This window comes from Chloracidobacterium sp. (assembly GCA_015075585.1).
Classification (GTDB): domain Bacteria; phylum Acidobacteriota; class Blastocatellia; order Pyrinomonadales; family Pyrinomonadaceae; genus OLB17.
Genome location: JABTUB010000001.1, coordinates 1,736,885 through 1,794,555, shown reverse-complemented (window position 1 = coordinate 1,794,555; position 57,671 = coordinate 1,736,885). Strand labels below are relative to the sequence as shown.

Here is a 57,671-nt window from a genome sequence, read left to right as displayed (position 1 = left end):
CTGAATCGGAAGTTCCGGCAGCGATGACGCGTGAGGCTCAGATAGAGCAGTTTGACGATACTGTTTCGCGTCAGCCGAAGAGTATGCAAAATTCAATAGCATCCTTCGGCCTCGGCGGAGCCGCTCCGCCAAAGATCGAAGCGAGCAAGACAGGCAAGTATGTCGGCATCGGGATCTCGTTATTCCTTATCGTATTTCTGGGGTCGATCGTTATCGGGCTTATGTTCCTCAGTGTAGGCCCTGTGGCAGCAGTGATCGCTGCCGTTATCGCGTTCTTGCCGGCAATGGTCTATATTTTGCCGATAATATGGCTTGATCGTTACGATCCCGAGCCGGTTTGGCTGCTTGGCATGGCATTCCTATGGGGTGCGCTGGTCGCGGTTGTGGTCTCGTTCATTATAAATACGTTGGTCGGTGCGGTGGTATCGATGGCGGCCGGGCCTGAACTAGGCGAGATCGCGGGAGCCGTCTTTAGCGCCCCGATCGTCGAAGAGGGGTCAAAGGGGATCGGTGTCGTCCTGCTGCTTATCTTCTTCAGGCGATATTTTGACGACATCCTTGACGGAATTGTGTTTGCCGGCGTTATCGCGCTTGGTTTTGCAACTGTCGAGAATGTGCTGTATTACGGCCGGGCGGTCGGTGCCGGCGATGCCGGCAGCGTAGCGGTTCTGGTCTTCCTTCGCGGTGTGCTGTCACCGTTCGCTCATGTTACTTTTACCTCGATGACAGGCATCGGTTGCGGTATTTCTAGGGAATCGCATAACAAGATAGTCAAGATTCTCATGCCCATATTGGGTTACTTCGGAGCGGTCTCTCTTCATGCCCTTTGGAATGGAATGGCGTCCGTCGGAGGCGGCGGTGCGTTCCTTATTGGTTATATTGTTGCTGAAGTGCCGTTTTTCTTCATATTCGTTTGCTTTGCACTTTATATAATGTGGAGGCAGCATAAGATCGTGAAGGAAATGCTTGCTATTGACATCGCACGCGGCCTGATCTCGCCGGAACTGGCAGAGAAAGCGACATCGGCGTTCCGCAGTACCGGCTGGATCCTCAGCGGAATATTCACCGGCAAAGCGTTGGCCCGCTCACGATACGTCAGGGCCGTCGGAAAGCTGGGCCTGAGTTATTGGCACATTCAAAGGGCGACGCGTGCTCACGGCGAGACAGGGAGCTTTCAACAGAATCCGATCCTTCGAGAAGAGGTACTCCTTTGGCGGGATAAGGTTTGACCCAATGAAAAAGGCAAAAGGATGACCTTCCTCTTGCCTTTTTTATCTGGTAGGCCGTGCAGGGATCGAACCTGCGACCCACGGATTAAGAGTCCGTTGCTCTACCAACTGAGCTAACGACCCAGAAACAAAATCGGATTATAGCAAACGAGAAAAGAAACGCAAAACTAAGCATCGTGTTATCCTTGCGGCTCAAAATATTGAGGCCTCAAACGTGTTGCGATACAGCATACACTTGGATTTTTCGCTATTTGGCTTCAAAATCTAATTGACGATGAGGGAATGTCCGCAATGTGAGAAATGTTTGAGCGACGATGTACTTTTGTGTCCGTCCGATCAAACGGCGACAAAAGCAACGCTCCCCGGCGACCAGATGCTGGCAGGCAGATATCTGCTTGAAACAAGGCTCGGCCGCGGCGCGATGGGTCAGGTCTATCTCGCCAAAGATACAAAATTCGATAAACGAATGGTTGCTGTAAAGACCGTTCGGCCCGACCTGCTCAACAGCGAGGATCTGCAGGAAGGCGAAGCGATCGTGCGGTTCGAGCGCGAAGCACAGGCGGCGGCATCGATACAGCATCCGAACACCGTAAGCGTTACAGATTTTGGCGAAAGTGCGGACGGCATCTTTTATCTGGTGATGGAGTATGTCGAAGGCGAGACGCTTCACAAACTGCTTCGGCGTGAAGGTACGCTGCCCGTCAAGCGTGCCGTGCATCTCCTGCGGCAGATCTCTGACGGCGTCGAAGCCGCTCACGATCTGAACATACTGCATCGAGACCTCAAGCCTGCAAACATCTTCATAATGCAGAAAGGCAAAGGCGGCGACGGCTTTGTAAAGGTGGGTGACTTCGGGCTGGCGAAAGTCGTTAGTCATACGGTCACTGACGTATCGTCAAATGCCACACCGTCGTCACGCGGGATCATCGGAACGCCCGAGTTCATGGCTCCCGAACAGATGCAGCCCGAGATCGGTATCGACAAACGCGCCGACCTTTATGCACTTGGCACGATCGCGTATCTGATGCTGGGCGGCCGCACGCCTTTCACCGGCGAACTGATGCAGCTGATAATGCAAAAGATCATGAATAAGCCGGAGCCGCTTGCATCGCTTCGATCGGATATTCCGCCGGATGTGGATCGAGTGATAATGCGGTCGCTTGAAACGGATCGAGACCTCCGATTCGGATCTGTCGCCGAATGGATAGATGCTCTCGAAGGTGCGGCTGCGGACGTCGATGACCAGAAACGCTCGGGTTCGGCAAGGCTTGTTATTCTGGGCCCCGTTAATGCTGAGGTTTATATTGATGATGAACGAAAAGCGAGCGTCGGCAGTTCGGGGCGTGTTGTTCTGGGTGACATACCGCCCGGCCAGCATATTCTTCGAGTTTCAAAAGCGGGTGAGAAGGATGACGAACGTGTGATCGAAATCCGCCCGGGCTCGAACGAACAGGTGATACAAGCCCAGCTTCGGCCCATTCATTCGGCGAGCGCGAGCCAACCGTCGCCGTCCGAAGGGACGAGCACCGGCGGATCGCCGTATTCGAGCTTGATGCCCGGCATCGTTGCTTGTGCGAATTGTAATGCAAGATACGCGGAAGGCGTCAGGTTTTGCGGCCGCTGCGGCGGCGGGAACTTTGTTTTGATCTCGCCTGCGGAGACGCCCAAAACCTTTCCGTGTCCGCGGTGCCTTGCGCGCCTGCCGGAGAACTCGCGGTTCTGCGGCCGCTGCGGCTTTAGTATAAGTTCGCCTGCATCGTTTATGTCGGCAAGCACTCCGAATTTCGGCACTTCCCGATCGCTTCCACCGCAGGCAGAACGCCTGTGTCCACGTTGCGGAGGCATTTATCCGGCACAAATAAAGTTTTGCGGCCGTTGCGGACAAACACTCTGATCGATTTCCGAAACTTCCACTGTAAAGTCGCGTTTATCAAGATTTGTGCGTATAATAACGCCGTTCGTGTCATATATTTGATGATACTGCTGAGGAGATCAAATGAAAGTTTGTCCGAAATGCCAGAAGACCTACACTGACCCCAATCTTAACTTTTGTCTTGACGATGGTTCTGTCCTGACGCAAGCCGCCGGCGAGCAAATGCCCGAAACTGTGCTGCTGAATCAGCCCAGGATCACTAATCAGCCGCAGATGCCGGTCGCATCTCAGGCCGCTTGGAATACTGCTCCGCCGCAGCCTTCGTACTCGATGCAGCCGAAAAAGTCGTCAAAAACATGGCTTTGGGTTCTTTTGATCCTTGGAGCATTGGTTGTCATGTGCGGCGGCGGCGGTATCGTCGGCCTGTTCTACCTCGGGTCGCAGGTGGAACAGGAAGAAGCCAACAAGAACGCCAATTCAAAATCAAACAGCGGCGGCCTTCTCCCCGGGAATAAGAACTCGAATACATCCGCCAATTCCACGAACACTTCAACGCGTAACGATGTCGAGAACCTAGATCTTTCGGAGTGGGTAAGGCCGAATTCGCAATTCGGCACGACCGAGTTCAGGAACGGCGAATTGATCATGGGTTCCAAACAGAAGGGATACTATTACGTCTTGGCAGCGACGGCTGAGTACACGACCGAGAATGCCGATACGCGGGTAACCCTCAGAAATATGGACAATGCTGATTCACGCCTGGGCTATGGACTGGTGTTTCACAGTAACCCGACACCACTCCAGCAGGGGTATGCCTTCTTGATCAATACAAAAAATCAGAAATACGAAGTTGTGCATCATATTCCCGGTGACGAGAAGCCTGTCGTTTCGTGGACAAAGTCTGATGCGATAAAGTCGGGGGCGGATGAGAATACACTTGAAGTACGGGACGGTCCCGATAAGATCGAGCTGTACATCAATGGCGAGATGGTCAATTCGATAAAGAATGTTTATGGCTACAAGGGCGGCGTCGTGGGGTTGTATTCGGGTGACGGCGTCAAGATCGCGTTCAAAGACCTTCAGATCCGTCGTTGAGCTATATGAAGCAGTGTCCAAAATGCAGGCGAACGTACACCGACGCAGACCTTAACTTTTGTCTCGACGACGGTGAACTGCTTCTGGTGCAGGCTGTTGAGCCCGGAACATTCCGCGACGATTCACCGCCGACGTTGATGATCAACGATGTTCGCTCTACCAATCCGACGGGTTGGCCTTCGCAGCCGACGCCGGGTCCGATATCACCGGCACCGTGGCAGGGCCAGCAGATGCAATATCCGATGCAAATGGCTCCCACGCAGACTCTTCCGGTCGTTTCTTTGTGCCTTGGGATCGCCAGCGTTACCGTTGGGTGGTGCTGTTGGTCAGGTGTACTTCTTTCGCCCGCAGCGGTCATTACCGGTATCATCGCTTTGTCGCAGATCAAGAACGATCCGCAAAGATATACAGGCAAGGGATTAGCGATGGCCGGCCTTATCACCGGCGGGGCGTTTATCGCGGTTGCGATCCTTATTTTTGTTCTGTACGGTGCCGCGATCTTCCTCGGCGGTATCCGTTGAGTCTTTCGATCTAAATGCGCGTTAGCCTAAATGTGATTGCGGGGCCTCAAACTGGGCGTTCCTTCTCGTTCGATCAGCACGATACATTTATGATCGGAAGAGGCGAGGATTCGCAGTTCTGCCTGCCGGAGGACCGCTTTTTTTCCCGCCATCACTGCATTATCGAGATCGCACCGCCGCAGGCTTTCATCCGCGACCTTGGTTCGACCAACGGCACCTTTGTCAACGGCCTTAGAGTTGATACTGCCTATCTGAAGAGCGGTGACCGGATCCAAGGCGGCGAGACCGTTCTTGAGGTCGAGGTCATTGCCGATCAGATCGGAAGCGGCACTGTTGAAGACCCATTTCTAAAAACTGCAACCTCGCTTGTTGCGGTAAAGTGCCTTAACTGCGGCGCGCCCGAAAGTGTTGAGGCGTCCGCGGCTGACGACAAACTTACATACGTCTGTGAGGCGTGCCGTGAACGATTAAAAGATAATCCGCAGCCCGTGCCGCACTACCAGATGATACGCCTGCTGGGCAAAGGCGGAATGGGCAGTGTTATGCTTGCCCGAGCTGAGAAGGACGGCCGCGCCGTGGCGATCAAGACGCTGCTGCCCGAGGTCGCGGTAAGTGAGCAGTCTCTGAAGCGGTTTATGCGCGAGATCGAGGTTGCTGCGTCGCTTCGGCATCCGCATATTGTCAGCTACATCGAGCACGGAACGCACAATGGTATGGTCTATCTGGTAAGCGAGTTCGTTGCGGGTATGGATGCGGCACAGATGGCAAAGCACCACGGCGGAAGGCTGAACTGGCGCGAGGCTGTACAGATCATAGAGCAAACACTTGCGGCTCTCCAGTTTGCTCATGAACTCGGCTTCGTCCATCGCGACATCAAAGAACAGAATATCCTTATCGAGGGCCGATACCCGAACTCGGTCGCAAAGCTGACTGACTTCGGACTTTCGAAGAGTTTCAAACAGACCGGAATGAGCGGTGTAACGATGGTTGGCGATGTAGCCGGAACTATCGCCTATATGCCGCCTGAGCAAGTTCGCGATTTTAAGGAAGTTCGTCCGCCGTCCGATATCTACGCGGTCGGAATGACGGCTTACAGCCTGATCACCGCCGCACATGCCCTCGACATTAGCCCAAAGGCAGGAATCTCGGAAACCGTCAGGGCGATCTTTGAAAAGCCGATCATCCCGATGGCTCAAAGAGTTCCGGACATTCCGCCGAAGGTCGCCGCCATAATCGAAACCGCCCTTGCAAAGCAAGTGGAACACAGGTGGAGCAATGCAGGTGCGATGCGTGAAGCATTGCTGAACGCGGCTTCAGAGCATGAATGATCTAAAGCGTTTTAGTTACTTTCTTTAGCGAACGCGGTGCATCTGCATCGAGGCCCTTTGCTGCCGACAGATATGCTGCGAACATCTGGGCGGGAATAATGAACGGGATCGGCGTCAGCAATTCCGGAATATCCTCAGACAATTTGAGACAAGACGGCGACGCTTCGGCAATATCCTTATCGTTCGTGATCGATAGGCAATCAGCATGGAGCGATGCGAGATTCGTCAAAAGATCGAGGCTGCTTGAACGCGTTCGTCCCGACGGTGCGAACATTATCACCGGAAAACGACGCTCTACGATCGCGAGCGGCCCGTGAAAAAAGTCCGCCGTAGAGAACCGTTCAGCGACAACATAGCATGTTTCCATGAGCTTTAACGCAAGTTCGTAAGCATTGCCGTAATTCATTCCGCGTCCTACGACGACGCAGTTTTCCATAAAGGTGTAGCGGTCAACGAGCCACCGCACACTGCTTTCAAGGCTGAAAGCAGAGCTTGCAAATTCAGGAATTCGGTCAACGCCAAGTTCCTTGCCGGACAAGGCGGACGCAAGCAGGTAGAAATGCAGCATTTGGCCGCTGTAGGTCTTTGTCGCGGCGACGGAGCGTTCGCGGCCGGCATGGATCAGCAGAGTCTCGTCGGCGATCGTTGCCATGGCCGAAGCCTCTTCATTCGTGATCGCAAGCGTGAACGCGCCCGATTCTTTTGCCTCGACGAGAAAGGTGTTTATATCGGTGCCTTCGCCGGACTGGGAAACGCCGATCACGAGGGCGTTCTTTAGGTCGAGCTTGCCGTCGTAGAGTGTTATGACCGACGGTGCCGCAAGCGAAACCGGTATTCCGGTAGTTACCTCAAGAAGGTAGCGGCCGAATTGCGCGGCATTGTCGGAACTGCCTCGAGCGACAAGGACGATCAGGTTGATCGAACGTTCTTTTAGGTATGCGCCAAGCTTTGCGGCTTTGCCACGCTCAGCTTCAATGGTTCGCTCAAGCACGGCAGGCTGTTCGGCTATCTCTTCCAGCATCAATGACATACGGTTTGATCAGGCGGGAGCCCAACGTTTTTACGGTGTTCGTCACGCATTTGACGAAGTACGGTATTTATCGCACCTCCGATCATTACGGTGAGTGCGGTCAAATAGAGCCATAAAAGCAGGATGATAACCGCACCTAGCGAGCCGTAAGTCCTATCATAACTGTTGAAATAATGTAGATACAAACGGAACAACCCTGTTAGGACGAGCCAAAGCACGATCGCAACGATCGATCCCGATGTCACCCATTCCCACTCGAAGGTGATATGATCCGGCAGAAGGTTGTAGATCAGCTCGCATACAAGCAGCATCAGCACCAGTATCGATACCCATTGGATAACAACCAAAAAATAGGGCGAGGTGATCGGCATTCCAAAATATTGCGATGCTAAACCGGCGAATTGCCACCCATAAAATACGATCGCCAGCACGATGGCCGAAAGGATGCATAATGCAAGCGTAAGCCCAAGAGAGTGTATCCGCAGGAGAAGCCATGATCGGCGTTCAGCCAGCTGATAGACGGCATTGAGAGCCGCCCGGAGTGCGTTCACGCCCGATGATGCCGACCACAATGTAATTAGCAAGCCGATCGTCAGCTTTCCGCTCGAGCTGTTGACGGCGATCTCTGCGAGGGTGCTGCTTACAAGCTCGGAGGCAGTAGCCGGCATTACTTGCCGCAAATATAGGATGAGTTCATTCTTGATCCCATCGGAAGAATCAAGGACCAATCCGAAAAGGCTCGTCAGGAACAGAAGGAAAGGGAAGATCGAAAATGCGAGATAAAAAGCGGACTGGGCTGCACGGCTGAACAGGTCAGCCTCGAACATCAGATCATAGAGCTTTCGAAAAAAAATGGAGAGATCGGATCCTTTGATCGTTCTCATTGCGGGCCTTCGAGATATTTTCGCGGCACCCGCGGACTGATCCCGCACGTGATCTCATACGAGATCGTACCGGCTTGGCGTGCTACGTCCTCTGCGAGCACGCTTACACCGTTCGCTCTTCCGAAAAGCGTTACGATGTCGCCGGGCTTTGCCGCCGTATCTGTCACATCGATGAGTGTCCAATCCATCGAGATCCGTCCGACTATAGGACAAAGCCTGTCATTAACGATAACATTGCCGATATTCGAAATATTCCGGGGCAAACCGTCCGAATAGCCGATAGGTACGGCGGCAATAAGCGAATTCCGCTTCGTAAAGTATGTTCTGCCGTAGCCGAGTGAATCGCCTGCGGGAATTTCTTTCAGATAGACGATCTTTGAAACGAGCGACATCACCGGCCTCAACGCGGGACGCTCGATACCTGTCGGCAGGACGTCGCCGCCGAGGCCATACAAAAGGCCGCCGACCCGGATCATGCCTGCTAGCGACTCCTTATGTGCGATCGCTCCCGGCGAGTTCGCCATATCGAGGATCGCAGGCCTGAGGCCGCACTCGCGGAAGATGTCAACACATATCCCGAAACGTGCTATTTGCTCGCGCGTAAACGAATTTTGATCCGGATCGTCCGCAGAGGCAAAATGCGTCATCAAGCCCTCGATCTCGATGTGCTCAAGCGACTTAAGAAATAACGCGAACTCACGAGCGTGATCGTATCGAATGCCCAAACGGCCCATTCCCGTATCGATCTTGACATGATACTTCAATCGCTTACCTGCCGCAGCGGCTGTTGCATTCCAGGCCAGAGCCTTTTCTTTTTCGCAGATGGTCGGCGTCAGGCCGTACTCGGCTAACAACCCTCCCTGGCCCTGCCAAAAACCGCCGAGGCATAGGACCGGAAGATCAATTCCCGCATTACGAAGCTCAACGCCTTCTTCGGGAAGCGCAACGCCGAAACGGTCGACGCCTTCGAGTGCAAGCCGCTGAGCGCACCTCACCGCGCCGTGTCCGTATCCGTCGGCTTTTACGACCGCCAGAAACTGCGGGCCTTTGCCGACGAACGTACGCACCGAGCGATAATTGAACGCAAGGGCGTCGAGGTCGATCAGTGAAACCGTCGGGCGGCCGGTCGGGTCATATTGCATAGGGTTGCTTAGCCGGTCCGCGTATCAAAGCGGTATGTTGCCGTGCTTCTTGGGCGGATTACTGTCGCGTTTATTTCGCAGGAGTGAAAGTGCCCGGATCAATTTCGGTCTTGTATATTTCGGTTCAATTACCTCGTCGATGTAGCCGCGCTCGGCGGCGACATACGGATTGGCGAACTTATCGGTAAATTCTTTGATAATACGGTCGCGTGTGCCGATCGGATCGGTGGTGTCGAGCAGCTCCTTTTTATACAGAACGCCAACTGCGCCTTCAGCTCCCATCACGGCGATCTCGGCGGTAGGATACGCGAAATTCACATCGGTGCGAATGTGCTTCGACGCCATCACGCAATAAGCTCCGCCGTAAGCCTTTCGTGTGATGACGGTCAGCTTTGGAACCGTCGCTTCGGCAAAGGCGAACAGCAGCTTTGCACCGTTGCGAATGATGCCTTGATGCTCCTGATTGATCCCCGGAAGAAAGCCCGGAACATCCTCAAAGGTTATCAGCGGAATATTGAAACAGTCACAAAAGCGCACGAATCGAGCCGCCTTGACCGATGCATCGATGTCGAGTACACCTGCGAGGAACGCCGGCTGATTTGCAACAATTCCGACCGAAGATCCGCCGAGTCTTGCGAAGCCGACAACGATATTCGGTGCGAAATGCTCTTGAACCTCAAAGAAATAAGCGTCATCGACGACTTTTGTCACGACATCGCGGATGTCGTACGGCTGATTGGGCGATTCCGGTATAAGCGTGTTCAAAGAGTCATCGGTACGCTCTGACGGATCATCCGTCGGAACGAACGGCGGATCGTCCATATTGTTGGACGGAATGAACGAGAGTAACTCGCGGGTGATCCGCAATGCGTGTTCGTCGGAATCTGCTGCAAAGTGAGCTACGCCGGATCGGGCGTTATGCGTCATTGCTCCGCCGAGCTCATCCTTTGTAACATCCTCATGCGTTACGGTCTTTATCACGTCCGGCCCCGTGATGAACATATAGGACGTATCCTTGACCATTACGTTGAAATCCGTGATCGCCGGACTATAAACAGCACCGCCTGCACAAGGGCCGAGAATACAGCTGATCTGCGGAACGACGCCGCTTGCGAGCGTATTCCGCAGGAAAATATCCGCATAGCCCGCAAGGCTAACGACACCTTCTTGGATACGGGCACCGCCGGAATCGTTCAGGCCGATAACGGGAACGCCTGTTTTCATTGCGAGATCCATTATCTTGCAGATCTTCTGCGCATGCGTTTCGGAAAGCGAGCCGCCGAATACCGTAAAGTCCTGAGCGAAAACGAATACCTCGCGGCCGTCCACCAGCCCATGGCCCGTTACGACCCCATCGCCGTCAAATACCTGTTTATCGAGTCCGAAATCGGTTGCACGATGGCGAACGAATTTATCGAACTCTTCGAACGTTCCTTCGTCGAGGAACAGGTTGATCCGCTCGCGTGCGGTAAGTTTGCCCGATGAACGCTGCTTATCAAGGCGGGCCTCACCGCCTCCCATTTCAGCGGCCCGCGAACGTGCAGTCAGCTCTTCTATCTTGGTCATAGGTTTGGATTCCGGGCGCATATCAAGTAAGTTGAATTAGTTTAAGGGCTTTTTCGATGCTGCACAAGACCATCATAACCAGCAGGGACAACGAACGCGTAAAGTTCGCAAAGCGTGTACGCGACGGCAGGGAACCTTCTGTCATATTTCTGGAAGGAAAACGGCTTGTCGTCGAGGCATTAAAACGAAATGTGCGGATCATTTCATGTCTTGTTTCAAGCGAGTTTCCCGATCAAAGCGTACTCGATCTGCTGAAAGATCATTCGATCGATCCGCTGACAGTGAAGCGAGCCATCTTTGACTCGATATGCGATACCGCCGGTTCACAGGGCATCGCTGCCATAGCCGAACGGCCGCATTGCTCCATGGCCGATCTTCGGCAAGCCGCCTCGGCGGTGCTTCCGATATATCTATATCTTTACGAGGTCAATAATCCGTCAAACCTCGGTGCAGTACTGCGAACCGCTGAGGCTGCCGGCGTTACAGCCCTGATCACATCACCAAACTCCGCCGATGCATTCTCAGCAAAAGCGAATCGCGCCGCCCTCGGGGCGAATTTGCGTTTAGCCGTCTGCGAGGGCGTTACGTTCGCAAATGCTCTCGCGTGGGCATTGTCAAACGGTATTACGGTAACGGCCTCAGCAGCTTCTGCTGACAAGCAGCATTGTGAGATCGACTGGATGCGGCCCCGATTGCTTGTGCTTGGCTCCGAAGCACACGGGCTGCCGGCTGACATTCTCAGTGCCGCCGAAGAAAGCGTTTGTATCGAGATGGAAAATGAGGTTGAGAGTCTCAACCTCGCGGTATCTGTCGGGATCATTCTGTTCGAAGCAAAACGGCAGATCAGCGGTTAGGCGTTGCAGCGTTGGCCGCAGACGATACCGATGTCTCAAGTTCTTTCTTTAGAAGCCTTTGGATCGTCGTGTCACTCGTTACCGCCATTCCGATCGCGATGTCATTCTCAAGCGACTTCTGGTTGACCTGATCCGAGTTAGGCAACAGCTTTCGCGCCTCGGTAAATTCGGCTCTAGCCTTTACACTATCGCCTGTCAATAAGTATGCTCGTCCGAGCAGATAATGATCCTCAGCATCTTCAGGTGCTGTGTGCTTTGCGACATAGAGGGCAGGATCTCTATCGATCTCGCGTCTTAGTCCTTCAAAGCTTGTGAACGGAATATTTGGCGACTGCATTTCCGTCAAGGGTTCAGGAGCGGCGATCTCGGTCGAAGGCCGAAATGCAAAATGATAGATCGCAATGCCCACAAGCGTCCCGAGAATGAAGAGTGCAGTAAAACCGACCGCTTTGCCGAATACGCCTGACGACGGTTCGCTCCCGGCCTGCGAAAACATCTCATTGTTGTACATCGGGGCCGGCTGAGATGCGGCGGCTTCTGCTTCCGCAACACTTGACGGTGCGGCCATCGGCGGAGGGGCTGTTTCCGGCTCGGCGCTTTGGGTTGCGTCAACCGCCGCCGGAACGGTTTGTTCCGGATCGGTTGCCTCAACCTCAGATATTGGTAACTCTGTCGGCGCATCTTCGTGATACCCGTCTACGACATCGTCTTCCAGCTCAAGAAGGTTATCATCAGACCCGTTGGCGCTATGAAAACGAGCGGAGATCAGCGTGTCCTCTTCGTCCGGGAGAGCAAGGATATCGGTCTCGGCCGCACGCTTGATCGGCTCCGGTGCTGTTTCAAAAGCGGCAGCAGGTGTTCGGGCAAGAACTGCCGTTAAGTTGTCTTCAGCACCTCGCTCATAGCAAACCTCTTTTAATCGCGCACAGGCGGCGGAAAGGTCTTCGTGGGCGTTGATGATCGCCTGAAGCTCACTATCGGGTATATGCCTCGTAATGCCGTCAGAACAAAGCAGGAACGTCGTTCCCGGAGCGATCATTATGGTCTTTAGGTCAATATCTACGTCAGTCTCGGCTCCGAGCGCTCTGTTAATGATATTTTTTCCGGGATGGTTCTCAGCTTGTTCCTGGGTCATTCGACCCGCGCGAACTTCATCGGCAACCATTGAGTGATCTTCTGTTTCGCGGCGTATCGTGCCTGTCGGCTCTATACGATAGACGCGCGAATCACCAACATGTGCGATCGTTGCGACATCATTGTCGATGTAAACGGCAACGATCGTAGTTGCCATCTTTGCCAACTGCGATACGTCATTCGACATTTGATAGATCGCGCTGTTCGCCTTTTCGAGGGCAACCTTCATCACCATTTCCGGGTCGGAATTCACCGCTCGATTAGTAAATGCTTCGGCGAGTATCTCAACTGCCATTTGCGACGCGACCTCGCCCGCCTGCGCACCTCCGACTCCGTCAGCGACGGCAAAGATGCCGACATCGGGCATTTCGAGATAAGAGTCCTCGTTTTGAGGGCGTTTCTCGCTCAAGCCGCGGTCACTCACGGCCGCAGATGTCAATTGCTGAGCAGTTTGTGTAAGTTCCATAACATATTAGACAGCAATATTTGCAGGAGATCCTTCGAGTGGAGGTTTAATTGTATCACGGTATTGGTCCATAGCATTTCGATGTGAGAATGCCATAAGGATGCCGAGCATCGTAAAACTCGTTATCAAGCTGAAGCCGCCGTGGCTGACGAACGGCAACGTGATCCCCGTCATCGGCAACGCCCGTGTGATGCCGCCGATATTTACAAGGGCTTGAAATCCGATAAAAGCTGTCAGGCCGATCGAGCATAACCGGCTGAACATATCGCGTGAATCACGTGCGGTACGGACACCCGCTGCGGCGAAAACGATCAGCGCCAAGGTTATCAACAAACCTCCAAAAAGTCCAAGTTCTTCTGCAGCGGCGGCAAAGACGTAATCGCTGTCGGATACCGGTATCAATTCGGGATAGCCAAGTCCGAGCCCGCGGCCGGTATAGCCGCCCGAAGCGATGCCGAACGTCGCCTGTGCAGGCTGAAAGGCAAGGATGTCGAACCACGCATCGACATTTATGGACCGTTGAAGCTCGGGGTTATCTTCAAGCATTTTCGGGAACTTCGGATCATTCTTTACCAGCTGCTCATAGTAGTCATCGTAATCAGACTTCCACCAAGGCGTATCGGGCGTCGGCGGGTCGAAACCGTCAAGCCAAAGGTGAAAACGCTGTTGGATGCGGTCGGGCAATATCCTCTTTACGGGTGACGCTATCGTCGGAAGCAGAGGGATCTTTGCCTGAGTGTTGATCGGAAGAGCCCCGACGATCAAGATCGACATCACAAGAACAACGCTGCCGATCAGGACCAGCCTTTGCGGGAACCGCCGAACCGCTATCAGGTAGAGCGTGATATAAACGGCACCGAACACCATCATTTGCCCGAAGTCCTTCAGAACAAAGAACGGCAAAAAGGGAACTAATGCCATAAAGAGCAGCGGCAGAACATCCTTTGCACGTGGAATGCCCCAATATGTTCGTGAAAGATTGCGGTAAAGAGCCGCAAGCAAAGCCGCAAAGCCTATAAGAAATGGTATCTTTGCCGGTTCCCAAGGCGTCATATTGCCAACCGACTTTCCGGCTCGCGAAGTGATCGCAGCAAAAAGCAGAGGCAGAAGAGTAAGCAGGACGATCAGGAATCCGTTGTTCTTCAGAAACGTAAGCGTGTCCTCGCGCCGCATCGCAAGGAACGCCAGGACCATCAAGAATATCGCAAATATCGGGATCAGGGTATTTCCCGAAAGGGCGACGCCGGAGAGTGTACCGCCGGCAGGCCGAAAGGTCTCCTGCGATAGGTCGACCGGTTCAGCAGGCGTCGGAGGCAGCCCCATCATTTGTTTCTTTTCGGGCGAATAATTCTCCTTTATGTACCGCATCTGCACTGTTCGGATCTTTGCATCGCGTTCACGTGCAATAGCCTGAAGCTTCAGCTTCAGCATTTGACTCCGTTTTTCTCTATCGGTGAGGTTCGCACTCTCAACCTTTGCACGTTCTGCCGCGGGAATGTCGGCAACATATTCACGATCAGAGAACAGCCGATACTGAACGGTCAGCCCGATCGAGAAGAGAAGGACGCAAGCCGTGTACATCGTCCAATTGCCCTGGTAGCGAAGAAAGTACCTGATCGGTATCGGCAGTATCGCCAGCAGGCCGATCAGAGCGACATTTCGAAACGCGGTCATAAAGCCGGTCTCGTAGCCGCGTATCAATGCACCGTAATATATGGAATAGTGAGCGACCGCCGTCAGTACGACGATAGCCGAAAGGAGCAGCAGATGGAACAGAGTGCGATTCTTCACGATCAGGCTTTCTTCTTTTTCTTGGACGGAGCTGCCACTTTTACGGGCTTGTAGCGCTCGCCCAGCAGACCGAGGTCGCGTGCCTTCAGAATGAGTTGAGCGGCAACCGGCGCAGCAGTGCTTCCTCCGAACCTCTGGCCGATATCCTCAACGACGACGGCGATCGACACCTGCGGGTTTTCTAAAGGTGCTATGGAAATGAACCAGCCGTCGGTGCGGTTGCGGAATTCATATTCTTTGTATTCGACAAGGTTGCCGTCATTGTCCTTTCTCGTCTTAAGTTTGAACTTCCGCTCACCCGTGGCCTCGTCATAGACGGGAATGTGATCCTTTTCCGCTGTGCCTGTCTTACCTCCTGCGGTGATGCCGGTGCCCGACAGTGCAGACCGGACCGCTCCGCCGGTGCCGCCGGCTTCTTCCGTTACGGTTGACATAATCTCGCGAACCGAGCGGGCCTGTTCGGGCGAGAGGACTTGAGCAAAAAGTTTTGGCTCGATATCGGCCTCGATCTTTGGCCTCATCAGAGATCCCTTCAGGTTCCCGGGCCCGGCTGCGATCAGTGCCATCTGAAATGGCGTCATTTGCGACGCGAGCCCTTGGCCCATTCCTTCCAAACCGAAATCAAAGAGTGTGAGGTCTTTACCCGTAACCATCGTCGATCGCGCCGGACTCAGCGAACGCGCGATGCGCGGGTCGCTGACATTCCAGATGTCCGGGAAATATCCTTGCGTTAGTGCTTCATCGGCTTTTTCAACCGGGGCGATCCCAAAGAGCCGTGCGGTTTCGCCCATGCGCTCGCGTCCGAGGGCATTTGCAAGCTGAGCAAAGTACTGGTTGCTCGATACCTTGAATGCTTCGCGAAGCGGCACGGCCGGCGAGCAGATCTCGCAGCTTCCGCCGGCGTCACAGATCGGCCGCGAACCGCGAAACGGCGTGTAGCAATCCGGTGCCGGCAGGTCGCTCAGTAACAGATCCTGCTTTCCCGCACGAAAGGCTGAGACCATCGTAAGCGTTTTGAACGTCGAACCGGGAACATAATATTCACGCAATGCCCGACTGAGCAGCGGTTTATTATTTCGGTCCGCTTCGAATTTCAAATAGCCGTCCAAAGTGCGTACGTCCGAGAGCTTGTATGACGGATTTGAATACAGAGCGTAAACGTCGCCGTTCTGAGGGTTCATCACAACAATGGCCCCCTTTTTCCCCTCAAGCAGACGCGCGGCGTATGCCTGAAGTTCGCGGTCTATCGTTACGCGAACATCTTTTTCTTCCGGTTCGGGATCCTTATAGCGGAAAAGGATCTGCCATGCTTCCGGCATCGTCTCCGCATCCTTTTTGTAGAGCGTACGTTCCAATCCCGGAGTCCCGCGTTCAGTTCCGAGAAGGTGCGCGAGTTCTTTGTCCAGCGGATAATAGCGGTCAATGCTGCCGTCCGTACCGATCTTGTAATACGCAAGGGCGGCATCGAGCTTTCCGGTACGGTCGAGCATCCAGCCGCGTAATGCTGCCGCATTTGTCCTTCTGGTTCTCAGGTCCTTGTAGTTGAGAGCCTGCATCTGTCCTTCGGGGTCCTCCGCATAGCGGGTCCAATAGACCTGAAATCCGAATACGGTGACACAGAGTCCCAGAAATACCAGGAACCAGATCGTTATACTCCGATTCGCCGCGGTCCTCGAAAGGCGCTTTACGACGCTGCGGGGAAGTTGATATTCGAAAATGAATTTGCGAGGCCGAATGTTCTCGACGAGCAACACGAACAGCATTGCAACTATCGCTGCCAACGCCAATAGGTAAATAATGGAAAGTCCGGCAGGTGTTCTTTCAAGCACCTGTCCGCCGAAGATCTTCTCGACGAGAAACTTGCCGATGTCGATGAAAAAGGCCGGCCTCATTCAGATCCTCCCGGCAACTTTCCGCTATCATCAGTTTCCGGTGCGTCATGGTCCGCTTCAAAAGCGATAGTGGTTGCTGTATTCGAGACGCTCTCGGCGCCCGTGTTTGCTGCAGTAGGTTGGGCCGAGGACTTTTCTCTGAACTCGAAGCCGTTGATCTCAACCGAATTTCCGTCGGTAACGACCTCAGGAATTGGCTCGGCCTGCGGCTGCGTGATGACAACCTCGAGCGAAACTTCCACGGTGCCGAAACGTAAACGGTCCGTTGGCGAAAGTGCGTGAACTTTGCCATAGGCGATCCGCTTATCGTTGATAAAGGTGCCGTTCGTAGAGCCGATATCTGCAACCGATATCTCGCCTTGCTCTCCGATGAGTATTGTTGCGTGCATTGTCGATACGCCCGGATCGTTTATCGAGAGTTTGTTCCCGCTGCCGCGCCCTACGGAAACCCTTCCATCGTCTTGAACTTCGATCTTTGCGGCAACCTCACGGCCTGCAAGTCTGTAGCGAACCGAAAGTTCACGCAATCGCGGGAGCTTGGCTTGAGTTTCATCTTCGGCGAGCGGATGATCATCGTGCGACGGAGCGAGATCCATTGTAACCTCGCGGCCGTCGTCATTGGTGCCGTCAAAGCCGGCAATGAGCTTTATACCTTCAACGAAATAGTCATCGGAAATTACCAGTGATACCGGAGCATAAGTGTAATAAAGCGAGTCATTTATGTGATCAACGGCCGCTGCGAGTAGTACGGCCTGAAGTCTATCGATACTCTTGTCATCGTCAGAGGCGAATTTATCCCACTGCATTTTCAGCCGGATATTATTCGGCACTACCTTGCCTTTGCCCGGCACCTCGATCGCCTCCGAGTCCAAAAGCATCTTTATCCGCTCGATAATACCGCTCGTCGCAAGGCTGCCGGAAGGCGCCAATTTGCGCCCGGTGAAGCTGTCGAATTTATCGCCAAGCTTTGCCAATACGCCCTTGAACAGCCAGTCGGCCATGCCGGGAGAACTTCTCGAACGGTCGCTTTCAGTCATGCAAAAACGTAATACGAAAGATCAAGCAATTTTATCCAAAATTCTTTACAAACCAAAGAGCGCAAAAGTATTGTAAAAAATGGTTGTACGATGTAAAATGTTTTTGGAAATTGATAAGGTTTCCGCGTTTTCATTATTTGATGTGTCCAAGATCTTAGTTTTCGGGCCGAAGCGTACCGTTCAGTTAAAAAAGGGAATATGTTAATGGAGGCAAAGCTACAACGGTTTAGTTCGTCCGTTTCGGCGGCTATTGGAGGCCGAAGCTCAGCAGGGTTTTCGGCAATTGAACTATTGGTCGTGGTCGCCGTACTTGCGGTAGTTCTGACGATCTCCATTCCGTATTTCATGAGCTACCGGCGGCTCTATCGTTCGGACGATCAGGCGATCAGGGTGATGGATCTTCTGCGTGAGGCCAATCAACTCGCCATCACACGTCGCCGTACTATGCGGTTCGAGATCGACCTCACGGACAATCGCTTGCTTATCATTGACGAGGCAGGCACCGATCCGGACGTTCTGCTTAAAGCGATCCCGCTTGATAAGACCGCCGATGTGAGGATGGATGTGAATCCGAACGGCGTTGCAAAGCCGAACCCGCCCAATTATCCGAATGCGACCTATGCAATTGACGGACTTGGGCACACAGAAGGGGCGAACTCGGTAATCGGCCATACGGTCTGGGCCGCGCGTTTTCAGCGTGACGGTTCGGCCGTGAATGCCGCAGGCACGCCGATCAGCGCGACGCTTTACATTTGGCCGCCCGCAACGCCGGGTAATCCGAACGCCCGCAACGCCGGCGAGGTTCGAGCGATCACGATATTCGGCGGGAGTTCGGCGGTTCGTTACTGGAAGTACACAGGCAGCACATTTGTCGGAGTACTAAATTAGGGCATCAGATGAGAGTCAAAGATCAATCAGGTTTTTCGTACATAGATGTGATGATCGCCATCGTCCTGTTGATGGTCGGCGTGCTTGCTTTGATGTCGGCGATCGCCGGGGCGATGATCCAATCAAAAGGCCAGCAGCAGCAGATCGTTGCAAAAGAGATAGCCGCATCGACCATGGAGTCGATCATGTCGGTCAAGGAGACCGATCCGGTTCGCCTTGGCTGGGATGCGGTTGGCAATGTCGGCTCGAACATCGTGAACGGCGTACCGAAAGGCATCTTTGTTACCGGAATGCAGAACGTTTTGCCGAATGCCGGGCCGGACAACATAATTGGCACGGCTGACGACGCCGGAGCTCCTCTTTCGGCCCTGCAGCGGCAGATCACGATCACCGATCAATGCGATCCGGAAAGGCCTTCGTACAATTGTCCGACGCCGGGGCTTTCAAAAGTTCGCATCCGTGCCGTCGAGGTGAGGGTGCGGTATTTCGTTGGGGCAATTGCGCGAGAGGAATCGTTGACGACGGTCATGACCGATTATGCGGTCGTTGAGGAATAAAGGTATGAAACGCGATCGTAAATTTATACAAGACCTCGGCCAAGCGGGTTTCTCACTGGTAGAACTCACCATTTCAATGGTCGTTTTTCTCATCGTTACCGGTTCTGTCTTTGGCCTTCTGCAGGTTGCACGAGAGAGCAAGACGGTGGTCAATGAGAACACCTCGCTCAACAAGAGCCTACGGATGGCGATGAGCACAGTCGGTAAGGATACATATAACGCGGGTTACGGGTATCCGCTGAAGAACACGGTATTTTTGGCCGACAACCGATTGGCGAACCTGCTCGGAATACCGCCGGATGTGGACACAAGCCGCGACACGGTTGCACCTATCATTGCCGGTAATAACATAACGCTGAACACCTACAATACGAATCCCAATATTCGTACGGATCAAGTTACGTTCCTTTTTAAGGACAATACCTTTAATCCTATCGGCGGCATTTCACAGCCGTTGAACATCAATGCGGCGACAACTACCGGAACGGGGATCGACGAGATCGTTCCGCTGTCCGGAAGTAATTCATTGTGCCGCGTGAATGACCTTTATCTGGTATCGGGTAATACGGGGTCAACGCTGGCTGTCTCAACAGCCCTCAGCGGTTCGAACAAGATACAGTTCGCAAACGGTGACGTACTCGGCTTCAACCAGACCGGAGCGAGCGGCCCATTGCGTGCGATAACTGTTCCGGCGAGTATTCAGCGTGTGAGTATGGTCACATATTTCGTCACGAGCGATGGTACGCTGACCCGCCGCGAATACGTGAACAGGCCGCCGGCATTGCCGGCAGTTGGCTTTGTAGATGAGCCGTTGGTCTTTGGGGTAGAGGATTTCCAGATCGTCTATTTGATGGACGACGGATCGGAGACCGAAAATCCTCTCGCAGGGCCTGATGGTATCCCCGGAACAGCGGACGACACGCCGACAAATCTCGCGGCCGTTCGACAGATACGATACACGATCAGCACGCGATCGACAGAGATGAACGCTACCGGTCACCCTTTCCGAACATCGCTTACCTCAACATTCAGCACCCGAAATTTGGGCTACGACGCAAATTAGAAAAGGAAGTACAAGATGAGAACCGCAGAAGGAAATAGAGTTGTTGGAATAACCCCGAAACGGGAAGCGGAGCGTGGCTCCGCCATCGTTATTTGTCTGTTCGTACTTGCTTTGATCACCGTCTTCGTGGCGGTAGCTCTTACGCGCTCATCTACCGAGGCGATGGCGGTAGGCAATGAAACCGCTGATTCGCGCACGTTTTATGCCGCTCAGGGCAGTCTCGAAATGATGACGCGTAATTTCAATAAGATATTCGAGACAAAACTAAATCCTACGGTTGCCGATCTTAATTCGATCAGGACCGCAGGTGTCCCGGGACTTGCGAATTACACCTTCGCCCAAGAGCTCGATATGACGTCAGCACGGCAAAATATCGTTCTGAACGGCGGGCCGTACAGCGGTCTTTATGCGATCCGTGATAACTGGCGGCTCAGGACCACTACGACCGATCAAAACGGGGTGCAGGTGCAGTTGACGCGAAACGTTTTGAACAGTCGAATTCCGATCTTTCAGTTCGGTGTGTTCTATGACGACGACCTCGAGCTTTTCAGGCCGCCGCTGTTCAGTTTCGGCGGCCGCGTTCATACGAACGGCAATTTCTTTATCTCGCCGGGCGACGATGGTGTCTACTTCGATTCTAAGGTAACCGCCACACACGAGATAATCACGCAAACCTGGCGCAATTGGTACACGGGCGACTCAGGCAACAACAAGACCTATATCAAAAATGCGTCAGGATCTTTCAAACAGCTATTGCCGACAAACGGAAGTGTACACAATACAACGTCGGGCGCTTCAAACAATATCTTTGCTTCCAACCCGGATATGCCGCCGAGCAAGGTCAATCCGAGTTTTAAGACAAATGCCGCGATCTTTGACGGCAATCTTGAAGCCGGTGCTCCAAAACTGAGACTTCCGCTGAAGGTGGGCTACCCGACCGACCTTGTCGAGATGGTCAAGCGCGGCAAATCGATCGGCGACCTGTTCAAGAATTCGCTTGGCGTGCTTGCGCCCGTAACCGCTGCTGATGCCGACGATGACATCCTTCGCACTGAGCGTTATGCGAACAAATTCGGCATTCGAGTAAGTCTTGCCGACAGCAAGGCAAAACTTCCGGGCTGCGCGTCAGGAATAGGTACGGCGGCGATCACCGGTGTTTGCGGCGTAAGGCTTGACGGAGACTCGGCCGGCGGCGGAGCCGATCCGACCTCGGACGCCCGCGGTTATCAGCCAAAACCGATGAAGCTTTCGCCATCGGATACGACGTGGGGTTATCGAGGAACCCGCCTTAACGGCGAGCGATTCTACATTGGCGGTCAGGTTCCGGGACGCGAGGTCTGGATCAAGGTCGAACTTGTCTCGATAGATCAGGCGACACAGACGACGATAGCGAAAGACGTAACACAAGACTTTCTCAGCCTCGGGATCACTGACGAGGCATCGTCTGCCTTGAATATCGACGGCTACACGGGTACGCGGGAATATAGCAATAACGGTACGCCGTCGAGCCCAAGCGGCAATCTGACGAGTGCGTCGCCCCAGAGCGCACTTACATACCCTGATTCACGAGCGATCATCAAGCTTCAGCGATTCGAGATTCCCGGCCCTGCAATTCCGGGCGGCAGTAACGCGCTGACCTCATGGGGAAGCGGTTCTGCAGCGACGAACGCGGTTGCTAGGTTCGGCTTTACGGGACTATCCGGAAGCGCGACCAACCAAATGAATCAACGCCGCACTTTGATCGCGAACGGCTGTCCGACGAGCGGTACGCCTAGATGCACGAATTCAGATGCTGATTACGGCTTAGATGGGGATGCCTACCGCGAAAATGTTGCGCACCTGAAACTCGCAACTGTCAATAGCGGTTACGCTGCGATCGTGCCGATACCGATCAAGATGTTCGACACGCGCGAGGGCGAATATTATGATGAGCGGAGCACGACCTATTATAACAACCTGAGCAGGGTAACGCGGAATGGCGTGATGACGATGGTCGATATTGATATTGCGAATCTACGGCGTTTCCTTCGTGGTGATTTCAATGGCCTTTTCCCGACGGACACTCCGCTCGCAACCGCAAAAGGCGGCATCGGGCTAATGTCGGGCGATGTGCCGTCTCGTGAAGGCTGGATCTTCTATGTATCCGACCGGCGCGGCGACGCCGATTTTGACGGCGAATTGGATATGGAGGACATTCTGAGTCCGGCTCCGGGCAATACCTCCACAATGCAGGTCGGCGAAGACGTCAATAATGATGGCTTGCTGAACACCTCATACGGTGTGGAAACGGAGAAGTATAATACGAATACATCTGCACCGGATCTGGCGGCTGTGCAGGATCATAAGTATTATCGCCGCGGCGTACGAGCGATCAACGCAAGCACGGTGCCGGGCATTTATGACTCTGCGACTCCGGCAAATACGATGGGATTCAGCTTCTCATCCGAGAACGGTATCTACATTCGCGGCAACTATGATGCGACAGGGTTAACAACTCCGCCCTCAACCGGCAACTCGCCCTACTCTAACTACCTTCCGCAAGGCGGAGGAACGAACGGATGGCTGCACATACCTACCTCGGTCGTGGGCGACGCCGTAACGATCCTTTCAAATGCGTGGAACGATGCCGAGAGTTTTACTTACCCTTATGACGAGACGAGGCGCGTCGCATCGGAAACGACGATCAGGTTTGCAATGATCGCCGGCGATACCGTGGCTTCGAAACAGCTCAGCATCAACCAAGGAGGCATCTCACCGAACCTGAACGGCGGTGTCCATAATTTTAAGCGCTTCCTGGAGACATGGTTGAATCAAAGCACCTCTGTAAGGCAAAGGCTCAATTACGCCGGATCGCTGATCAATCTCTTCAACTCGCGAAACAACAATGGTTCTTTCAAATGCTGTAACACGGTGTACGAGCCGCCGGTCCGTAACTGGGTGTTCGACTCGGCCTTCCTCGATCCGGCACGCTTGCCTCCGGGGACGCCGTTCTTCCAGTATGTGCAGACTACGGGATTTCAGAGAACGAACGACTAGGACGCTCTGACAGCGTACGTTTGATCGAGCAGGCCTCACGATCGTATCAAGATCGCGGGGCCTGCGGCCTTTTCGGCGGTGAACATTTGATGTGTGATATCGTATGTTGTCAAGAGCCGTTTGGTGGCTGCGATGAGAGAACTTTCACTCAGCAATTGTCGGATCGACCGTCGCTTCGAGGTGCGCCAAGCCCTCGGAAAGGGCAGCTATGCCGAGATCTATGTCGCGAGTGACGCCCTCGCGTCGCCGCAGTCGCCGCACAAACAGGTCGTTATCAAGGCTCTGAACGTATTTCTTCAGGATGATCTCGACCGTGATCTAGAACGTACTTTGGTCGAAAATTTTCAGAACGAGGCTCTCGCGCTAGATCGCGTCCGCCATCCCAATATCATCAGCCGCCTCGGCCACGGCACTGCCCGCGACCTTGCAGGAACGGTCTTTCACTATCTCGTGCTCGAGTATCTGTCGGGCGGAGATCTCCAGAATGCGGTGCGCAAGCGAGCTTTGCCCATCGATGCCGTATTCCGCTATGTCGAGCAGATATGTGCGGGCCTTGGTCATGCACATCGCAACGGCGTGATACATCGAGATATAAAGCCCCAGAACCTGCTTCTTACCGGTGATCTTGCTACTGTAAAGATCGCCGACTTCGGCGTTGCCAGATTTACGCTTGCAGATTCACCTATAACGCGTGTCGGTACGAATATCTACGCTCCGCCCGAGCACAGCCCGCTTTCTAGCGGGACCTATGAACCGTCGGATCTGACGCCGGCAGCGGATGTCTATTCGCTCGCGAAAACACTTTATACGCTCGTAACCCGCGAGGCACCCAGGCAATATTCCGGCCGGCCGATCACGGATCTGCCGGAAGAATTTCGATACGAGTCTTGGGCCGGTGCGTTGATCACTGTGCTGCGTCACGCAACCGCAGATCTGCCGTCAAGCAGGCCGCAAAGCGTTGATGCGTTCTGGGAGGAACTCAACGCGGTTTCGCTCTTGCTTGACGGAGCGGAACCCGAGACCGTTCTTCGACGCCGCGACAGTCTGCCGCAGGCACATGTTTCTCGCGGCTATACGCCGATCATACCGGCGCAGCCTGTCTTTGAGATAGAGCTGCCGCGAAGTCAACCTTTGTACCAGGCTCCCGTCAAAGAAGCCGCACCGATCTACTCGCCGTTGGCTCCGAAAGGGTCGGTGCACGCTCAAGCTGTGCGAGGATCGAGCGGCACGGCAACACCCGCGCCGAAGAAAAAGAACTTCCTGCGTGTCCTTGCTGTCTTTATCATTTTGGCGGCCAGTTTTGTAGGACTTTTGTTCGGCACGGCGCAATATATGCGTACAAAGGGAATCTTACCCTCGGTTGGTCTTCCCGGATCGAGCTATAAGACCGGCGTGGCAACAACGGACGTCTTTTTGCGTGCAGGCCCGAGCGCCGATAACCCAAAGGTCGGCCTCGTGACAAAGGACTCAAAGGTAAGAGTTGTAAATACGCAAAATAACTGGTATCAAGTTGAAGTGATACAGCAAGGCCGCGAAAGGAGCGGTTCCGATCAGCAGACAAAGGGCTGGCTTAACGGAAAGTACCTCGATATGGACGGCAATTAGGATGAGTGTTCTGGATAAGGTCAGGAGTTGGATAGACGGCGATTCGTCGGAACGTGTGCTCGAGCAGGCCGCCCGCGATGCGCAGGTCAAGCCGCATAGTAAGGCTGAGGAGTTCATCGTTGAGATCGCACGTGCAGTAGGATCTGTCATGCAGGCCGAAATGGTACCCTTACCGCAAGGTACGGTAATAATTCCAAGCGAATACACGATCTGCATGAGTGCCGAAGATGATAAGGATTGGCAGGGCGTTAAACGCCGCGGCCTTGAGCAAGGCCTTTATCACGTTCTTGCTTCACATGCTAAGGAACTCGCCGGAAAACGAAAGCTTGAAACACGGTCGTTCGTCATCGGATTTCGCATCGATGCTACGCTTGCAAAAGGCGACGTGAGCGTTCAGCACAGTTGGGATGACCCGGAAGCGAGTAAGACCGGCGTACTTGCACGTCCCGCGACGCAGCGAACTCAGGCGAACCCTCCGCAGGCGAGTATTCCCGCGGCCGGCAACGCAGAACGCGCAACGGTCGCAAGCCTAAAGGTTCCGACCTCAGAAGTGCGAAAACAAGCGATCATTCCGACGGATATGCCTGCCTCTCGCATCGAACAGGCACAGCCGCTGGAGGATTCGGAAGAAATGACGCGGGTGGCCACCCGCGCTAAAGAATTCTACCGCCTCGAGGTGTGGCGAAACGGTGTACGCCAAGCGGTTGTTCCCATCTACAAGGAGCAGGTCGTGGTCGGCAGAGGTTCCAAGTCGAAGCCGGTCGATATCACGCTGGCGGGTGATGTCGAGGTAAGCCGCCGTCACCTTTCGATCGGTGCTGACGGCAAGGGTGGTTTCTGGATCGTCAACGAGGGCAAGAATCCGGCAGCATTGGGAGATCGGGAGCTACCTGCGGGACAGCGCGTAGCCGTAACGCCCGGCACAATAATATCTGTTTGCAGCTACGCTCTGCGTATCCAGCTCTCATAGCCGGTTTCCAATTCACTCAGCACATCGTCTAACGTCTTGAGTGCCATCGCGACCACGCCTTCAGGATAGCCGAATTTGGCCGCGTTCGTGTCAAACTCATCACGATCGAGGATCTGTCTGCTGCCGTCAGCCCAAACGACGATATCTATGTCGAGATCGACGAAGTCTATGATTGAGCCGTTGAACGACGGCGGCATCGCGATGTTGAAGTAAGAATTGCGGAACGAGCCGTCGGGTTCTTCGAAGCGAAAAACGTTGTACCAACGATCAAGCCAAAAACGCTCGTATGATAATGTACCTCGAACGATCCGCCCAAGGTCAGGATGCTCGACCGTGTGTTCGAAGGTGCCCCGAACATCGAGCCGGTTCCCGTCGAACTTAACCAATTCACATTGCCAGGAGCGCCGAATACTCCCGTCATACTTCCGCGAATTGACAGTTATCACGCCGCAGTTTCCCTTATGCGTACCACGAGCACAGAGCAATGGGCATGGTTGACAACCGAACTGGAGACCGATCCGAGCAGGAGCCGCTCCCATCTTTTGTGTCCGTGCGAGCCGAGTACAATAAGGTCTGTTGAAAGTTCCTCGGCTGTCTCGACAATGCGGCTGCCGGGCGAGCCAAAGAGTATATCCGTCGTAACTTCAACACCCGCAAAAAAGGCTTTGAGCGAATCGGCGGCCTCTTCGACCGTCTTCGCGGCAAAGTCGCGTGCATTCTTTTCCAATTCCGTCGAGTCAGGCAGATATCCGCCGTATACTTCAACTGCTAGAGGCACGGCCATGTCCACGACGCTGATAACGTGTATAGAATCGCCACCCTTGAGGCTAAAGCTTTTCAGCATATCTCTTGCTGCTTCAGCATACTTTGTTCCGTCGATCGCAAGTAGCACTTTCATATATCAAAGTCTCCTCAATTCCGTGATTGTATCCCTAAAGCATCCTCGAATGCTATGGCCCGCCGCTCGTTATTCGTCTTTCGGTGCAGCGTCGGACTCATTTCGAGGGTATGCCTTCACCAGCTTTCTCAAAAGGTCGGCCAACACCATTCGCTCGGTCTCGGTAAGCCGGGCGAGGCTTGCAGACTCGAGGTCGATCCATTCGGCTTCGATCTTCTCGCGGATCCGGTAACCATTGTCCGTCAGATATACATTTGCTGATCGGCGATCCTCCTTGTTCTCCACCATGCGCACCAGCCCGATGGTTCTCAGCCCCTTGACCATTTTGTTGATCGTCGGGGCCGAGACCCCAAGCCGAGCGGCGAGGTCGATCTGCTTAAGGCCATCCTCTTTCCACAGCTCCAGCAAGACAAATGCCTGGCCGCTGTGAAGTCCGATCGAGACCATCTGCCGTTCGATCTTATTTCGAAAGGCGGTAGCAACGCGTGCCAGAAGGAAACTGACGGTGTCTTCAAAGTCTATACGGTCGTTCATAGTTTTTGAAATTGTCGATAGGCGGCTAAGATAAAAACATTAGCTCGCTGACGAAAAGTGCTTAGCCTGCTAATAAAATATCATTAGGAAGCTAACGAATAAAAGTTAGCGACGTGGGTTTTTATAATTAGCGGGGTAAATATGTCAATGGAACCGGCGGAAAAGTTGAAAAAGCTTCGAGACCTGCTGCTTAAGCAGCACAAATTACTGCTTGATCGAGAGCGAACCGCTTATGAACGGGCGAACGGAACGATCACCGCGGCGCAATATTTGAACCTGATCATCGAGGACCCGGCGTTCTCGTGGCTTCGAAAGTTCTCGATACTGATCGTGGAGATCGACGAGATGTTCGCATTGAAGGATGGTTTTGATGCTGAAATGGTGGCGGCAAACCTCGAGAAAGTGCAGGCTCTGGCAGCAATGGACGGCATTGACGGCGTCGATGATGTTTTTCGGGAGAAATACGGCGAGGCTGTTGCGTCAGTTAGCGACGTCAAGACTCTCGACACGGCCATGTGGCAGATCCTGCAGCAGTAATGCAAAAATGCCTGCTCCGCCCGTCTCTCTAGTGGACATTGGCGGAGCAGGACGGTTAGAAAACAATTCCGTTGATGTGCTTATGAAGCGGTGGAGATCAGCTCCGGCCGCTTTTTTTCCAATCAGCAAGGAAGTGTTCGAGGCCTTGGTCGGTCAGCGGGTGTTTTACGAGCTGCTGGATCACCTTGAATGGGATCGTGGCAACATCAGCACCGGCGAGCGAGCATTCCACTACATGCATCGGGTGCCGTATCGAAGCTGCTAAAACCTCAGTTGCGAAGCCGTAGTTGTCGTAGATCTGAACGATGTCGCGGATGAGCTGCATGCCGTCGTGCGCAATATCGTCAAGACGGCCTATGAACGGTGAAATGTAGTTTCCGCCGGCCTTTGCGGCAAGCAACGCCTGCGTAGGCGAGAAGCACAGCGTGAAATTGACCTTTATGCCTTCGCCACGCAGAATGCGGCAAGCTTTCAGCCCCTCAAGCGTAACCGGAAGTTTCACGACAACATTCTTTGCGATCTTCGCCAACGCACGGCCTTCTTTGACCATGCCGGGAGTGTCGAGTGCTGTCACTTCGGCCGAAACGTCGCCCTTGACGATCTTGCAGATCGCGGCGATATGCTTCTTGAAGTCAACATTGCCTTCCTTTGCGATCAAGCTCGGGTTCGTTGTTACGCCATCGACCATACCAAGGTCGTTGGCTTCTTTGATCTCGTCTAAATTTGCGGTGTCAATAAAGAATTTCATTGGTTTATAACCCTATTTCGTAGTATTCCGATACCTTCGATCTCCACTTCGCAGACATCTCCGGCCAATAGCTGTGAAACACCCGACGGTGTGCCTGTTGCGATAACATCACCCGGTAAAAGTGTCATCTGCCTTGATATGTATCGTACCAGAAAATCGACAGGGAACACCATTTGCGAGGTTCGTCCGTCCTGCTTGATCTCACCATTAACGCGGCACGTTACGCGAATGTCAATCGGGTCAATCTCCGTTTCGATCGCAGGGCCTATGGGGCAGAACGTGTCAAATGACTTGCCGCGCGTAAATTGAACGTCGTGACGCTGTATGTCACGCGCGGTCACATCGTTAATACAAGTAAAACCTTTAACGTACTCTCTAATATCGGTAGAATCGTCTAAATCTTTACAACGCTGTGAGATGACAACGCCAAGTTCACCTTCATGCTCCACTTGAACTGATTGCGCGGGGATCACGATATCCTCATCGCAACAGATAACTGCCGAAGGTGCTTTCAAAAATAACAGCGGAGCATCAGGCACTTTGTTCCCAAGTTCTGCGGCGTGTTCGGCATAGTTGCGGCCGACACAAACGATCTTTGACGGGGTCAGATGCTCGTTGATCGGTATTCTCATATTAGTTCTGCTACTGAGCGGTTTCTGAAACGATCTCTGAAGGTTCGCTTGTGTTTCCCGCAGTGTCGGTCGCAGTTATGTAGTAAAAATAGACCGCTCCTGGCATTACGGTCGTGTCTTGGAACGTATTCGTCTTGAGCAGATCCTTCGTCAGTAACGCCCATTCTTTCAGATCTTTCTTGTCGTCGGTTGAGCGGTAGATACGATATCCGGCAATGTCCTTTTCGGGGTTCACCGCGAAAAAGATCGAGATCACGCCGCGGCCGGCAGCAAGCGTGATCGCCTCGGGCGGGCTAGGCGCGAATGTATCTAAAGGTCTGATCGCAAGCACATTTGATTCCGAGCTTTCGATCGGTTCTGCCTGCTTGCCAACAGAAACAGCCCTGACAAAGTAGTAATACTGTTTGCCGAATTCAAAGTTCTCATCGCTATATTCGGTGTTGTTAACGGGGATCTCGTTAAGCAGCCGTGCAGGCTCCTTCTGCGAATTCGAACGATAGATATTATAGCCAACGATATTTGCCGGCGTTGACCCATCGATATTTGCTGCCGGGGCGGCCCAGCGAAGCGTAACAGCATCTTGCGAAAGCTCTGACGCCAATTTTTCTGGAGCAGAAGCCAACTCGGCGGTCGGTTCTATCAGCAGGAAATTCGAGTACGCAGCCTTTTGGCCGGACGCATTGACGAACCTGATCGCGTATCGCAGCCGAGCGGCTTGTCTGGCGAACTTCAGTTCGTCCTTGTACTGAAGCGTTTTTAGGCCAAAGTCAGCATCGGTGATCTTAAGTGATGCTATGACATTAGCACGGGCGGAGAATTCTTCTTCGGTAAGCGTGAGCGGAGATGAATCCGGCTCGGCAAGCCGGTAAATATCGGCTCGGTCGATGTACAGAATGCTGTTTTTCCCGGCATTTCGGGCAGGCATCTTCCAGGAAAGGATGACCTGTCCTCCTCTTTGAAATCCATTGATCTCGACGCGCTGTGCAACACGTTCTTTTGGAGGGATCGGTGGTTTTCTCTTGCCGCATCCGATCGCCGAAAGAACGAGCAGGACAAGGATAATGGCATGTTGGACGCCTTGCCGGTGCCCTCTGCCTTGAATTCCGCTCTTTAATGCCATTGTGTTCCTGTGCTTCTAAAGAATATATTGTCTAAGATCTTGATCTTCTATCAGGCCGTTCAAGCGCTCTTCAACAAAAGCGGCATTAATACGCTGTCTCTTTTGAGCAAGTTCGCCGCCTTCGAAGCTGATATCTTCAAGTAATTTCTCAACAAGTGTATGAAGTCGCCGCGCTCCGATATTCTCGGTCGCCTTATTGAGTTCTTCGGTCATCTCGGCAAGTTTGTCGATGGCATCTTCGGTGAACTCGAGTTCGATGCCTTCGGTGCCGAGCAGGGCTTGATATTGTTTTATGAGCGAATTCTTTGGCTGTATAAGGATACGCTTTAAGTCATCCACTGTAAGTGACTCTAATTCAACACGGATAGGGAAACGGCCCTGAAGTTCGGGGATGAGATCTGTCGGCTTTGCGACGTGGAAAGCACCGGCAGCTATGAACAGAATATGTTCCGTACTGATCAAGCCGTATTTCGTGTTTACATTCGTCCCTTCAACTATCGGCAGAAGGTCACGCTGAACGCCTTCGCGCGAGACGGCGGGGCCTTGCCCCGATTCTCGGCCGGCTATCTTGTCGATCTCGTCGAGAAATATGATGCCTGACTGTTCCGCGCTCCTTATCGCCTGCCGTGTGATCTGGTCAGCGTCTATCAGCGATTCCTGCTCATCACGCAGCATATACTCACGCGCCTCGTTCAACGCCATTTTTTTCGAGACGGTCTTTGACGGGAACATATTGCCGAGCATATCCCGCAGGTTTACGCCCATCTCTTCCATACCTTGGCCGCCGATAAAGTCGATCGTTGCGTTGGGACGTTCCTCAGTGTCGAAGTCGATCAAACGTTCGTCAAGTTCGCCGCGCCGCAGCTGCTCACGCAGCTTTTCGCGGGTCCGCTCGCGGCTCTTTTCCTTTTCCAACGCTTCGTTCTCATCCGAAGAGTATGAAGTTGACGGCGGCAGAAGAATATCCAGAAGCCTTTCCTCAACGTTCTTTTCGGCCTTTGGCTTTACTTCTTCGAATGCGGATTGTCGAGCCATATCGACCGCAACGTCAGCAAGCTCACGTATCATCGATTCGACGTCACGCCCGACGTACCCGACCTCGGTGAATTTTGACGCTTCGATCTTTATGAACGGAGAATTCGCGAGCCGTGCCAGACGTCTGGCGATCTCGGTCTTTCCGACGCCGGTCGAGCCGATCATCAGGATATTTTTCGGCAGGACGTCGCGTGCGATCTCGGGGTCCAGCTTTTGTCGGCGGACACGGTTGCGCAGAGCTACCGCAACGGCCTTTTTCGCGGCCGTTTGTCCGACAACGTAACGGTCAAGCTCAGCAACGATCTGACGCGGCGTCAGGTCGTCAAGTTTTGGTAGGACAGCGGCGGTTTCGCCGCCAAGATATATGGCCATTTGATCTCACTTGGAGCTTATCGTTGCCGATGCACGGACGGAAGAACACGGATCTGTCGGGCAGGGACAACAAACTTTGATCAAAGCTCCTCGACAATTATCGCAGAATTTGTGTAGATGCATATCTCGGCCGCGATATCGATCGATCTGCGAGCGATCTCGGCGGCTGAAAGATCCGTATTCCGCATCAATGCCCGTGCGGCCGCCAATGCGTACATACTGCCAGAACCGACCGAAAGCAGGCCGTCATCCGAAGCTATCACATCGCCTTTGCCCGATATTAGAAACGCGTCCGAGTTATCGGCGACGACAAGCAGTGCCTCAAGGTTACGCAAATATTTATCGAGGCGCCAATCCTTGCTCAGCTCAAAAGCCGCCCGCTCCAAGCGGCCTTGGTATTGCTCAAGCTTTTGTTCAAATCGACCAAGAAGGGCGAAGGCGTCTGCTGTCGATCCGGCAAATCCCGCGAGCACATTGCCATTCGATATTCGGCGGATCTTACGAGCTGATCCCTTAATGACGGCGTCTCCAAGCGTTACTTGCCCGTCCGCAGCCATTGCGGTCTTATCGTAACGCTTTACCATTAGAACGGTCGTAGAGCGGATATTAGCTCGTTCTGCATCTGACATAACGCTTATCATACGTAAAGGCCGAGCCTCTGTGCAATGTTCGCCGATTGACTAAACCGCCGCTTTAGCCCAACATTATTAGCTTATGGCACGGCGGCCTGTTATCGGCATTACAATGCGTCTTGAACTGCCTACGCGGCGGTTCTATTTGGGACGTGATTACTGCGAGGCCGTTGAGGCTGGCGGCGGGATACCGATGCATATCGGCTTGATCCCGAAGGCCGAGTACATATCGCAGGCAGTTGCCGTATTGGACGGCATTCTGCTGCCGGGCAGCAATACCGATGTGGATCCGCAGTTTTATGGTGAAGAACCGCATCATCGCCTTGGAACGGTAATTCCTGAAAAGGATGAGACCGATCGACTTGTACTGAAGGCCGCAGAAGAGTATGGGTTGCCGGTGCTCGGAATATGTTACGGTATGCAGGCACTTAACGTCTATCGCGGCGGGTCACTGATACAGGACATCGAATCGCAATCGCCCGGCAGTATAAAGCACGAGCAGGGATCTCCCCAAGATCGTAGCTCGCATAGCATAAAGGTCGATCCGGAGAGTCGATTGGCGAAATTGCCGACCATACGCGGGGCGCAAGGCCGTGTGCGTGTTAATTCCTCGCATCATCAGGCATTGAATGAGCTGGGGAGCGGTCTTAAGGCGACCGCATGGTCGCCGGACGGAATAATTGAAGCAGTTGAGGATCGTGATCCGGAGCGTTTTGTTTTGGGTGTGCAATGGCATCCGGAACTTACGGCAGTCAAGGATCCGTTTTCCGGAGAGATATTTGAGATGTTCATTAGAGAATGCCGCAAGCGGATGAATAAAGAAAGTTAAAGTATTACATTAGAAATTGTGATCCATAATAAGATCAATGATATAAATACTTTTGCCTAAGGACATACATTAACTATATTTGATGCGTGACAGATGAATAACCCGATAATAATTTGTATCGCCGGATGGTTTGTACCGGGCCTAGGGTACTTCGTGCAGGGAAAAGTGGTACGCGGTGCGATCATTGCCGGGGCGATCTGGCTTATGTTCTTGATCGCGGTCATCAGCGGTGGAGCATACTATCCGGGTTTTGATCTGAAGGACGGGGCTTTACTTTACCTCCTAAACGTTTTTGCAAGATTCGGCAACGGCCTCGGAGCAGTGATCAGTTACATTATCGCGGCAACTCCATCCAAAGATGTCGCTGCACTCGCAACGTTCGAGTACGGCGGACGGTTTCTTGAGGTCGCCGGACTCCTGAATTACCTTGCCGTGCTTGATTCGCTGGATATCAACCTGGGGCGAAAGAAATGATCCATTTTCTTTATCTTCTGCTATTCGCGTTCCTTGTCTCGCTCGTTTTCGGGGTTTTTGCCGACGGTACGACTAAAGATCGAGTGCTTTACGCCGCCAAATCGTTCCTTCAGTTCGTGGTCATCAGCCTTGCCCTCGCGTGGATCCTGTATTTTATTCCTTGGAAATAGAGAAGGGAATGTCGCTTATCGAGACGGAAAGCCTTGTACTGAAGACCTACGGCCTTTCAGAAGCTGACCGTATTGTAGTATTTCTCACACATGATCACGGCGTTATTCGCGGAGTGGCAAAGGGAGCCAAACGCCTGAAAAGCCGTTTCGGCAGTACTCTGGAACCTTTTTCGGAAGTGCGTCTCACATATTTTCAAAAGGACGCCGTCGAACTGGTTTCGATCAGGGATATTGAACTTCGACGGTCAGGGTTTCATATAGCCGGTAACCCGATGCTTTTGCAGCGGTTTGCATACCTGACAGAACTGCTGCTTATCTTCCTGCCGCCGCATGACCCGAATGAGAAGGTCTTTCGACTCGTACGCGAATGCTTTCGCGCGTCTGCGTCTGATAACGAAGAAGCGGCCGCGTTGACAGCATATTTTGAAATTTGGCTGTTGAAATTATCCGGCTTTATGCCGAACTGGAAGGACTGCGGACAGTGCGGTGAGGCGATCACGGACGTTGGACCGTGCGCTCTATTGCCGGACATGCACCTTAGTTGTTCGAAATGTTCGAGTGCAAGAGGGGCTCGGCCGTTGACCGGCGATCTTCCGAAAGCCTTCAGGGCCTCGCAGAGAATGGGCGTGGGTGATTTTATCGGGAGTGTTTCGAACAGCAGTTCGTTAAGTGAATTGATCGCCATTCTCGAACGCCTGTTGGAGCGGGCGGCAGGACGGTCATTGCCAAAGGAAACGTCTCTTGGTTTGGCAGATTAGTATGAGATTGTCAGGCTTGATATCGAAATATGTGATCCGAGCGGTGTTGCCGTATTTCGGATTTGCGTGGTTGTTATTGAGCGTTATTCTTTTCGTACAACAGGCGGGCCGTTTTGGCGAGATATTCTTTGACCTCGATATTCCCGGCGGTTTTGTATGGCAGCTTGCTGTTGCATTGATACCGAATGTCATTGCGTTCACGTGCCCTATGGCTGTGCTGGTCGGCACGGCGATCGGGATTTCGAAGCTTCGTGCCGACCGAGAACTTATCGCAATGCGGGCAGCCGGAATAAGCAATATACAGATCGGCTTACCGGTACTGCTGATCGGTGTCGTCCTTTCGTTTTTTGCTCTAGTTGTCAATCTTAAGGGCGTGCCGCTCGCGGCCGCTTTGGTTCGTACGGTCGTCCTTCAATCAACCATAAAAAAACTCGAATCACCCATCGAGCCGGGAACATTCAATACCGATCTCGGCGGCTTTACGATGTATGTTCGCGAAGGTGACAAAGATGCAGGCGTCTGGAAAGGAATTTTCATCTATCAGGAAGACTCAGAGCGTAACCTCACGCGAGTAATAACGGCCGGATCCGGAAAGATAGATTTTACCGATCAGCGTTCTGAACTTGTCCTTGATGATGCGCGCGTAACCACACTTCCGAAAGACGGCAGCGTTGCCGTGACGACGGAGAATATTGACGGGATCAGGCTCGCGATAAACACACGCCGCAGCGATCTGATCGAGCGTTTGACGAGTGCCAACGCAATTCCCGAGGAGATGGGCCTAAGCGAACTGGGTTCTTACGCAGCATCGCAGGACGGTTCGCAGCGGATCGAGGCACAGCTTCTATTGCAGCGGAGGATCACGCTGTCGATAGCTCCTCTGATGCTTTGCCTACTGGGGCTCTCTGCCGCACTGCGATTCGACCGCGGCGGCAAGGGTTTTGGCGGAACGCTGGCGGCACTTGCCCTTGTCGGCTATTACCTTGTTACGTTCGGAGCCGAGCAGCTTGTGCGTATCGGATCTTTGCCGGTATGGCTTGCCGCTGCGACACCTGCGGCAGCAAGCTTGGCGGTCAGCCTTTATTTCGGTCTTTCAAGATCGAGCTTGGCCTCATTCGAATTTCGATTACCTTTTGCGGGCATTTTTTCCCGAGCAACAAAGGTACGCTCGCGGGATATACTTGTCGATCTGACGACCGGTATCCGCGATATGGAGATTCTCGTAACGCTTCTGAAGTACTTCATCATCTCGGCGGCGCTTCTCGGGTTCGTCTTTGTTGTATTCACTGTTTTTGAACTTTGGCGATATGTCGGTGCGATGTCGGGCGGTTATTGGCTTCTGATCAAATATTTGATATTTCTGATGCCGTTCGTATATCTCCAATTGGCTCCGGCAGCCGTGCTTGTGAGCGTATTAGCCACCTATGTTGTGAAGTCGCGTCAAAACGAGATCGTTACATGGATCGCTGCGGGACAGAGTACCTATAGGCTTCTCGTGCCTGGGCTTGTGTTCGCAATGATCGTCGGCGTGTTCGGCTTTGCTGTTCAGGAGTTAGTAGCACCCACGACTAATCGGATACAAGATCTGCTTAGGATCGAGATACGAAGCGGTAGGGCAGCAAGCGATCAGCCGACGAGAGTCTGGGCAGAAAGCGGTGATCGTATATATTCTTTCATCATTACCGGCCCGACTCAAAAGAAGAGGACACTCGCACAAGAGCAGCGTTTCGACGGAAGTCGCGACGATACCGTTGCATCTAAGCCGCCCGGAGCAGGCGGCGCGGAAAACAGCCTGTTAGCTTTGGCGATACCTGCCTATTCTTCAGGCATCTGGAGCAACATAATACTTGCGTCTGATAACGAAGAAAGTGATCCCTCCTGCGTTTACCCATGCGTGCGTGATGTCTATGTTTACCAACTTGACGGCAACAACAACCGGTTGCAAGGTGTGTACCACGGCAGTAGCGCGATGTGGGTGAGTGGAAAGGTGGTTTTGCGCGGGGAAGTTTCAGAGACGGCGGTTCGTGACGGGATCGTCAGAACACAGTCGAATGGCGGGGCGGAATTTGCCGAGGCTGTCGATCCGTTCCTTTTTGAAACAGCTAAACCGGCGGAGATGGGGCTTAAGCAATTGATCGCCAAGCGGCGCAGTGCGGATGCGGAGTCCGAAAGGAATTCTGCCGATCTTGCGGTGCAGAAGCGGTACTCGACGCTGTTCGTGCCACTGATAATCGGGCTTCTTGCCGCGCCGTTTGCTCTTTCGATCCGGCAGATGCGGAATGTCGAACGTATAACGGTCGCCGTCGGAGCATGGCTGCTCTTTATCGGCGTATTGAATTTATTCGGCCAGTTCGGCGAGTCGGGCCGAATGTCTGCGTTCGCAGCGGTTTGGCTGCCTGTTATTATTTTCGGTTTTCTGGGATGCTATTTTATTTTCAGGATGCGGACATGAGGCGTCTATGATGACGTGGAATGTAAAAAGGCCCGCCTAGATGAGCGGGCCTTTTCCTTTTGGTCTGTACTGCGATCAAGTTCCGGTTTCCCAACTCGACATATATTCGAGCATTTCCGGGGTCAGTTCGTCGATCGAAATACCCATTGCACGCAATTTTAGCGAAGCGATCTCTTGATCGACCTCGGCAGGAAGGACATGAACGCCCTTCTCGAGCTTGCCTTTATTTTTTACAAGGTATTCAGCCGAGAGGGCTTGGTTCGCGAACGACATATCCATGACCGAGGCGGGATGGCCTTCCGCGGCGGCCAGATTGATCAAACGGCCTTCGCCAAGAACGATAACGCTCTTGCGATCGTCCTTGAAACGATATTCTTCAACAAAAGGACGCCGTGTAACTGCCGGCTGCGACATCTCGCGGAGGGCATCGAGATTGAGTTCGAGGTCGAAGTGTCCGCTGTTGCAGACGATCGCTCCGTCCTTCATAACTTCGAAGTGCTCCTTGTCGATAACGTGCCGGTTGCCCGTGACCGTGACAAAGAAATCGCCGATCTTTGCTGCTTCCTTCATCGGAAGTACGCGGAAGCCGTCCATAACGGCCTCGATCGCTTTGATCGGGTCGATCTCTGTAACGACAACATTGGCTCCGAGTCCGCGTGCACGCATCGCGACGCCCTTACCGCACCAGCCGTATCCGACCGTGACGAGCGTCTTGCCCGCGAGCAGAATGTTGGTCGCGCGGATGACGCCGTCGAGCGTTGACTGGCCCGTGCCGTAGCGGTTATCGAAAAAGTGTTTGGTCTGTGCATCGTTAACTGCGATCGAAGGGAAAGTAAGCACACCCGCTGCCACCATCGCCTTTAGGCGGACAATGCCTGTCGTCGTTTCTTCGGTCGTGCCGATGAGATTCGCGATCAGTTCGGGCTTTTCCTTGATCATCGTTGCGACGACATCGGAGCCGTCGTCGATGATGAGGTTCGGATTTGTATCAAGTGCCGCTTTAACGTGGCGAACGTAAGTGTCCGTCGATTCGCCCTTGATCGCCATGACCGGAATATTCCAGTCGGCAACGAGTGAAGCCGCGACGTCATCCTGTGTTGAGAGCGGATTCGAAGCAATGAGCAACGCTTCGGCGCCGCCTGCCTGCAGCGTGCGAGCCAAGTTTGCCGTCTCGGTAGTGATATGTGCACAGGCAACGAGCTTTACGCCCTCGAGAGGACGCTCTGCCGCGAAGCGCTCACGGATAAGTCGAAGAACGGGCATTTCGCGATCTGCCCATTCGATACGCTGCTTGCCCTGCGGCGCAAGGTTGATATCCTTGATGTCGTATTGCATTGCGGTTACCGGATCAGCCATTTGTCCCAACTCCTCTTTCTGCACCGGAGCGAAGGGCTTCGGCCTTGTCCGTCCTTTCCCATGTGAAACCGTCGCCCTTACGTCCGAAGTGGCCGAAACGTGCTGTGGCCTTATAGATCGGCCGACGGAGCTCGAGTGTCTCGATGATCGCCTTGGGCGTGAGCGTGAAATTCTCGCGAACAAGATCGGCAATGCGTTCGTCATCGATCGTACCGGTACCATGACTGTCGATATAGACCGAGACGGGTTCGGCGACGCCGATAGCATAAGCCAACTGGACGGTGCACTTATCCGCAAGGCCGGCAGCTACGATATTTTTGGCGATATAGCGTGCCATGTATGCCGCCGAGCGATCAACCTTCGTCGGATCCTTTCCCGAGAACGCACCGCCGCCGTGCGGAGCATAGCCGCCGTAGGTATCGACGATGATCTTACGTCCGGTAACGCCTGCGTCACCCATCGGGCCGCCGATGACGAACTTGCCGGTCGGATTGATGTGATATTTCGTATTCTCGTCAATCATGTTCGCAGGCACGACGGGCTTGATCACATGCTCCATTATGTCCGAGCGGATATCCTCGATATCGATGTCGGCAGTTTGTGTTGAGATAACCACTGCCTCCACACGGAACGGCTTTCCGTCGCGATACTCGATCGAGACCTGTGATTTGCCGTCGGGGCGAAGGTAAGGGATCGTGCCGTTGCGGCGAACATCGCTCAAACGCCGTGTCAGATCGTGAGCCATCTGGATCGGCATCGGCATCAATTCGGGAGTTTCGTTGCACGCAAAACCGAACATCAAACCCTGATCACCTGCTCCGCCGGTGTCCACACCTTGCGAGATGTCAGGCGACTGCGTGCCAATTGCGTCGATCACGGAACACGTATTCGAATCGTATCCGAATTCGGCATTGTTGTAGCCGATCTCCTCGATCGTTTTGCGAATGACATCTTTATAATCGATCCTCGCTTTCGTCGTGATCTCTCCCGCAACGACCGCCATGCCGGTGGTTACAAGCGCTTCGCACGCAACGCGGCCGTTCGGGTCTTGTTCGAGGATCGCGTCGAGAATGGCGTCGCTGATCTGATCGGCGATCTTGTCCGGATGGCCCTCAGTCACCGATTCCGATGTGAATAGAAAATTTCCGTTGCTCAATTTATTTTAATACTCCTCTAAAGGTATGGACTCAGTCATTCGACTTGTGGCAAAACTAAAATAATAGTCTGAACCGATGACGCTGTCAAAGTAGCCGAATAGGACCGCACATTTATTTTGGCGGTACTAATTTACCGGAATGTGATACGGTAATTGAAAAAGGGGCCTCACAATCATGGATAGAGAATCGAATGCCAAAGCATTCAAGATGGCGGATGTCAGCGATGTTCGCGATATCAATGAAACTGTTTTCCTCCATTTGATCCGCGATCGGCAGCCGATATCCCGAGCCGACCTCAGTAAGTTCACAGGACTTCGAGCGGGTACGGTTTCAGCGATCGTCAATCGTCTTATAAAGAACGACCTTGTTTACGAAGGCGTCGAGGGTCCATCAAGCGGCGGCCGTCCTCCGAAATACCTTCACATCAATGCGGATTCGATCTACGTGTTGGCGATAGACATCGGCGTTATTGACACGGTCTGTGCGGTCAGCGATTTTAACGGCCGAATTCTGATACGCGACGTTATCAAGACCGAAGGTCGTCCCGAGACGTTTTTTGAAGACCTTTGCAGACGCATAGATAAACTTGTCGGTGAAGGACAGCTTCGCGAGAGGCTCCGAGCCGTCGGCGTGAGTGTTCCGGGCCTTATCGACAGAGTGACCGGCGTTCTGAGTGTTTCGCCGAACTTGGAGTGGGCGGATGTTCCGATCCGCGCCATCCTTGAAAAGCATTGTGATCTTCCCGTATTCGTTGAGAATGATGCGAATGCCGCGGCATTCTCCGAACTCTGGTACGGGCCTCTGAGCGAAGCCAACATCCGCACACTCCTTTATATCCTCGTCGTGGAAGGTCTTGGCACGGGCCTTATTATCAACGGTCAACTCCACGTCGGGTCGAGGCACGGCCTCGGCGGGTTCGGCCATATGAGCATCGACCCGAAAGGAGAGTTATGTTCATGCGGACGCCGCGGTTGCTGGGAAACCGTTGCATCCGAACGTGCGACCGTTGAGCGATATCATCGCGTAACGGCAAAACAAGGCTTGCCGATGTTAAGCCTGCAGGGGATCATCGATCTCGCAAAACGCGGCGACCCGATGGCGGTCGAATCCCTAAAGGTAACCGGTGAATATCTCGGGCAGGGAGTCAGCAACCTTGTTCACGGCATATACCCCGAAGCTGTCGTCATCGGCGGTGCGATAACGGAAGCCTGGGATCTGATCGAACCTCTTATTACAAAAGAGTTGGCGAGTAAATATCTTGAGTCGCCGGGGATGGTTACCGTTCGGCCGGCGAGTGTCGAGAGGCCGAGTCTTTATGGTGCGATCCCGATCGCGTTTCGAAATTACTTCCGTTCGCCGGCACGGCCACTGTTGCGAGCTCCCGGCACAATTTGATCAGAGGGGAATTTCTCTTATTGACTATTATGCCGAATTCTGCATATACTACTTTCTCAACGGTTACGAAAAAGTTTTTTGTATTGAAATTAGGAAATGGGCGAGATCCAAACGCGATCGTTCTATTCCGAAAAGGCCGGCGGAGACCTTTCATATTCGATCTATCTGCCGAATAAAGAAGGTCCGAGCAAAAATGGCAAGATCGTATATCTGCTTCACGGCTTGTTCGGAAGCTCAGCGAACTGGTTTGACCTGACAACGATCTTTGATTGCGGGAACGACCCTGGCGTCACGGTCGTGATGCCGGATGCGGGTGACAATTGGTACACGGATCGGCCGGGTGCGATGTTCGAGACGCTAATATCCGAGGACCTTGTCGGGCACGCCGAGGGAAGCGGTCGTCAGGCGGCCGGCCGGATCATTGCCGGCATCTCGATGGGCGGCTACGGCGCACTTAAAATAGCGTTTCTTCATCCTGAGCGGTTCGAGTTGGCAGCGGCATTCAGCGGAGCGTTCCACGCGGCATCGCTCAATGAGCATAGAAGCGGCGATGTGACCGAGATCGAACCTTCGATCAAGGACGTATTCGGCAATATGTCCGCCGCCGAGATCGAACGAAACGACCTGTTCCGCTTGGTCGCCAAGGTAGATGCCGCGGCAGCAAGGCTTCCAAAGATCTACTTTGACTGTGGAACAGATGACAGCTTTATCGGCGTGAACCGCGAATTTCATCAACTGTTGACAGAGAATGGGATCGCACACGAGTTTCGCGAACGGCCCGGCGGCCATGATTGGGATTATTGGGATAAGAACGTAGGAGCGTTTCTGCGGAATGCAGCTGCCGGAAGGTTCGACAGGCCTTTTCGCGATCGAGATCAAAGAAAAAATTAGGATTTTCCGCTTATTAGCGGCTTTGTTCGAAGACTTTGTCAACGCCTAAGAGGAAGTTCAGAAAAGAGTGAGGATGAAAATATGCAGCTGACCGCGATAGATCAGATCATTGTTGTTCTTTATCTTGCGATCATTATGAGCATCGGCTTTGCCATGAAGCGCAAAGCTGCCAAAGGAATGTCGTCCTACTTTCTCGGCGGCCGCCAACTGCCTTGGTGGGCTTTGGCGATGTCCGGCTCGTCAAGCTATTTCGATATCACGGGAACGATGTGGATCGTCTCGACCTTTATTGCACTCGGGTTAAAGGGAATGTGGGTCCACATGCTTTGGGGTTTTCCGATCACGGCATTCTATCTCGCATACATGGGAAAATGGATACGCCGATCTGACGCTATGACAGGGGCAGAGTGGATGAAAACACGGTTCGGTACCGGCAAGGCCGGCGATATCGCGCGTTTATCCTACACACTTTTTGCGATCCTTACGATCTCGGCACTTCTCGGTTACAGTGCTATCGGTATGGGCAAATTCGGCGCGATCTTTCTGCCATTCTCGCCCACGGTGTGTGCATTTTTGATACTCGGTGTTACCGGTTTGTATGTGGTCCTTGGCGGATTTCACGGTATCGTGCGGGTTGAGATCGTTCAAACGATCGTTCTCAGTGCGGGTGCCATCGTCTTTGCCATAATCGGTTATTTGCACTTTGATGCGGCAGTTTTTGCCTCGAAGATTCCGAACGGTTGGAATGACATCATTCCGTCGTGGCGGCCCGAGGCGTTCCAGGGGCTTATTACAGGCGGAACCGACTATTCGCTATTCGGTGCATTAGTGGCGGTTTGGGTGGCCAAGGGCCTGCTGCTTTGTTTGAGCGGCCCCGAACAGTTGTACGATTTTCAACGCTTTCTCGCCGCCCGCGATGAGCGTGACGCCTCAAAACTCGGTGCTCTGTGGGGCATCATTCATACGGTTCGGTGGCCGTTCGCAATGGCGATCGCGGTTATGGCGATCATGGGGATCGGCAATCCGGATCTGGATGCAAAGCTTGTAAAGGATCCTGAGACCGCATTGCCGTTGATCATTGGTTCGATGCTGCCGGTCGGGCTTGTCGGATTCATGCTTGCGGCACTTCTATCCGGCTTTCTGGCGACGTTCAGTTCAACGGTCAACGGCGGTGCCGCATATCTCGTTAAGGATGTCTATCAGCGTTACCTGAATCCCGACGCGGACAGCAAACGGCTCGTCCGCGTCAGCTATGTTTCATCGGCACTGCTGATCATCATCGGCCTGATAATTTCAATTTTCGGAACGTCGATCAATACTGCATTTCTTTGGATATTCGGGACGCTGGCCGCGGGTATCTTGCCGCCGAACGTCCTCAGGTGGTATTGGTGGAGGCTCAACGGCCAAGGTTACGCAGCCGGTATCTTCGGCGGAATGGTGTTGTCGCTCGGTCAGGTTTTTGTGGACACCGTTTACCTTGATGAGCCGCTTCCGCTCTATATCGGGTTTCCGGTGATCGCATTGGCATCGACGATGATTACGATCTTTGTTTCACTCTCAACAGAGCCGACGGATATGAGCACATTGAAGACCTTTTACAGGAAGGTGCAGCCTGCCGGTTTTTGGAGCAAACCGAAAGCTTTGGTAATGGAAGAAGAGCCGAGCTTCAGAAAACAAAGCCCGTTCCGGCGTGATCTTTTCAATACGCTCGTAGCAATGACCGGTATCACCGCACTTTACCTGTCAATGCTTTACCTGGTGCTCAATCGTCACGCCGCAGGTTTCACTTTGCTCGCGACGACGGTCGTTTCGACCGTGATCCTCTATTTTACATGGTATCGGAACCTGCCGCCGCCGCGTGACCCGAACTCGATCCACGATGATCTCGACCATCTGACAGGCACGGAGGAAGCATGAGGTTTGACAACAAAGTGATCATGGTAACGGGCGGTGCTCTCGGCATCGGCAGGGCGGCGTGCGAAATATTTGCGGAGCGCGGCGGTGCCGTTTCGATAGTTGATCGTGATGAGCCAGCCGGCCGTGAATTATTCGAGACGATCACAGCAGCAGGCGGCAACGCGATATACAGTAAAGCCGATGTGTCGCGGTCGGCCGAACTTGACGCGGCGGCAGCGAGAACATGCGAGATCTTCGGCGGTATTGATGCCCTTGCGGTTAGTGCGGGCATTCAGCGTTATGGGACGGCCTTGACAACGGACGACGCTCAGTGGGACGAGGTATTGGATGTGAACTTACGCGGTGCATGGAATGCAGCCCGCGCCTGCCTTCCGTACATCAAGAAGCGTGGTAAAGGAGCGATCGTAAATGTGTCGTCAGTGCAGGCCTTGGCAAGCCAGCAGAATGTGCTCGCTTATACCGTGAGCAAGCATGCGTTGCTTGGACTGACCCGCTCGATCGCGATGGACTTCGCCGCGGATAACATCCGGTGCAATGCGGTTTGCCCGGGAACGGTGGACACGCCGATGCTTCGATGGGCAGCGTCGCTTGATCCTGATCCGCAGTCGGTCTATGACGCCTGCAACGGGATGCATCCGCTCGGCCGGATCGCGCAGCCGCGCGAGATCGCCGAGGTTGTCGCATTTCTTGCCCATGACAGTGCATCTTTTGTTACAGGCAGTGTCTGGACCGCCGACGGCGGGCTTTTGACACAGATCGGCGGTGTGCCGCGGGCAGAACAGTAATTATTTGGTAAGACAAGAAAAAAGGAGATTCAGCTTATGAGTACAGAAGCATCAGCGGGCGGGCACGCACCGGTAACTCACTATTACCCGCCGCCGGGCCTCGATGCGGCGCTTGCAGCGATGCCGTTGGTTTCGGCGTCAAAGCTGCCAAAGAAGGTCGGCTACTTGACTAACTACAGCTTTCACATCTGGTATCAGATCGTGATCGAGATACTCCATCGCCGGGCAAGACAATACGGCTTCGAGGTCGAGCTCTTGGATGCGGAACTTTCGGCCGCGAATCAGGTTGCTCAAGCTCGCGAGCTGATCGAAAGAGTTGACGCACTGATCCTGACACCGGCGGCGACAAGCGGGCTTGAGGAAATTGTCGAACTCGGGCGGGAAAAGGGGAAGCCCGTGCTGATCGAAGCCAACCCGGTCGAGGGTATGTCCACAATGGTCGCCATCTGCGACTACGATGCAGGCTTTGCACTCGGCGAGTGGGTCGGGAGCAACGTCAGAAGAACTGACGGGGCACCGCTTCGCATCCTTGACGTTGGGCTGCCGTGGCTGAGACCCTGCCTGCTTCGAAGCGAAGGCTTTGTCGAAGGTGTACGCAGCAAGCAGCCCGACGCTGTTGTTGCTGCCTCAATAAATGGCGAGGCGACGCCGTCGATCGCTCAGAAGATCGCATGCGAAACACTGAATGAGGTTGGCGACGTCGATGTGATATTTGCAATGGACGACGAGACCGCGCAAGGTGCCTATAAAGGCTATCTTGATGCGGGATTTGAAGATTCCGCCGTTACTGTCGCGGGCTTCGGGCTGTCGGGTACGGCGGAGAAAGAATGGATGATGCGCCGGGAATCCCTTAAGGTCAGCCAAGCGATGTTCCCGGAGTATGTCGGTCTTCGATGTGCAGACGGCATCGTGGCATTGTTCGACGGACAAGCCGTGCCAGTTCGTGATGTGACGCCGACGATCTCGATGACGGCTGATAACCTCGAGAAATTCTATCCCAGGGTTGACGGCGTGTGGACGCCGGATTTTCACGCGATCGCCGCACTTGAAACGCAAAGCGATTGCACAAGGGTGTAGTGCATTAAAGTTAGGAGTATTGGAGGAACCGATGAACTCAACATATTTTTTGAAGATCCGAGGGACCATGATGACGCTTGCGGCCGTTGGCCTTTTTGCCATTGGGGCGTTCGCACAGTCAAATACGGGTACCATTACCGGTGTTATTACCGATCCGAACGGAGCAGTTGTTCCGAACGCAGCGGTAACTGTCACTAATCAGGGAACCGCTGAAAAACGCAATGTTCAGGCCGATTCCCAAGGAAGTTATCAAGTACCATCGCTGCCGACCGGCATTTACACGGTTGAAGCAGTGGCGGCCAGCTTCAAGTCAAGTGCTAAGAAGGATATCTCGCTCTCGGTCGGTGATCGTGCACGCATCGATATCACGCTTGGCCTGAGCGATGTCGATGCCGTTGTTACGGTATCTGACGAAACTCGCGTCGATACTGAGACATCGACACTCGGAGACACGATCAGCACGGCCCGGATCAACCAAAATCCGGTCAACGGCCGAGATTTCACGCAACTTCTCGCGACGATCCCCGGTTCAGTTCAAACAACGAACGTGTTTCAGACGACGATCAACGGTATTCCGTCGTCATTCGGCGGTGCAAGTGTACTCGTTGACGGCATTGATGCCAGCCGAGTTGACGTTAACGGCACATCGAACGTCCTCGGCCGTATTGAGTCTCGCGTTAATCGCGTTTCGATGGACAGTATTCAGGAAGTTCAGGTCGTTGAACAGAATTATTCTGCGGAATACGGCCAGGCCCTCGGTGCGGTCATAAACCCGATCACGAAGTCCGGTACGAACGATTTTCACGGCAGCGTTTTCGACTTCTTCCGTCATGAGGGAATGGATGCGCCAGATGCACTTGCCGGAAAGCAGCGTTTTCGCCTCAACCAGTTCGGCGGCAATGTAAGCGGCCCGATCAAGAAGGACAGGGCATTCTTCTTTGCGAATTACGAAGGCGTTCGTCAGACCCGAGGCCAGACATTCAGCGTGCTGACACCCACCGCCGCATATCGAGCTTCGATGAATGCGACGATCCGTCCTGTGGTTGAGGACCTTCCGCTTCCGCAGACGAATACATCGTCGGTTGCGGGATTTGGTTCGTATATGGGACAGCGGATCGGCAAGCTGCGCGAGGACACAGGCTCAGTAAAGATCGATTGGCTGCATAGCGATAAAGGGCAATTCTCGGTTCGGTACAACATAAATGACTCGGATACGGACGTTCCGTTCGGTGTCGGAACCTCTCAAATGGCGAACGGCAAACTTCGCGTTCAGTTGTTCAAGGTTGCTCACAACTATACTTTCAATGCGACGACGACCAACGAGTTCGGCTTCGGCATAAACCACAATTACACATACGCGGGCGCGGGCAGATCAACACTTCCGCGTTTTGATATGACGTTTGTCGATTATCGGATCGCGACGCCCGGACCGGCACAATTCGAGCAGGAAAGAACCGGCGCCGTGTATCAGTTCCTTGATACATTGACGATGATACGCGGCGATCACGCGCTCAAGTTCGGTGCCGATCTTCGGTTGAACCGCCGCGACGCGATGTCGGTTACCCAGGACACGCTTACCTTTTTCTCGGCAAGCGACTTTGCGAACAACGCTCCGTTCGTGATCGCCCGCAGCGGAAATCCGAAGCTGAGCTATGCTAACGAGAACTACTCATTCTTTGTCAATGACGATTGGAAGGCTCATCCCAGGCTTTCACTGAATCTCGGCCTTCGTTATGAAGTGAGCTCGGTCAGCCGTGAAAAGAACGGCCTGCTGCAGAATTTCGACCTTGCAACGATGACCGTTACGCCGGTCGGCTCAAAGCTGTACAACGCTGATAAGAATAATTTCGGCCCGCGCGTCGGCTTTGCGATCGACGTTTTTGGTACCCATAAAACGGTCATTCGCGGCGGCTACGGCATTTTCTATAATCGCGAATTGCCGGCCAGTTTCGGTTCACCGGCGATCAACTCATTCCCGTCGTATTCAGTCGATCTTTTTCAGGCATTGTTCTGCCCGACGCCGCCGGCTACGTTCCAGTATCCGGTCGATCCCGCTATCTTCCGCTGCGGCGTGCCGAACGTGATGGTGATCGAAAAGAATATGAAGACGGCCATGGCGCAGCAGTATTCGCTCAATGTCCAACAGGATGTTGGCTTCGGCGTGCTGACAGTGGGCTATGTCGGCAACCATACAACGCATATTTTGACCGATGGCGTCATAACGCCGCGCAACATCAACCGGAAAGATCCGGTCTCGGGCGTTCGTCCGCTGAGCGCCAATGTTGGCGACATCTTTGTTGTCGGAGGATATCCTCAGGCAAATTACAACGGCCTGCAGATCAACTTCAAGCGAAATGCCAGGGTGCTCCGTCTCAACGCGAATTACACTTGGTCGCACGCGATCGACGACGTTGTGGGCTTTTTTAAGGACTATCAGGACCCTAATAATATGCGTGCCGAACGCGCAAGCTCCGATCAGGACGTCCGCCACAACTTCTCACTCGATGCCGGTGTAGATCTGCAGTTTCGCAAGTGGTTCAAAGGCGGCAAGCGGTGGATAGCCGATGGTTGGTCGATCAATACGATCACACAGATCCGCAGCGGATTTCCTGTAACGGTAACGCGAACCGGCGGTATCTTCAGCGGGTTCTCATTCCGGCCGAATGCGGTTCCGGGGGCCGATCCATATTGTTCGCCGTATCAGGTTCCCGGCTGTCAATTCAATGCTGCGGCGTTCTCTGACCCCGGACCCGGCGTCTTCGGCAATGTGGGCAGGAATACGCTTCGCGGGCCGAATTTCGCACAGGTCGATGTATCTTTCGCAAAGGATACGCGGTTCAGCGATCGTCATTCGCTTCAGTTGCGGCTTGATGTATTCAACATCCTGAACCGTGCGAACTATGCCGATCCGTCCGGCGGAATTTCGTGCGGTGGTTCGGTCGGAGCTTGCGGCGGCTTTGGCGTCAGCACCTCGACCGTTGGTAATCAATTGGGCGGCCTGCTTGGTTTCGGCGGTCCGCGACAGATACAGCTTTCAGCCAGATTCAACTTTTAGCTGAAAGACATTGGTCCTCCTTTTGACTTGAGCGGCCGCGGCCGGCAGATAGGAATATGAGAACTGCAAGGGTGAATTTGATATTTGTTTTTGCCGTTGTAGTGTTCCTGTCGGTCGGCGCGGCCGCTCAATCGAAACTTCCCGCTAGTAAAATAAGAACGATCTATATCACCCCAACCTCGCATTACGACCTTGGCTTTGTCGAGCCGCCCGATCAGGTGAGAGAGCGTGCCGCTCGGCACATCGATCAGGTGATCCGCATCGCCGAGGCAAATCCGTATTTTCGCTGGACCATAGAGAGCGTCTGGCAGGTCGAGGAGTGGCTAAAACGACAGAGGAAGCCTAGTTCTGTTCTTCCGAAAGACAAGGAGAAGATCGCACGGCTTATGACGCTGATAAAGTCTGGGCAGATAGCGCTTTCGACCGCGTGGGGTTCAATGCACACGGACTTCATGGGAGCCGAAGAACTCAACCGCATTTGCTACGGCTATACGGCACTGCACAGTACCTACGGTATAAACTCCGAGCTTGCGTTGATGGATGATGTTCCCGGTCACCCGACTTCGATCCCGTCGGTTCTCGCGTCGAGCGGGACGAAATATCTCGTAACGGGAGCGAACCTCTTCCTGCAGGACGCAACATCACTCGCTCCGGGAAAAGTGCCGTTCTATTGGGAATCACCTGACGGCAACCGCGTGTTGACATGGATCAGCGCCGGCAAACGCGGCGGTTACATCGAGGCTCTGACCGATTTCTATCTTGATCCGTACACGCTTGACCCTTACACCGACCGACTGCCGTTCGATATGTTCAATCCCGAACTCGCCGGAAAGAAGAGCGATATCGAGGTGATGGAGATCGGCGTTACCGAGCTGCTGAACCGCTATAACAATGCGGGGTATGCGTACGATGCCGTGATGGTGATGTATGCTCACGATTTTTTGGAGCCTGATAACGAGCTGAACTTGCTTCGTGCCGCGCAGCTTTGGAACAAGACACATCCTGAAGTGCAGCTAAGGGTTACAACAGCGAACGACTTCTTCAAGTATATCGAAGGGAAGTATGCATCACAGATACCAACGTATCGCGGCGAGTGGTCGGGGCTGTGGTCTGAGGCGAAAACACGTTCGCCTCGAATAAGTGCTCTTGCCCGCTATGCCCATGACAATGTGCCCGCGGGCGAAACGCTCTGGAGCGCCCTTTCGATGACACGCCGCATCCCCGCACCTTCAGGTAATTTTTCGCGGCTGTACGACCTTATGTACGGCTACGATGAGCACAGCGGAGCAGGAAATAACGGTTGGCCGCAGTTGAACAGCATTAGTGCTCTCGAAGAACAGAATCGGCAGTACGTTCGCGATATGAAGGCAGCTTATTCGGAAACGGACAGACTGTTGAAACGCGGCGTTGAATTGATCGCCCAGCCGACACGCTTCGATCCGGTCAAGAAGCAGTCGAGCGACAGCAAGAATTTGGTCGTCTATAACCCGTCGTCGTGGGTGCGCGATGATGTAGTTCGGATAAACCCGCCGGAAAAAGGTACGCATATTGCCGAACTGCGCGACGAGCGTACCGGCAAGGTTGTCCCTTTCGATACTGAGACGAACGGTGAGGCGGTCTTTGTCGCGACGCAAATACCGGCACTCGGATATTCTGCGTTTGCCGTGCGCACGGCGGCAGGCGAGCCTGTTTCCACGCTAAAGCCGGTTCGAGGATCTGCGATATTCAATGAATTCTATACCGTATCCTCAACCGCAGATGGTCATATTGCGAGTGTGCGTGAGGCGAAGAGCGGCAGAGAACTCGTTAATACAAAAGGCGAAAGGCCGTTCAACGATCTGTTGCGGATAGAAGGCTCTGCAGCATCCGTAGTTCCGTATCCTGTTGCTCCTAAGATCACGATCGAGAAGGGAACTATCGTGTCGCGGATCACAGTTCGGCGTGATCGCAGTATTTTTCCGATCAGTGAGATCACTCTTTACAAAGGAATTGCCCGCGTTGACCTGCACAACGAACTCGACCCGGAATTTGAAGGATTTGTCGGCGGAGAGAAATTCTGGGGCGACAGTTATTACTTCGCATTTCCGTTTAATATCGGCAAGGACGGGTTGAAGATTAAACGTGAGGGCCAGAAGTGGTTCGATACACTGCCGGATGACTATCTTCCGGGAGCACGCCGAGATTCGGTATCAACACAGCATTCGATCGCACTGACGGACGGGTCGGCAAGCGCTGTTGTGGCTCATCGACAGGCGTTTCACTGGACGTATGCCGGATATGTTGCGGTAAAACCGAAGGCTAAGGGCCAGCCGGAAGATTTTCCGGCGATGTACACAGGTAGCTTTCCACTGCCCGAAGCGACGGTTTATTCGCGCGCGCTGCGCAATGCAAGCGAAGCTGATACCCACGACAGGGGCATAGTCTATATGGAGACAGTCGAACCGGGCATCGTCGGCAATTATGTTTACGATTATTCATTCTCGTCTGAAGGAGCTTTCGATCCGGTCGCGGCGTGGCGGCTTGGACATGATATAAATTTGCCGCTCCGTGCTGAATACACGCAGAGTGCGCCGCTAAGCCCTTCGGCGGGTTACTTCAGCATCGATCAGCCGAATGTTCAGATCGCGGATGTAAAGCCGCTTTTCGACAGTGTGATACGAGGCGAGGTCAGTGCTGCCCCGCTTGATCCGCCGATCACCAAGGTATTCATCATCCGCCTTCAAGAATTCGCCGGCCGCGGTGTAACGGCATCGCTCAAGTTGCCGGTAAAGCTGAGATCGGCCGATGTTGTAAATACGACAGAGGATAAGATCGTAGGAAAAGTTATTTCGGCCGACCCGCTGACCGTGAAGGTCGGGCCGTTTCAAACCGTAACGATACGTGTGGAGATCGAGTAATAATGTCAAAATTCGAACGTAGAGAGTTTCTGAAGACGATGGCAGCGGCCATTGCCGTGCCTGCGATCGCCGGTGCGGATATCGCAAGGGCTGAGGATGCTCCGGAGCCAATTGCCGAGGTTGTTCTGCCTGATATACCGACGTGCGAGTCGATGCGTTCGATCACCATGACCCACAAATTCGGCGACCTTTATGCGTGGCCCGGCCTTACAAATCAATGGGGCTGTGCGCAGTCGGCAATGTGTGTGACCGCGGTGCGCAGTATCGCGTTCCCGCCGTATGCACAAGGCGAAATGAACGTCGCTCCCGCAGGAGCTAACGGTGAACTCCTTACCGGCGTGCTATTTGTTGACGGTGAATATTTTGCCGCGACGAAGACGCCTATCGAGTTTGTCTGGCAGCCTGATCGTGTTGAACGCCGTTCGCTCTACAAAGGCTTGGAACTGAAGAGCGTAATGATCGTGCCGTTCGAGTCAATGGTGACGGCAGTCAAGCTCACTTTAACTAATCGGACAAAAGCGGTACGCAAGACAGAGATAAAATTTGCCGTGAACGGCGGTGTTAGTAAGAGCGTGACGCCTTGGAACGCCGCATATTCACCGGGCGAACAGGACAACACTCGGACCGTAGATCAAGGGCGCAGTGCGATCCTTTGCAGGTCCGTCCGCACCGAGGCGTTCGTGATGCAGGGAAGTTCGCCAAAGCCATCTTCGATGACCTCTTCGTGGCTCGTATATCAGTTCGATCTAAAGCCGGGCGAATCGCGCGACATAGTATTCGTCAATGCGCTTGGCGGCACACAGGGCGAGGCGGCAAAGCACTTCGACCGGGTTGTTAACAGCTTTGACACCGAAGCGGCCGCCGTGCGTAGAGAGTGGGACAGGCAACTGCTTGCTGCCTTCACACCGAATAATGATGTGTTCTCGGGCCATCTTCCGACGCTGGTCACTAAGGATAGTGATGTCAAGCGCATATACCATTCGGCTGTAATGAGTGCGTTATATTTTCGCCGCACGTCGCCGCACTCGGTGTACGGAACTGCCTACGGAACGCTGATGCCGCGTTATTGGGAAACGACGACCTTCCTTTGGGATATCTCGCTCAGCGCGATGCTCCTTTCGATGCTCGATCCGGCAACGCTCAGGAAGATGCTTGAGATGTGGATGACCATCGATATGCACAAGCATTTCGGTACTGAATTCCTCACCGGCGCCGGCGTTGGGCCGTGGTATTCGGTCAACGATTACGCAATGTCGCGCATGGCTAAAGAGTATTTGCGTTGGACGGGCGACAGCTCGTGGCTCAGCAAAACAGTGGGCGGAAAGACCGTTTACGAGCACTTGATGAACTATGCTGAGCATTGGCGCTCTCTTGATACGAACGGCCACGGCCTTGCAGACTACGGCGGTGTAAATAATCTTCTTGAGGCGGTTTCAAGCTATGTTCACGAGGTCGCAGGGCTTAATGCCGCTAATGTTCACAACCTCAAATTCGCTGCGGAGCTTGCGGAGCATAAGAACGACGCGGAAAAGGCCGTCGCTCTTCGGAAAGAGGCCGACGCACTGGCCGGCCGTGTATTGCAGCTCTATGTGCCCGGCCGCGGTATTTGGAAATGCCGTTTGCCTGACGGCAGTTATAACGAGGTCCACCATTGCTATGATTTCGGCACCACTCTGATGAATATCGGCGATAAGATGACCGCGACGCAGAAAAAGGAAATGGTAGAGTTCTTCCAACGTGAGCTTCAGACGCCGACGTGGATGCGTGCACTGTCAACACGCGACCTCGACGTAACATTCAGCATACGCCCCGATCATCAATGGACAGGAGCCTACTGCTCATGGCCGGCGCTCGCATTGAGCGGCCTCTATGCTGCGGGTGCCGTTGATGTTGCCCTCAAGTGGATCAAAGGGCTTGCAAAAACGAGCCGTCAAGGCCCGTATGCGCAAGCTCATTTTGTCGAAGACTTTTACACGCCCGAATCGAACGGCGGAGCCGCAAAGGCTCCGTCAGACCAGCCGTATATCAATGATTGGGCGTGCGTATCGGGCTGCAATTATCTCGAGCCGATCGTCGATCGGATCTTCGGTATCGAAGCCGGCCTGTTCGGCGGCATAAGTTCGCGGCCTGTATTCGGGACATTCGATCCGTCGGCAAAGCTCGTCAACATAAATTACCAAGGGAAGTCTTACACGGCTGATCGTGCCGGGATCAGGGAGGCGTGATCATGCGGTTCGCAAGGCTCATTTTGTTGGCGGCGATCCTCTCGGCACTATCGGTGTCATCGAGCGCTCAAGATACCGTCTCGGTCTTCGCGGCCGAAGGCGGAGCGCGTTATCGGGTAACGCCCGATATCGTCTATAACACTGCAAATAATACGCCGCTCAAACTCGATGTATGGTATCCGAGCAATATCAGCACGCCGACAAAGACGCTCGTTTATTATCACGGCGGAGGTTGGGTGTTCGGGGCCAAGGCATATTCGATCCTCTACTTTCTTCCTTTCCTCGAAAAAGGCTGGCGGGTGGTGGATGTCGAATACCGAATGGCATCAAATTCACTTGCTCCGGCCGCGGTCGAGGATACGCGATGTGCGTTGCGATGGGTGTTCCGCAACGCAAAGCAATACAATTTCGACACATCAAAGATCGTCCTGACCGGTCATTCTGCCGGCGGTCATCTCGCTCTGATCAGCGGAATGCTACCTGAAAAGACGCCTCTCGATAATGCGTGTTTTGCAGACGAGAAATATGGTGATACGCCGATCAAGATCGCCGCGATAGTGAACTGGTTCGGCATTTCAGATGTGGCGGATCTTACCCACGGCCCAGATCAGCGGAACTATGCAATGATGTGGATCGGCGCGCAGAAAAATGCCGACGAGATCGCAAAGGATGTTTCGCCGCTTACATACGTACGCGCCGGGCTTCCGCCGATCCTGACACTGCACGGCGATAAGGATGATGTCGTACCTTATACACAGGCGACGCGCCTCCGCGATGCTCTGAACCGAGCCGGCGTAAAGAACGATCTCCACACTATAAGCGGCGGCGGCCACGGACAGTTCACACGCGAGCAATATATACCGGCGTGGAATAAGGTATTTCAATTCCTAAAGGAGAACGGCATCGATTAGCAGCAAATGAAGATAACCGATATCAAAGCAACGACCGTCACCGTCCCGCTCGAAGCGCCGCTTCGCCATGCCGCAGGTGCTCACTGGGGCCGATTCGTGCGGACGATCGTCGAGGTCGAAACGGACGAGGGCATAACGGGCCTTGGCGAAATGGGAGGCGGCGGCGAATCAGCAGAAAGCGTCTTTCGGGCGATGAAGAGCTATCTCGTCGGCCATGACCCCGCACGACTTGAGGAAATGCGGTTTTTGATCGCAAATCCAACGGCGTCGCTCTATAACAACCGCACCCAAATACTTGCGGCCCTTGAATTTGCCTGCCTCGATATCATCGGCAAGAAGTGGGGAGTGCCGGTGTACGATATTTTGGGCGGCAAACTTCAGGATAAGGTGCCTTTTGCGTCGTATCTATTCTTCCGCTACCCCTCACCGAAAGACGGCAGCGGCGAAGTGCGAACGCCCGAACAGCTCGTCGCGCATGCAAAAGATCTAAAATCGAAACACGGCTTTTATGCACACAAATTGAAGGGCGGGGTCTTCGATCCTGTTTATGAGCTAAAATGCTACCGAGCTCTCGCCGAGGAGCTCGGAAGCGGGGCCTCGGAAGGCGACAGTTTTCGTTTCGATCCGAACGCTGCGTGGTCAACCGAACAGGCGATCTGGTTTGGCCAACAGATCGAAGATATCCGAAACGACTATCTCGAAGATCCTGTGTTCGGCCTCCACGGTATGCGCAGGACGCGGGAAAAGGTCCGCATGCCGCTTGCAACCAATACGGTGGTTGTCAATTTTGAGCAGCTTGCGGCGAATGTTCTGGATACCGCATGTGACGTGATCCTGCTCGACACGACGTTCTGGGGCGGAATAAGGCAGTGCGTTAAGGCCGCCGGTGTGTGCGAGACGTTCCAACTCGGCGTTGCGGTTCATTCATCGGGCGAACTCGGCATCCAACTTGCGACAATGCTGCATCTCGGTGCTGTGATCCCAAATCTGACCTATGCCGCTGACGCCCACTACCATCACTTGACCGATGATATTATCGAAGGCGGACGTATGCCATACATAGATGGGACGATCAAAGTGCCGGACGGCCCGGGACTCGGCGTATCACTAGATAGAGAGAAGCTTGCTGAATACAGTGAATTGTATAAGAGACTTGGCGGCTATCCGTACGATCAGGATCCGCTTCGTCCCGGCTGGAGTCCCGTCGTACCGAATAACCGGTGGGCAGACCCGACGGATGACCGCACACCTGAGATCGCTTACTAGGCAAATGATGATGAAACTTCTTCTTATTCGTTCGCTGGCCTTGGTGCTGTGCATAGGTACTACGGCATCGTCTTCCTACGCTCATTGTACGTTGAACGTCGGCAAGGGTGAGACGGCGAAAGAATGGGACGCTATTTTCACTCAAAAAGGGCCGGGTACCGGCTTGGAGCCAAAAGGTATTCCGGGCTGGACGGGTGCTGACAGCACTATTTCCATCGAACTGCCTAACGGTGATTCGGCGTTCTTCTTCTCTGACTCATTTATCGGCGAGTGGCCGCCGATGCCCGGGGACGGCCGCGTTCACACGAACACGAACGGATTGCGGCTTCGCACTCCGAACTGCCTGCCGCCGATCTGCGGGCCTGAACCTGAACATATTCATTATGTTTACAACAGCATCGTCGTGCGGTCGAAGGATGGCAAAACGCTTAGGACGCTTGTCGGCGAAAAGGATAAGTTCGGATACTCGACATCATACTTCAAGCCTAAAGATCCGAAGAACCTTTATTGGATGGGCGACGCTGTCATAATGAATGTTGACGGCAAGAAGAAGATCTGGATCTTCCTCAATGAGTGGAATGTCGCAAGGCCTTATGACAAAGCGTCGTGGATCGAGTTCAGAGGGCAGGCTATCGCCCAGCTTGATGCCGACACGCTCGCGATTGATAAGATCGTACCCCTGCGAAACTGGGTTGATGAAGGCGTTTGGGGCATATCATTGTGGCTCGATGACCATAAGGGAAGCAGTGATCTTTATATCTACGGGATGAGGAACGAAGGAAAGATCGTTTCGAAGAACTCGGCCGGAATGGATGTCGTCGATCGCTATAAAAAACTGTATATCGCAAAGGTTGACGCGTCACGCGGACTTGAAAGCATTTCGGACGAATCCACATGGCTTGCGTGGGACGGAAAAGGATGGTCAGCAGACCTTCGAAAGCGCGGATCGATCATCCCTGAGTCTGACAGCATCAGCGATGAACTTACGATCCGCCGGCTCAATATTGCCGGCAAGCCGACCTTCGTAATGGTAACATTTGATACATCAGTGGGTTACACGGAGTGGAAGGACCTTTATCTTTATTCCGCATGCGAGCCGCAAGGCCCGTTCCACAACAAGACCTTCTTTTATCGAACGCCGACCGCAGGGCAAACGCTGCTGCCGGGAATGACGGGGAAGCTACGGCTAAAAAGCGGCCTGAGCGTTTATAATCCGCATATGCATCCGCAATTCTCCCATGACGGCAAGCTTCTTGTGTCATATAACAGCAATCTTCCCTTTGGTTCGAAGCCCGGCGATTCGATCTATGCCGACTTCTATAAGCCGCGGTTCGTGTGGGTTCCGATCGAAGGTCTGGAGCGATAAGATATGAAGTTGGCCGCGTTAAAGTACAGTAATAAGAAGGGTTACGGTATTGGCCGAATTGAGGCTGATGGTTCGGTCCGTGACCTGACCGACCTTACGGGCAAAGAATCTCTTACAAGTTTCGACATCAATCAATGCTTTGATCTGGATGGTGAAATATGGCGGACACTCGGCGATCCGAGCGCGGGCAGAACGGTCGATCGGCAGCAAATTCCACTTGC

Annotated in this window: 48 protein-coding genes and 1 tRNA gene (2 of these 49 running past the window's edge); 30 read left to right on the top strand and 19 right to left on the bottom strand. The window is 53.6% G+C overall.

What is annotated here, in order from left to right:
• Positions 1 to 1,229 carry the 3' portion of a PrsW family intramembrane metalloprotease gene (locus tag HS105_08270; GenBank protein MBE7516583.1) on the top strand. It extends 301 nt beyond the left edge of the window, so the window shows 1,229 of its 1,530 coding nt (coding positions 302–1,530); the start codon falls outside the window, past its left edge; the stop codon is at positions 1,227 to 1,229.
• A gap of 47 nt (positions 1,230 to 1,276) precedes the next feature.
• Here the strand turns inward: HS105_08270 and HS105_08265 are convergent.
• Positions 1,277 to 1,352 (bottom strand) — tRNA-Lys (locus HS105_08265).
• 181 nt (positions 1,353 to 1,533) lie between these two features.
• On the opposite strand from HS105_08265, the gene HS105_08260 reads away from it, so the two are divergent.
• From HS105_08260 to HS105_08245, 4 genes are all read left to right on the top strand, one after another.
• Positions 1,534 to 3,123: a protein kinase gene (locus HS105_08260; protein MBE7516582.1), complete on the top strand. Its 1,590-nt coding sequence runs from the start codon at positions 1,534 to 1,536 to the stop codon at positions 3,121 to 3,123.
• Positions 3,124 to 3,225: 102 nt separating this feature from the next.
• Complete coding sequence (locus HS105_08255; GenBank protein ID MBE7516581.1) at positions 3,226 to 4,197, top strand: hypothetical protein; 972 nt, start codon at positions 3,226 to 3,228, stop codon at positions 4,195 to 4,197.
• Between the two features lie 5 nt (positions 4,198 to 4,202).
• A complete protein-coding gene (locus HS105_08250; protein MBE7516580.1) occupies positions 4,203 to 4,718 on the top strand; it encodes a DUF4190 domain-containing protein in 516 nt (171 codons plus the stop codon).
• Positions 4,719 to 4,732: 14 nt separating this feature from the next.
• Positions 4,733 to 6,046 (top strand): protein kinase, encoded by a 1,314-nt coding sequence (locus tag HS105_08245; GenBank protein ID MBE7516579.1) that lies wholly within the window; start codon positions 4,733 to 4,735, stop codon positions 6,044 to 6,046.
• 1 nt (position 6,047) lies between these two features.
• On the opposite strand, the gene HS105_08240 is transcribed toward HS105_08245, so the two are convergent.
• Genes HS105_08240 through HS105_08225 form a run of 4 tightly spaced genes read right to left on the bottom strand, consistent with a single transcriptional unit; the run spans position 6,048 to position 10,668 of the window.
• Complete coding sequence (locus HS105_08240) at positions 6,048 to 7,076, bottom strand: SIS domain-containing protein (GenBank protein MBE7516578.1); 1,029 nt, start codon at positions 7,074 to 7,076, stop codon at positions 6,048 to 6,050.
• A complete protein-coding gene (locus tag HS105_08235; protein MBE7516577.1) occupies positions 7,067 to 7,960 on the bottom strand; it encodes a YihY/virulence factor BrkB family protein in 894 nt (297 codons plus the stop codon). The genes HS105_08240 and HS105_08235 overlap by 10 nt, the downstream gene beginning before the upstream one ends.
• Entirely contained in the window at positions 7,957 to 9,102 is a 1,146-nt protein-coding gene (gene alr, locus HS105_08230; protein ID MBE7516576.1) for an alanine racemase, read from the bottom strand. Before alr ends, HS105_08235 begins: the two co-directional genes overlap by 4 nt.
• 24 nt (positions 9,103 to 9,126) lie before the next feature.
• On the bottom strand, positions 9,127 to 10,668 hold the full coding sequence (locus tag HS105_08225; protein MBE7516575.1) for an acyl-CoA carboxylase subunit beta: 1,542 nt from the start codon (positions 10,666 to 10,668) through the stop codon (positions 9,127 to 9,129).
• 56 nt (positions 10,669 to 10,724) lie between these two features.
• Between HS105_08225 and HS105_08220 the strand changes: the two genes are divergently transcribed.
• Positions 10,725 to 11,522 carry an RNA methyltransferase gene (locus HS105_08220; protein ID MBE7516574.1) on the top strand — a complete coding sequence of 266 codons (798 nt, stop codon included), beginning with the start codon at positions 10,725 to 10,727 and terminating at the stop codon, positions 11,520 to 11,522.
• Here HS105_08220 and HS105_08215 read toward each other — a convergent pair.
• Genes HS105_08215 through HS105_08200 form a run of 4 tightly spaced genes read right to left on the bottom strand, consistent with a single transcriptional unit; the run spans position 11,512 to position 17,806 of the window.
• A complete protein-coding gene (locus HS105_08215) occupies positions 11,512 to 13,122 on the bottom strand; it encodes a Stp1/IreP family PP2C-type Ser/Thr phosphatase (protein ID MBE7516573.1) in 1,611 nt (536 codons plus the stop codon). The genes HS105_08220 and HS105_08215 overlap by 11 nt on opposite strands.
• Before the next feature lie 6 nt (positions 13,123 to 13,128).
• Positions 13,129 to 14,913, bottom strand: a complete 1,785-nt coding sequence (locus HS105_08210) for an FtsW/RodA/SpoVE family cell cycle protein (GenBank protein ID MBE7516572.1) — start codon at positions 14,911 to 14,913, stop codon at positions 13,129 to 13,131.
• A 2-nt stretch (positions 14,914 to 14,915) separates the two neighbouring features.
• On the bottom strand, positions 14,916 to 16,805 hold the full coding sequence (locus tag HS105_08205) for a hypothetical protein (protein MBE7516571.1): 1,890 nt from the start codon (positions 16,803 to 16,805) through the stop codon (positions 14,916 to 14,918).
• On the bottom strand, positions 16,802 to 17,806 hold the full coding sequence (locus tag HS105_08200; protein ID MBE7516570.1) for an FHA domain-containing protein: 1,005 nt from the start codon (positions 17,804 to 17,806) through the stop codon (positions 16,802 to 16,804). The genes HS105_08205 and HS105_08200 overlap by 4 nt, the downstream gene beginning before the upstream one ends.
• 240 nt (positions 17,807 to 18,046) lie before the next feature.
• On the opposite strand from HS105_08200, the gene HS105_08195 reads away from it, so the two are divergent.
• From HS105_08195 to HS105_08170, 6 genes are all read left to right on the top strand, one after another.
• Positions 18,047 to 18,730, top strand: coding sequence for a prepilin-type N-terminal cleavage/methylation domain-containing protein (locus tag HS105_08195; protein MBE7516569.1), 684 nt, complete (start codon positions 18,047 to 18,049; stop codon positions 18,728 to 18,730).
• Between the two features lie 8 nt (positions 18,731 to 18,738).
• On the top strand, positions 18,739 to 19,287 hold the full coding sequence (locus tag HS105_08190) for a hypothetical protein (protein MBE7516568.1): 549 nt from the start codon (positions 18,739 to 18,741) through the stop codon (positions 19,285 to 19,287).
• A 4-nt stretch (positions 19,288 to 19,291) separates the two neighbouring features.
• Positions 19,292 to 20,350, top strand: coding sequence for a prepilin-type N-terminal cleavage/methylation domain-containing protein (locus HS105_08185; GenBank protein MBE7516567.1), 1,059 nt, complete (start codon positions 19,292 to 19,294; stop codon positions 20,348 to 20,350).
• A 15-nt stretch (positions 20,351 to 20,365) separates the two neighbouring features.
• Positions 20,366 to 23,386 (top strand): pilus assembly PilX N-terminal domain-containing protein, encoded by a 3,021-nt coding sequence (locus HS105_08180; GenBank protein MBE7516566.1) that lies wholly within the window; start codon positions 20,366 to 20,368, stop codon positions 23,384 to 23,386.
• Between the two features lie 132 nt (positions 23,387 to 23,518).
• A complete protein-coding gene (locus tag HS105_08175) occupies positions 23,519 to 24,991 on the top strand; it encodes a protein kinase (protein ID MBE7516565.1) in 1,473 nt (490 codons plus the stop codon).
• Between the two features lies 1 nt (position 24,992).
• The gene (locus HS105_08170) at positions 24,993 to 25,961 is read left to right on the top strand and encodes an FHA domain-containing protein (protein ID MBE7516564.1); all 969 of its coding nucleotides are present in this window, start codon (positions 24,993 to 24,995) and stop codon (positions 25,959 to 25,961) included.
• On the opposite strand, the gene HS105_08165 is transcribed toward HS105_08170, so the two are convergent.
• The 3 genes from HS105_08165 to HS105_08155 all read right to left on the bottom strand — a co-directional run bounded on the left by HS105_08165 (position 25,934) and on the right by HS105_08155 (position 27,393).
• Entirely contained in the window at positions 25,934 to 26,347 is a 414-nt protein-coding gene (locus HS105_08165; protein ID MBE7516563.1) for a DUF402 domain-containing protein, read from the bottom strand. The two genes, HS105_08170 and HS105_08165, sit on opposite strands and share 28 nt — an antisense overlap.
• A gap of 56 nt (positions 26,348 to 26,403) precedes the next feature.
• Positions 26,404 to 26,859, bottom strand: a complete 456-nt coding sequence (locus HS105_08160) for a universal stress protein (GenBank protein ID MBE7516562.1) — start codon at positions 26,857 to 26,859, stop codon at positions 26,404 to 26,406.
• Between the two features lie 69 nt (positions 26,860 to 26,928).
• Positions 26,929 to 27,393 (bottom strand): winged helix-turn-helix transcriptional regulator, encoded by a 465-nt coding sequence (locus HS105_08155; GenBank protein ID MBE7516561.1) that lies wholly within the window; start codon positions 27,391 to 27,393, stop codon positions 26,929 to 26,931.
• Between the two features lie 141 nt (positions 27,394 to 27,534).
• On the opposite strand from HS105_08155, the gene HS105_08150 reads away from it, so the two are divergent.
• Positions 27,535 to 27,930 carry a hypothetical protein gene (locus HS105_08150; GenBank protein ID MBE7516560.1) on the top strand — a complete coding sequence of 132 codons (396 nt, stop codon included), beginning with the start codon at positions 27,535 to 27,537 and terminating at the stop codon, positions 27,928 to 27,930.
• 97 nt (positions 27,931 to 28,027) lie between these two features.
• Here HS105_08150 and fsa read toward each other — a convergent pair whose 3' ends face one another.
• From fsa to hslV, 5 genes are all read right to left on the bottom strand, one after another.
• A complete protein-coding gene (gene fsa / locus HS105_08145) occupies positions 28,028 to 28,678 on the bottom strand; it encodes a fructose-6-phosphate aldolase (GenBank protein ID MBE7516559.1) in 651 nt (216 codons plus the stop codon).
• The gene (locus HS105_08140; GenBank protein MBE7516558.1) at positions 28,675 to 29,310 is read right to left on the bottom strand and encodes a fumarylacetoacetate hydrolase family protein; all 636 of its coding nucleotides are present in this window, start codon (positions 29,308 to 29,310) and stop codon (positions 28,675 to 28,677) included. Before HS105_08140 ends, fsa begins: the two co-directional genes overlap by 4 nt.
• A gap of 10 nt (positions 29,311 to 29,320) precedes the next feature.
• On the bottom strand, positions 29,321 to 30,430 hold the full coding sequence (locus tag HS105_08135) for a hypothetical protein (GenBank protein ID MBE7516557.1): 1,110 nt from the start codon (positions 30,428 to 30,430) through the stop codon (positions 29,321 to 29,323).
• A 15-nt stretch (positions 30,431 to 30,445) separates the two neighbouring features.
• Positions 30,446 to 31,837, bottom strand: a complete 1,392-nt coding sequence (hslU, locus tag HS105_08130; GenBank protein MBE7516556.1) for an ATP-dependent protease ATPase subunit HslU — start codon at positions 31,835 to 31,837, stop codon at positions 30,446 to 30,448.
• 80 nt (positions 31,838 to 31,917) lie between these two features.
• Complete coding sequence (gene hslV / locus HS105_08125; protein MBE7516555.1) at positions 31,918 to 32,466, bottom strand: ATP-dependent protease subunit HslV; 549 nt, start codon at positions 32,464 to 32,466, stop codon at positions 31,918 to 31,920.
• Positions 32,467 to 32,551: 85 nt separating this feature from the next.
• On the opposite strand from hslV, the gene HS105_08120 reads away from it, so the two are divergent.
• From HS105_08120 to HS105_08100, 5 genes are all read left to right on the top strand, one after another.
• Positions 32,552 to 33,298, top strand: a complete 747-nt coding sequence (locus HS105_08120; protein MBE7516554.1) for a gamma-glutamyl-gamma-aminobutyrate hydrolase family protein — start codon at positions 32,552 to 32,554, stop codon at positions 33,296 to 33,298.
• Positions 33,299 to 33,391: 93 nt separating this feature from the next.
• A complete protein-coding gene (locus tag HS105_08115) occupies positions 33,392 to 33,772 on the top strand; it encodes a hypothetical protein (protein MBE7516553.1) in 381 nt (126 codons plus the stop codon).
• Positions 33,769 to 33,942, top strand: a complete 174-nt coding sequence (locus HS105_08110) for a hypothetical protein (protein MBE7516552.1) — start codon at positions 33,769 to 33,771, stop codon at positions 33,940 to 33,942. The genes HS105_08115 and HS105_08110 overlap by 4 nt, the downstream gene beginning before the upstream one ends.
• 8 nt (positions 33,943 to 33,950) lie before the next feature.
• Complete coding sequence (gene recO / locus HS105_08105; GenBank protein ID MBE7516551.1) at positions 33,951 to 34,700, top strand: DNA repair protein RecO; 750 nt, start codon at positions 33,951 to 33,953, stop codon at positions 34,698 to 34,700.
• A gap of 1 nt (position 34,701) precedes the next feature.
• Positions 34,702 to 37,152 carry a YjgP/YjgQ family permease gene (locus HS105_08100; protein ID MBE7516550.1) on the top strand — a complete coding sequence of 817 codons (2,451 nt, stop codon included), beginning with the start codon at positions 34,702 to 34,704 and terminating at the stop codon, positions 37,150 to 37,152.
• Positions 37,153 to 37,227: 75 nt separating this feature from the next.
• On the opposite strand, the gene HS105_08095 is transcribed toward HS105_08100, so the two are convergent.
• The gene (locus tag HS105_08095; GenBank protein MBE7516549.1) at positions 37,228 to 38,508 is read right to left on the bottom strand and encodes an adenosylhomocysteinase; all 1,281 of its coding nucleotides are present in this window, start codon (positions 38,506 to 38,508) and stop codon (positions 37,228 to 37,230) included.
• The gene (locus tag HS105_08090) at positions 38,501 to 39,664 is read right to left on the bottom strand and encodes a methionine adenosyltransferase (protein MBE7516548.1); all 1,164 of its coding nucleotides are present in this window, start codon (positions 39,662 to 39,664) and stop codon (positions 38,501 to 38,503) included. Before HS105_08090 ends, HS105_08095 begins: the two co-directional genes overlap by 8 nt.
• A 175-nt stretch (positions 39,665 to 39,839) precedes the next feature.
• Between HS105_08090 and HS105_08085 the strand changes: the two genes are divergently transcribed.
• The 12 genes from HS105_08085 to HS105_08030 form a co-directional block, all read left to right on the top strand.
• Entirely contained in the window at positions 39,840 to 41,060 is a 1,221-nt protein-coding gene (locus HS105_08085; protein MBE7516547.1) for an ROK family transcriptional regulator, read from the top strand.
• A 96-nt stretch (positions 41,061 to 41,156) separates the two neighbouring features.
• Entirely contained in the window at positions 41,157 to 41,951 is a 795-nt protein-coding gene (locus HS105_08080) for a hypothetical protein (protein MBE7516546.1), read from the top strand.
• Positions 41,952 to 42,032: 81 nt separating this feature from the next.
• A complete protein-coding gene (locus HS105_08075; protein MBE7516545.1) occupies positions 42,033 to 43,868 on the top strand; it encodes a hypothetical protein in 1,836 nt (611 codons plus the stop codon).
• A complete protein-coding gene (locus tag HS105_08070) occupies positions 43,865 to 44,653 on the top strand; it encodes an SDR family oxidoreductase (protein ID MBE7516544.1) in 789 nt (262 codons plus the stop codon). The genes HS105_08075 and HS105_08070 overlap by 4 nt, the downstream gene beginning before the upstream one ends.
• A gap of 36 nt (positions 44,654 to 44,689) precedes the next feature.
• Positions 44,690 to 45,730, top strand: coding sequence for a sugar ABC transporter substrate-binding protein (locus HS105_08065; protein MBE7516543.1), 1,041 nt, complete (start codon positions 44,690 to 44,692; stop codon positions 45,728 to 45,730).
• A gap of 31 nt (positions 45,731 to 45,761) precedes the next feature.
• Positions 45,762 to 48,785, top strand: a complete 3,024-nt coding sequence (locus HS105_08060) for a TonB-dependent receptor (protein MBE7516542.1) — start codon at positions 45,762 to 45,764, stop codon at positions 48,783 to 48,785.
• Between the two features lie 56 nt (positions 48,786 to 48,841).
• Positions 48,842 to 51,682 (top strand): hypothetical protein, encoded by a 2,841-nt coding sequence (locus HS105_08055; protein ID MBE7516541.1) that lies wholly within the window; start codon positions 48,842 to 48,844, stop codon positions 51,680 to 51,682.
• Positions 51,683 to 51,684: 2 nt separating this feature from the next.
• Positions 51,685 to 53,907, top strand: a complete 2,223-nt coding sequence (locus HS105_08050; GenBank protein ID MBE7516540.1) for a hypothetical protein — start codon at positions 51,685 to 51,687, stop codon at positions 53,905 to 53,907.
• A gap of 2 nt (positions 53,908 to 53,909) precedes the next feature.
• Complete coding sequence (locus HS105_08045; protein MBE7516539.1) at positions 53,910 to 54,818, top strand: alpha/beta hydrolase; 909 nt, start codon at positions 53,910 to 53,912, stop codon at positions 54,816 to 54,818.
• Between the two features lie 6 nt (positions 54,819 to 54,824).
• Positions 54,825 to 56,084 (top strand): mandelate racemase, encoded by a 1,260-nt coding sequence (locus HS105_08040; protein ID MBE7516538.1) that lies wholly within the window; start codon positions 54,825 to 54,827, stop codon positions 56,082 to 56,084.
• Positions 56,085 to 56,088: 4 nt separating this feature from the next.
• Positions 56,089 to 57,450, top strand: a complete 1,362-nt coding sequence (locus HS105_08035) for a hypothetical protein (GenBank protein ID MBE7516537.1) — start codon at positions 56,089 to 56,091, stop codon at positions 57,448 to 57,450.
• Positions 57,451 to 57,453: 3 nt separating this feature from the next.
• A protein-coding gene (locus tag HS105_08030; protein ID MBE7516536.1) for a fumarylacetoacetate hydrolase family protein crosses the window boundary here: on the top strand, positions 57,454 to 57,671 show its start. Its footprint extends 661 nt past the window's final position; only the first 218 of its 879 coding nucleotides appear in the window; it begins with the start codon at positions 57,454 to 57,456; its stop codon lies off the right edge, out of view.

Coding starts and splice junctions, on each gene's coding strand:
- HS105_08255 (MBE7516581.1), top strand. CDS start 3,226: ATGAAAGTTTGTCCGAAATGCCAGAAGACCTACACTGACCCCAATCTT.
- HS105_08250 (MBE7516580.1), top strand. CDS start 4,203: ATGAAGCAGTGTCCAAAATGCAGGCGAACGTACACCGACGCAGACCTT.
- HS105_08245 (MBE7516579.1), top strand. CDS start 4,733: ATGCGCGTTAGCCTAAATGTGATTGCGGGGCCTCAAACTGGGCGTTCC.
- HS105_08240 (MBE7516578.1), bottom strand. CDS start 7,076: ATGTCATTGATGCTGGAAGAGATAGCCGAACAGCCTGCCGTGCTTGAG.
- HS105_08235 (MBE7516577.1), bottom strand. CDS start 7,960: ATGAGAACGATCAAAGGATCCGATCTCTCCATTTTTTTTCGAAAGCTC.
- alr (MBE7516576.1), bottom strand. CDS start 9,102: ATGCAATATGACCCGACCGGCCGCCCGACGGTTTCACTGATCGACCTC.
- HS105_08225 (MBE7516575.1), bottom strand. CDS start 10,668: ATGACCAAGATAGAAGAGCTGACTGCACGTTCGCGGGCCGCTGAAATG.
- HS105_08220 (MBE7516574.1), top strand. CDS start 10,725: ATGCTGCACAAGACCATCATAACCAGCAGGGACAACGAACGCGTAAAG.
- HS105_08215 (MBE7516573.1), bottom strand. CDS start 13,122: ATGGAACTTACACAAACTGCTCAGCAATTGACATCTGCGGCCGTGAGT.
- HS105_08205 (MBE7516571.1), bottom strand. CDS start 16,805: ATGAGGCCGGCCTTTTTCATCGACATCGGCAAGTTTCTCGTCGAGAAG.
- HS105_08200 (MBE7516570.1), bottom strand. CDS start 17,806: ATGGCCGACTGGCTGTTCAAGGGCGTATTGGCAAAGCTTGGCGATAAA.
- HS105_08195 (MBE7516569.1), top strand. CDS start 18,047: ATGGAGGCAAAGCTACAACGGTTTAGTTCGTCCGTTTCGGCGGCTATT.
- HS105_08190 (MBE7516568.1), top strand. CDS start 18,739: ATGAGAGTCAAAGATCAATCAGGTTTTTCGTACATAGATGTGATGATC.
- HS105_08185 (MBE7516567.1), top strand. CDS start 19,292: ATGAAACGCGATCGTAAATTTATACAAGACCTCGGCCAAGCGGGTTTC.
- HS105_08180 (MBE7516566.1), top strand. CDS start 20,366: ATGAGAACCGCAGAAGGAAATAGAGTTGTTGGAATAACCCCGAAACGG.
- HS105_08175 (MBE7516565.1), top strand. CDS start 23,519: ATGAGAGAACTTTCACTCAGCAATTGTCGGATCGACCGTCGCTTCGAG.
- HS105_08170 (MBE7516564.1), top strand. CDS start 24,993: ATGAGTGTTCTGGATAAGGTCAGGAGTTGGATAGACGGCGATTCGTCG.
- HS105_08160 (MBE7516562.1), bottom strand. CDS start 26,859: ATGAAAGTGCTACTTGCGATCGACGGAACAAAGTATGCTGAAGCAGCA.
- HS105_08155 (MBE7516561.1), bottom strand. CDS start 27,393: ATGAACGACCGTATAGACTTTGAAGACACCGTCAGTTTCCTTCTGGCA.
- HS105_08150 (MBE7516560.1), top strand. CDS start 27,535: ATGTCAATGGAACCGGCGGAAAAGTTGAAAAAGCTTCGAGACCTGCTG.
- fsa (MBE7516559.1), bottom strand. CDS start 28,678: ATGAAATTCTTTATTGACACCGCAAATTTAGACGAGATCAAAGAAGCC.
- HS105_08140 (MBE7516558.1), bottom strand. CDS start 29,310: ATGAGAATACCGATCAACGAGCATCTGACCCCGTCAAAGATCGTTTGT.
- HS105_08135 (MBE7516557.1), bottom strand. CDS start 30,430: ATGGCATTAAAGAGCGGAATTCAAGGCAGAGGGCACCGGCAAGGCGTC.
- hslU (MBE7516556.1), bottom strand. CDS start 31,837: ATGGCCATATATCTTGGCGGCGAAACCGCCGCTGTCCTACCAAAACTT.
- hslV (MBE7516555.1), bottom strand. CDS start 32,466: ATGTCAGATGCAGAACGAGCTAATATCCGCTCTACGACCGTTCTAATG.
- HS105_08120 (MBE7516554.1), top strand. CDS start 32,552: ATGGCACGGCGGCCTGTTATCGGCATTACAATGCGTCTTGAACTGCCT.
- HS105_08115 (MBE7516553.1), top strand. CDS start 33,392: ATGAATAACCCGATAATAATTTGTATCGCCGGATGGTTTGTACCGGGC.
- HS105_08110 (MBE7516552.1), top strand. CDS start 33,769: ATGATCCATTTTCTTTATCTTCTGCTATTCGCGTTCCTTGTCTCGCTC.
- recO (MBE7516551.1), top strand. CDS start 33,951: ATGTCGCTTATCGAGACGGAAAGCCTTGTACTGAAGACCTACGGCCTT.
- HS105_08100 (MBE7516550.1), top strand. CDS start 34,702: ATGAGATTGTCAGGCTTGATATCGAAATATGTGATCCGAGCGGTGTTG.
- HS105_08095 (MBE7516549.1), bottom strand. CDS start 38,508: ATGGCTGATCCGGTAACCGCAATGCAATACGACATCAAGGATATCAAC.
- HS105_08085 (MBE7516547.1), top strand. CDS start 39,840: ATGGATAGAGAATCGAATGCCAAAGCATTCAAGATGGCGGATGTCAGC.
- HS105_08080 (MBE7516546.1), top strand. CDS start 41,157: ATGGGCGAGATCCAAACGCGATCGTTCTATTCCGAAAAGGCCGGCGGA.
- HS105_08075 (MBE7516545.1), top strand. CDS start 42,033: ATGCAGCTGACCGCGATAGATCAGATCATTGTTGTTCTTTATCTTGCG.
- HS105_08070 (MBE7516544.1), top strand. CDS start 43,865: ATGAGGTTTGACAACAAAGTGATCATGGTAACGGGCGGTGCTCTCGGC.
- HS105_08065 (MBE7516543.1), top strand. CDS start 44,690: ATGAGTACAGAAGCATCAGCGGGCGGGCACGCACCGGTAACTCACTAT.
- HS105_08060 (MBE7516542.1), top strand. CDS start 45,762: ATGAACTCAACATATTTTTTGAAGATCCGAGGGACCATGATGACGCTT.
- HS105_08055 (MBE7516541.1), top strand. CDS start 48,842: ATGAGAACTGCAAGGGTGAATTTGATATTTGTTTTTGCCGTTGTAGTG.
- HS105_08050 (MBE7516540.1), top strand. CDS start 51,685: ATGTCAAAATTCGAACGTAGAGAGTTTCTGAAGACGATGGCAGCGGCC.
- HS105_08045 (MBE7516539.1), top strand. CDS start 53,910: ATGCGGTTCGCAAGGCTCATTTTGTTGGCGGCGATCCTCTCGGCACTA.
- HS105_08040 (MBE7516538.1), top strand. CDS start 54,825: ATGAAGATAACCGATATCAAAGCAACGACCGTCACCGTCCCGCTCGAA.
- HS105_08035 (MBE7516537.1), top strand. CDS start 56,089: ATGATGATGAAACTTCTTCTTATTCGTTCGCTGGCCTTGGTGCTGTGC.